The sequence below is a fragment of the Polynucleobacter sp. HIN7 genome (genome assembly GCF_030297595.1).
Taxonomy (GTDB): Bacteria; Pseudomonadota; Gammaproteobacteria; order Burkholderiales; family Burkholderiaceae; genus Polynucleobacter.
Genome location: NZ_AP028138.1, coordinates 1,140,775 through 1,197,812 on the forward strand (window position 1 = coordinate 1,140,775; position 57,038 = coordinate 1,197,812).

At 49.8% G+C, this 57,038-nt stretch carries 56 protein-coding genes and 3 tRNA genes (2 of these 59 only partly in view); 14 read left to right on the forward strand and 45 right to left on the reverse strand.

Going from position 1 to position 57,038, the window contains the following annotated elements:
* The 3 genes in view from QUE64_RS06005 to dnaQ are tightly spaced (at most 17 nt apart) and all read left to right on the forward strand, a layout consistent with a single transcriptional unit that may run on beyond the window.
* Positions 1-89, forward strand: the final stretch of a protein-coding gene (locus QUE64_RS06005) for an efflux RND transporter periplasmic adaptor subunit (protein WP_286224971.1). The gene continues 1,177 nt to the left of window position 1, outside the view; 89 of the gene's 1,266 nt are visible here — the last part of the coding sequence; the start codon falls outside the window, past its left edge; its stop codon occupies positions 87-89.
* Positions 86-3,184, forward strand: a complete 3,099-nt coding sequence (locus QUE64_RS06010) for an efflux RND transporter permease subunit (RefSeq protein ID WP_286224972.1) — start codon at positions 86-88, stop codon at positions 3,182-3,184. Before QUE64_RS06005 ends, QUE64_RS06010 begins: the two co-directional genes overlap by 4 nt.
* 17 nt (positions 3,185-3,201) lie before the next feature.
* Entirely contained in the window at positions 3,202-3,897 is a 696-nt protein-coding gene (dnaQ, locus tag QUE64_RS06015) for a DNA polymerase III subunit epsilon (protein ID WP_286223185.1), read from the forward strand.
* Between the two features lie 7 nt (positions 3,898-3,904).
* Here dnaQ and QUE64_RS06020 read toward each other — a convergent pair whose 3' ends face one another.
* Complete coding sequence (locus QUE64_RS06020) at positions 3,905-4,978, reverse strand: tartrate dehydrogenase (protein WP_286224746.1); 1,074 nt, start codon at positions 4,976-4,978, stop codon at positions 3,905-3,907.
* A 52-nt stretch (positions 4,979-5,030) separates the two neighbouring features.
* Positions 5,031-5,696: a SprT-like domain-containing protein gene (locus QUE64_RS06025; RefSeq protein ID WP_286224973.1), complete on the reverse strand. Its 666-nt coding sequence runs from the start codon at positions 5,694-5,696 to the stop codon at positions 5,031-5,033.
* Positions 5,697-5,786: 90 nt separating this feature from the next.
* Between QUE64_RS06025 and QUE64_RS06030 the strand changes: the two genes are divergently transcribed.
* Positions 5,787-7,106 (forward strand): amidase, encoded by a 1,320-nt coding sequence (locus tag QUE64_RS06030; RefSeq protein ID WP_286224974.1) that lies wholly within the window; start codon positions 5,787-5,789, stop codon positions 7,104-7,106.
* Here QUE64_RS06030 and QUE64_RS06035 read toward each other — a convergent pair.
* Positions 7,103-8,224 carry an NADH:flavin oxidoreductase/NADH oxidase gene (locus QUE64_RS06035; RefSeq protein ID WP_286224975.1) on the reverse strand — a complete coding sequence of 374 codons (1,122 nt, stop codon included), beginning with the start codon at positions 8,222-8,224 and terminating at the stop codon, positions 7,103-7,105. The genes QUE64_RS06030 and QUE64_RS06035 overlap by 4 nt on opposite strands.
* Before the next feature lie 145 nt (positions 8,225-8,369).
* Between QUE64_RS06035 and QUE64_RS06040 the strand changes: the two genes are divergently transcribed.
* Positions 8,370-9,890 carry a CoA-acylating methylmalonate-semialdehyde dehydrogenase gene (locus QUE64_RS06040; RefSeq protein WP_286224976.1) on the forward strand — a complete coding sequence of 507 codons (1,521 nt, stop codon included), beginning with the start codon at positions 8,370-8,372 and terminating at the stop codon, positions 9,888-9,890.
* A gap of 10 nt (positions 9,891-9,900) precedes the next feature.
* Here the strand turns inward: QUE64_RS06040 and QUE64_RS06045 are convergent, their stop codons facing one another.
* The 29 genes from QUE64_RS06045 to QUE64_RS06185 form a co-directional block, all read right to left on the reverse strand.
* Positions 9,901-10,530: a trimeric intracellular cation channel family protein gene (locus QUE64_RS06045; RefSeq protein WP_286224977.1), complete on the reverse strand. Its 630-nt coding sequence runs from the start codon at positions 10,528-10,530 to the stop codon at positions 9,901-9,903.
* A 34-nt stretch (positions 10,531-10,564) separates the two neighbouring features.
* Positions 10,565-11,035, reverse strand: coding sequence for a DUF1178 family protein (locus QUE64_RS06050; RefSeq protein WP_286224978.1), 471 nt, complete (start codon positions 11,033-11,035; stop codon positions 10,565-10,567).
* Positions 11,036-11,110: 75 nt separating this feature from the next.
* A complete protein-coding gene (locus QUE64_RS06055) occupies positions 11,111-11,689 on the reverse strand; it encodes an NUDIX domain-containing protein (protein WP_286223193.1) in 579 nt (192 codons plus the stop codon).
* A 10-nt stretch (positions 11,690-11,699) separates the two neighbouring features.
* A complete protein-coding gene (nuoN, locus tag QUE64_RS06060; protein WP_286223194.1) occupies positions 11,700-13,190 on the reverse strand; it encodes an NADH-quinone oxidoreductase subunit NuoN in 1,491 nt (496 codons plus the stop codon).
* A 13-nt stretch (positions 13,191-13,203) separates the two neighbouring features.
* Entirely contained in the window at positions 13,204-14,670 is a 1,467-nt protein-coding gene (locus QUE64_RS06065) for an NADH-quinone oxidoreductase subunit M (RefSeq protein WP_286224979.1), read from the reverse strand.
* A 12-nt stretch (positions 14,671-14,682) separates the two neighbouring features.
* Positions 14,683-16,722 (reverse strand): NADH-quinone oxidoreductase subunit L, encoded by a 2,040-nt coding sequence (nuoL, locus tag QUE64_RS06070; RefSeq protein ID WP_286224980.1) that lies wholly within the window; start codon positions 16,720-16,722, stop codon positions 14,683-14,685.
* A 5-nt stretch (positions 16,723-16,727) separates the two neighbouring features.
* The gene (nuoK, locus tag QUE64_RS06075; RefSeq protein ID WP_108508726.1) at positions 16,728-17,036 is read right to left on the reverse strand and encodes an NADH-quinone oxidoreductase subunit NuoK; all 309 of its coding nucleotides are present in this window, start codon (positions 17,034-17,036) and stop codon (positions 16,728-16,730) included.
* On the reverse strand, positions 17,033-17,695 hold the full coding sequence (locus QUE64_RS06080) for an NADH-quinone oxidoreductase subunit J (protein WP_286223197.1): 663 nt from the start codon (positions 17,693-17,695) through the stop codon (positions 17,033-17,035). The genes nuoK and QUE64_RS06080 overlap by 4 nt, the downstream gene beginning before the upstream one ends.
* A 7-nt stretch (positions 17,696-17,702) precedes the next feature.
* Positions 17,703-18,194 carry an NADH-quinone oxidoreductase subunit NuoI gene (nuoI, locus tag QUE64_RS06085; RefSeq protein ID WP_286223198.1) on the reverse strand — a complete coding sequence of 164 codons (492 nt, stop codon included), beginning with the start codon at positions 18,192-18,194 and terminating at the stop codon, positions 17,703-17,705.
* A 5-nt stretch (positions 18,195-18,199) separates the two neighbouring features.
* Positions 18,200-19,273: an NADH-quinone oxidoreductase subunit NuoH gene (gene nuoH / locus QUE64_RS06090; RefSeq protein ID WP_286223199.1), complete on the reverse strand. Its 1,074-nt coding sequence runs from the start codon at positions 19,271-19,273 to the stop codon at positions 18,200-18,202.
* Positions 19,274-19,280: 7 nt separating this feature from the next.
* The gene (gene nuoG, locus QUE64_RS06095) at positions 19,281-21,638 is read right to left on the reverse strand and encodes an NADH-quinone oxidoreductase subunit NuoG (RefSeq protein WP_286226186.1); all 2,358 of its coding nucleotides are present in this window, start codon (positions 21,636-21,638) and stop codon (positions 19,281-19,283) included.
* 17 nt (positions 21,639-21,655) lie between these two features.
* Positions 21,656-22,960, reverse strand: a complete 1,305-nt coding sequence (gene nuoF, locus QUE64_RS06100) for an NADH-quinone oxidoreductase subunit NuoF (protein ID WP_286224981.1) — start codon at positions 22,958-22,960, stop codon at positions 21,656-21,658.
* A complete protein-coding gene (gene nuoE, locus QUE64_RS06105; protein WP_286226188.1) occupies positions 22,957-23,469 on the reverse strand; it encodes an NADH-quinone oxidoreductase subunit NuoE in 513 nt (170 codons plus the stop codon). Before nuoE ends, nuoF begins: the two co-directional genes overlap by 4 nt.
* 6 nt (positions 23,470-23,475) lie before the next feature.
* Entirely contained in the window at positions 23,476-24,729 is a 1,254-nt protein-coding gene (locus QUE64_RS06110) for an NADH-quinone oxidoreductase subunit D (protein ID WP_286223201.1), read from the reverse strand.
* Positions 24,722-25,327: an NADH-quinone oxidoreductase subunit C gene (locus tag QUE64_RS06115; protein WP_108508732.1), complete on the reverse strand. Its 606-nt coding sequence runs from the start codon at positions 25,325-25,327 to the stop codon at positions 24,722-24,724. Before QUE64_RS06115 ends, QUE64_RS06110 begins: the two co-directional genes overlap by 8 nt.
* A 1-nt stretch (position 25,328) precedes the next feature.
* Positions 25,329-25,811: a NuoB/complex I 20 kDa subunit family protein gene (locus tag QUE64_RS06120; protein ID WP_108508733.1), complete on the reverse strand. Its 483-nt coding sequence runs from the start codon at positions 25,809-25,811 to the stop codon at positions 25,329-25,331.
* A gap of 6 nt (positions 25,812-25,817) precedes the next feature.
* A complete protein-coding gene (locus QUE64_RS06125) occupies positions 25,818-26,177 on the reverse strand; it encodes an NADH-quinone oxidoreductase subunit A (protein ID WP_286223203.1) in 360 nt (119 codons plus the stop codon).
* Between the two features lie 112 nt (positions 26,178-26,289).
* A tRNA-Leu gene (locus tag QUE64_RS06130) sits at positions 26,290-26,374 on the reverse strand.
* Positions 26,375-26,438: 64 nt separating this feature from the next.
* Positions 26,439-26,801, reverse strand: coding sequence for a preprotein translocase subunit SecG (gene secG, locus QUE64_RS06135; protein ID WP_108508735.1), 363 nt, complete (start codon positions 26,799-26,801; stop codon positions 26,439-26,441).
* A gap of 36 nt (positions 26,802-26,837) precedes the next feature.
* Positions 26,838-27,587 (reverse strand): triose-phosphate isomerase, encoded by a 750-nt coding sequence (tpiA, locus tag QUE64_RS06140; RefSeq protein WP_286223204.1) that lies wholly within the window; start codon positions 27,585-27,587, stop codon positions 26,838-26,840.
* Between the two features lie 10 nt (positions 27,588-27,597).
* Entirely contained in the window at positions 27,598-28,596 is a 999-nt protein-coding gene (locus tag QUE64_RS06145) for an NAD(P)H-quinone oxidoreductase (protein ID WP_286224982.1), read from the reverse strand.
* A gap of 14 nt (positions 28,597-28,610) precedes the next feature.
* Complete coding sequence (gene pnp / locus QUE64_RS06150) at positions 28,611-30,752, reverse strand: polyribonucleotide nucleotidyltransferase (protein ID WP_286224983.1); 2,142 nt, start codon at positions 30,750-30,752, stop codon at positions 28,611-28,613.
* A gap of 225 nt (positions 30,753-30,977) precedes the next feature.
* Positions 30,978-31,247, reverse strand: coding sequence for a 30S ribosomal protein S15 (gene rpsO / locus QUE64_RS06155; RefSeq protein ID WP_108508739.1), 270 nt, complete (start codon positions 31,245-31,247; stop codon positions 30,978-30,980).
* 163 nt (positions 31,248-31,410) lie between these two features.
* A complete protein-coding gene (locus QUE64_RS06160) occupies positions 31,411-32,958 on the reverse strand; it encodes a 2-isopropylmalate synthase (RefSeq protein ID WP_286226189.1) in 1,548 nt (515 codons plus the stop codon).
* Between the two features lie 192 nt (positions 32,959-33,150).
* Positions 33,151-34,026, reverse strand: coding sequence for a CDP-diacylglycerol--serine O-phosphatidyltransferase (gene pssA, locus QUE64_RS06165; protein ID WP_286223208.1), 876 nt, complete (start codon positions 34,024-34,026; stop codon positions 33,151-33,153).
* A gap of 3 nt (positions 34,027-34,029) precedes the next feature.
* Positions 34,030-34,677 carry a phosphatidylserine decarboxylase gene (locus QUE64_RS06170; protein ID WP_286224984.1) on the reverse strand — a complete coding sequence of 216 codons (648 nt, stop codon included), beginning with the start codon at positions 34,675-34,677 and terminating at the stop codon, positions 34,030-34,032.
* Between the two features lie 20 nt (positions 34,678-34,697).
* Positions 34,698-35,714, reverse strand: coding sequence for a ketol-acid reductoisomerase (ilvC, locus tag QUE64_RS06175; RefSeq protein WP_286224985.1), 1,017 nt, complete (start codon positions 35,712-35,714; stop codon positions 34,698-34,700).
* 35 nt (positions 35,715-35,749) lie between these two features.
* Positions 35,750-36,241 (reverse strand): acetolactate synthase small subunit, encoded by a 492-nt coding sequence (ilvN, locus tag QUE64_RS06180; protein WP_286223211.1) that lies wholly within the window; start codon positions 36,239-36,241, stop codon positions 35,750-35,752.
* Positions 36,241-37,944 (reverse strand): acetolactate synthase 3 catalytic subunit, encoded by a 1,704-nt coding sequence (locus QUE64_RS06185; RefSeq protein ID WP_458574701.1) that lies wholly within the window; start codon positions 37,942-37,944, stop codon positions 36,241-36,243. The genes ilvN and QUE64_RS06185 overlap by 1 nt, the downstream gene beginning before the upstream one ends.
* Positions 37,945-38,290: 346 nt before the next feature.
* On the opposite strand from QUE64_RS06185, the gene QUE64_RS06190 reads away from it, so the two are divergent.
* The 4 genes from QUE64_RS06190 to QUE64_RS06205 are packed head-to-tail and all read left to right on the forward strand — an operon-like array spanning position 38,291 to position 40,430.
* Entirely contained in the window at positions 38,291-38,860 is a 570-nt protein-coding gene (locus QUE64_RS06190) for an RNA polymerase sigma factor (protein ID WP_286224987.1), read from the forward strand.
* Positions 38,860-39,324 carry a DUF3619 family protein gene (locus QUE64_RS06195; RefSeq protein WP_286224988.1) on the forward strand — a complete coding sequence of 155 codons (465 nt, stop codon included), beginning with the start codon at positions 38,860-38,862 and terminating at the stop codon, positions 39,322-39,324. The genes QUE64_RS06190 and QUE64_RS06195 overlap by 1 nt, the downstream gene beginning before the upstream one ends.
* 2 nt (positions 39,325-39,326) lie before the next feature.
* On the forward strand, positions 39,327-39,872 hold the full coding sequence (locus QUE64_RS06200; RefSeq protein ID WP_286224989.1) for a DUF3106 domain-containing protein: 546 nt from the start codon (positions 39,327-39,329) through the stop codon (positions 39,870-39,872).
* A 9-nt stretch (positions 39,873-39,881) separates the two neighbouring features.
* The gene (locus QUE64_RS06205) at positions 39,882-40,430 is read left to right on the forward strand and encodes an RDD family protein (RefSeq protein ID WP_286223216.1); all 549 of its coding nucleotides are present in this window, start codon (positions 39,882-39,884) and stop codon (positions 40,428-40,430) included.
* Here the strand turns inward: QUE64_RS06205 and QUE64_RS06210 are convergent.
* The 7 genes from QUE64_RS06210 to QUE64_RS06240 all read right to left on the reverse strand — a co-directional run bounded on the left by QUE64_RS06210 (position 40,427) and on the right by QUE64_RS06240 (position 47,375).
* A complete protein-coding gene (locus tag QUE64_RS06210; RefSeq protein ID WP_286224990.1) occupies positions 40,427-42,934 on the reverse strand; it encodes an ABC transporter permease in 2,508 nt (835 codons plus the stop codon). The genes QUE64_RS06205 and QUE64_RS06210 overlap by 4 nt on opposite strands.
* Before the next feature lie 5 nt (positions 42,935-42,939).
* Positions 42,940-43,725 (reverse strand): SDR family oxidoreductase, encoded by a 786-nt coding sequence (locus QUE64_RS06215; RefSeq protein WP_286224991.1) that lies wholly within the window; start codon positions 43,723-43,725, stop codon positions 42,940-42,942.
* A 23-nt stretch (positions 43,726-43,748) separates the two neighbouring features.
* Entirely contained in the window at positions 43,749-44,411 is a 663-nt protein-coding gene (locus tag QUE64_RS06220; protein ID WP_286224992.1) for an ABC-type transport auxiliary lipoprotein family protein, read from the reverse strand.
* Entirely contained in the window at positions 44,408-45,319 is a 912-nt protein-coding gene (locus tag QUE64_RS06225; protein WP_286224993.1) for an MlaD family protein, read from the reverse strand. The genes QUE64_RS06220 and QUE64_RS06225 overlap by 4 nt, the downstream gene beginning before the upstream one ends.
* Positions 45,316-46,071, reverse strand: coding sequence for an ABC transporter ATP-binding protein (locus QUE64_RS06230; RefSeq protein ID WP_286223221.1), 756 nt, complete (start codon positions 46,069-46,071; stop codon positions 45,316-45,318). Before QUE64_RS06230 ends, QUE64_RS06225 begins: the two co-directional genes overlap by 4 nt.
* Complete coding sequence (locus tag QUE64_RS06235) at positions 46,071-47,231, reverse strand: ABC transporter permease (RefSeq protein WP_286224994.1); 1,161 nt, start codon at positions 47,229-47,231, stop codon at positions 46,071-46,073. Before QUE64_RS06235 ends, QUE64_RS06230 begins: the two co-directional genes overlap by 1 nt.
* A 67-nt stretch (positions 47,232-47,298) precedes the next feature.
* A tRNA-Arg gene (locus QUE64_RS06240) sits at positions 47,299-47,375 on the reverse strand.
* Positions 47,376-47,393: 18 nt separating this feature from the next.
* Between QUE64_RS06240 and greB the strand changes: the two genes are divergently transcribed.
* Positions 47,394-47,888, forward strand: coding sequence for a transcription elongation factor GreB (gene greB / locus QUE64_RS06245; protein WP_286224995.1), 495 nt, complete (start codon positions 47,394-47,396; stop codon positions 47,886-47,888).
* Here greB and QUE64_RS06250 read toward each other — a convergent pair.
* The 4 genes from QUE64_RS06250 to QUE64_RS06265 all read right to left on the reverse strand — a co-directional run bounded on the left by QUE64_RS06250 (position 47,885) and on the right by QUE64_RS06265 (position 52,093).
* Complete coding sequence (locus tag QUE64_RS06250) at positions 47,885-50,173, reverse strand: RelA/SpoT family protein (protein ID WP_286226190.1); 2,289 nt, start codon at positions 50,171-50,173, stop codon at positions 47,885-47,887. The two genes, greB and QUE64_RS06250, sit on opposite strands and share 4 nt — an antisense overlap.
* Positions 50,174-50,242: 69 nt before the next feature.
* Positions 50,243-50,446 carry a DNA-directed RNA polymerase subunit omega gene (rpoZ, locus tag QUE64_RS06255; protein WP_108508758.1) on the reverse strand — a complete coding sequence of 68 codons (204 nt, stop codon included), beginning with the start codon at positions 50,444-50,446 and terminating at the stop codon, positions 50,243-50,245.
* Positions 50,447-50,498: 52 nt separating this feature from the next.
* A complete protein-coding gene (gene gmk / locus QUE64_RS06260; protein ID WP_286224996.1) occupies positions 50,499-51,134 on the reverse strand; it encodes a guanylate kinase in 636 nt (211 codons plus the stop codon).
* Positions 51,134-52,093 (reverse strand): YicC/YloC family endoribonuclease, encoded by a 960-nt coding sequence (locus QUE64_RS06265; RefSeq protein WP_286224997.1) that lies wholly within the window; start codon positions 52,091-52,093, stop codon positions 51,134-51,136. The genes gmk and QUE64_RS06265 overlap by 1 nt, the downstream gene beginning before the upstream one ends.
* Here QUE64_RS06265 and rph point away from each other — a divergent pair.
* From rph to hemW, 3 genes are read left to right on the forward strand one after another with little or no spacing between them, the layout of a single operon-like run.
* Positions 52,092-52,811, forward strand: coding sequence for a ribonuclease PH (gene rph, locus QUE64_RS06270; RefSeq protein ID WP_286224998.1), 720 nt, complete (start codon positions 52,092-52,094; stop codon positions 52,809-52,811). The genes QUE64_RS06265 and rph overlap by 2 nt on opposite strands.
* A complete protein-coding gene (rdgB, locus tag QUE64_RS06275; RefSeq protein ID WP_286224999.1) occupies positions 52,808-53,422 on the forward strand; it encodes an RdgB/HAM1 family non-canonical purine NTP pyrophosphatase in 615 nt (204 codons plus the stop codon). The genes rph and rdgB overlap by 4 nt, the downstream gene beginning before the upstream one ends.
* Positions 53,415-54,581 (forward strand): radical SAM family heme chaperone HemW, encoded by a 1,167-nt coding sequence (gene hemW, locus QUE64_RS06280; protein WP_286225000.1) that lies wholly within the window; start codon positions 53,415-53,417, stop codon positions 54,579-54,581. The genes rdgB and hemW overlap by 8 nt, the downstream gene beginning before the upstream one ends.
* A gap of 4 nt (positions 54,582-54,585) precedes the next feature.
* On the opposite strand, the gene QUE64_RS06285 is transcribed toward hemW, so the two are convergent.
* Positions 54,586-54,675: transfer RNA gene (locus QUE64_RS06285), tRNA-Ser, on the reverse strand.
* Between the two features lie 50 nt (positions 54,676-54,725).
* A complete protein-coding gene (locus QUE64_RS06290; RefSeq protein WP_286225001.1) occupies positions 54,726-55,844 on the reverse strand; it encodes an NAD(P)/FAD-dependent oxidoreductase in 1,119 nt (372 codons plus the stop codon).
* A gap of 90 nt (positions 55,845-55,934) precedes the next feature.
* Between QUE64_RS06290 and pgi the strand changes: the two genes are divergently transcribed.
* Positions 55,935-57,038: the 5' portion of a glucose-6-phosphate isomerase gene (gene pgi, locus QUE64_RS06295; RefSeq protein ID WP_286225002.1), read on the forward strand. 402 nt of this gene lie beyond the right edge of the window; only the first 1,104 of its 1,506 coding nucleotides appear in the window; the start codon lies at positions 55,935-55,937; its stop codon lies off the right edge, out of view.

The following is a 57,038-nucleotide window of genomic DNA, read 5'->3' on the forward strand; positions in this document are numbered from 1 at the left end:
CTGGCACCAAGATCCGAGAAAACAAAGCCGTGCCTGCAAAGCCCGCTGACGCCCCCAAACCTGAATCCAAACCCGCTGATAAAAAATGACGCTCTCTGAGCTTTGTATCCGACGGCCCGTCATGACCGTCCTGCTGTCAGTAGTGACGGTGATTGCGGGTGCAGTGGCGTACACCCGCATTCCGGTTGCGGCCTTGCCTAGTTTTAATACACCAGTAATTTCTGTATCAGCCTCCTTGCCTGGCGCTTCCCCAGAAAATATGGCGGCGTCGGTTGCCCTGCCGCTTGAGAAAGAGTTCTCGACCATCGACGGTATTTCAGTGATTAGCTCGACGAATTTCTTGGGTACGACCAACATCACCCTCGAATTTAATAACGATCGCGACATCGATAAAGCCGCGGTTGATGTGCAAGCGGCACTGTTGCGCGCCCAGCGCCGTTTACCAATCGAGATGACCGTGCCGCCCTCCTATCGCAAGGTCAATCCCGCCGATGCACCGGTCCTCATCATCGGCATGACCTCGCCGTCGATGGATTTATCCGAGCTCAATGATTATGCGGAGAACCTGATTTCTCCAACGCTATCCACGATTAATGGGGTTGCGCAAATTATTGTGTATGGCATTAAGCGCTATGCCATTCGTGTGCAAGCGCGGCCTGACTCCTTGGCAATCCATAACCTCACGATGGAGGATCTGTCGATCGCCATCAATAAAGCGAACTCCAATACCCCCGTCGGTGTTTTAGAGGGTCCGCGGCAGTTATTAACCATTTATGCCAATAAGCAATTAGTTACAGCCTCTGATTTTGCTAACCTCATCATTGCTCAGAAAAATGGTTTACCGATTTATCTGCGGGATGTCGCTGATGTGGTTGAGAGTTATGAGAACGTTCGTACCCTCTCCACCACCAATGGTGAGCGCTCGATTGCGCTAGCGATTCAGCGCCAGCCCAATGCCAATACGGTTAAGGTGGTAGATTCGGTCAAGGCGATGATCCCACAGTTTGAGAAACAACTACCAGCCTCGATTAAGCTCACTCTCATCAATGATCGCTCTAAATCAATCCGCGAGGCGATTGCTGACGTCAACTTCACCTTGGCGCTCACCGTAGCCCTGGTAGTACTGGTGATATTCCTGTTCCTCAAGCACCTCTCAGCCACGATCATTCCATCCTTGAGTCTGCCCATTTCACTGATTGGCGCCTTTTTCCTGCTGTACTTCATGGGCTATAGCTTAGATAACGTCTCGCTATTGGGCATTACACTCGCCGTAGGTTTGGTGGTGGATGACTCCATTGTGGTGCTTGAGAACATCGTGCGTTACGTGGATCAGGGTATGAGCCCCCTCAAGGCTGCCCTGAAAGGAAGTCGTGAGGTTGGCTTTACGATCGTCTCAATCTCCCTATCCTTGGTGGCGGTCTTTATTCCCCTCTTCTTTATGGAAGGTCCGATTGGACTCCTCTTTCGTGAGTTTGCGGTCGTTGTTTCACTCGCCATCCTAGTTTCTGCTGTGGTATCCCTCTCTTTAGTACCGATGCTATGCAGCCGTTACCTCCCGAAACCTGGCCAGCATGCCCGCGAATACCCGATTAACCGTCACTTTGATCGCTGGTTCAATTGGACCCAAAAGACTTATGTGCACTACTTGGATCTGGCTCTCGCAAATCGCAAGCGAGTGCTATGGTTAGCCATCGCAACGTTTGCCATTACGATTGCGATGTTCATCTATACCCCGAAGGGATTTTTCCCAGAAGAGGATATTGGCCAGATCACAGCAACGACCGAAGCTGATCAAGATATCTCCTACAAGGCGATGCTGGAGTTGCAAGATCGTGCTGCTGAGATTGTGGCTAATGATCCCAATGTAGCAAGCTTTGTCTCGATTCTAGGAGGTGGTCTGAGTGCAGGTAGCAATACTGGGCGCTTCTTTATTGTGCTCAAGCCCCGCAGCGAACGGGAGTCTATGACTGAAGTGCTTGAGGGTCTTCGCAAAAAGTTTAGAGAGGTCCCCGGCCTACAAGTGTTCATGCGGCCGATTCAGAATCTGCAACTTGGGGGACGATCTAGCAAGAGCCGCTATCAATTTACCTTGCAAAGTGTTGGTTTTGAGGGGGTAAATGAATGGTCTGAAAAGATGCTGGAGAAATTGCGTAGCGATCCCCTCTTTCGGGATGTGACCTCGGATTCGCAACTACGGGGCCTGAACGTTCAGATTGATATCAATCGTGAGAAGGCGGCGCAAGCAGGAGTGACGATTGCGGATATTCGTCAGGCCCTGTACAACGCCTTTGGTCAGCGTCAAGTCTCTACCATTTACACAAGCGTCAACACTTATTACGTCATTTTGGAGACCGCCGAAGATCAGCGCCAGTTTGAAACCGATCTCGGTAAAGTTTTTGTACGAGGGCGCTCAACCAATCAATTGATTCCGCTCTCAAGTCTTGCTAGCTTCAAGCGCACCATTGGTCCGACTGCGGTCAACCATCAAGGGCAGATTCCGGCGGTAACTCTCTCGTTTAATCTGGCGCCCGATGTCGCTCTCGGGCAAGCCACCGATGCGATTGAGAAATACGTCAAAGAGATCAAGCTTCCATCCTCCATCATCACAAGCTATGGGGGCGATGCCAAGGTCTTCAAAGGTAATCAGAGCGGGCAATTTATTCTAATTATTGCTGCCCTTGCAGTGATCTATATCTTGCTCGGCGTTCTGTATGAAAGCTACATTCACCCAATCACCATTTTGGCTGGCCTGCCCTCCGCGGCAATTGGTGCCCTGCTCTCTTTATGGATGTTTGGGATGGAGCTCACCATTATTGCGACGATTGGTATTCTGATGCTCATCGGCATCGTCAAGAAAAACGCCATCCTGATGATTGACTTCGCCCTTGAGGCGCAACGCAAACAGGGAATGAGTCCTACTGAAGCAATCCGTTCAGCCTGCATCTTGCGCTTTCGGCCCATCATGATGACCACCCTCACTGCAATCGTGGGCGCCCTCCCAATAGCACTTGGTATTGGTGCCGGCGCTGAGTTACGTCAACCCCTAGGTGTCAGCGTAGTGGGTGGTTTAGTGCTTTCTCAGTTTGTGACCTTGTTCATTACGCCGGTCATTTATTTGTATCTTGATCGCTTTGCTGGTCGCGGCCCTCTTGAGATACCCCCAGAAGATCTCGAGGATACCTAAGCGTTTTACAATTAGGTATGCGTCAAATCATTCTCGATACAGAAACCACAGGCTTAAATCCAGCTACCGGTGATCGCATTATTGAGGTCGGGTGCATTGAGTTAATCAATCGCCGCCAGACTGGCAAGACCCTCCATCATTACATTAATCCCGAGCGTGACATTGCCGAGGGTGCATTTGCGGTACACGGCCTATCTCGCGAGTTTTTATCGGACAAACCTGTGTTTGCGCAAATTGTGGATGAGCTCACTGAGTTCATTGCTGGGGCTGAGGTGATTATTCATAATGCGCCCTTTGATTTGTCATTTCTTAATAATGAATATGCTCTACTCAAGCGCCCGAGCTTCTCAGAGCTTGCTGCCAAGATTACCGATACACTAGTAGATGCGCGCCGCATGTTCCCAGGCAAACGCAATTCTCTCGATGCTTTATGCGAACGTTTTGCAGTCAGTAACGAACACCGCACCCTACATGGCGCCTTGCTCGACGCTCAGCTCCTAGCTGAAGTTTATCTAGCCATGACCCGAGGTCAGGATGACCTCACCATTGATTTAATCGATTACAGCGTCACTGGCAAAGATGGCTTGTCAAAGGCTCCGCTACCGAGCGACTTAATCTACTTCAAAGCGAGCGAACTCGATTGCGCCGAACATGAAAAAGTTTTACAGGCAATCGAGAAGGCTAGTAAAAAGACCCCGATTTGGGGTCTCTAAGCTCACTCTAGATCGCTGCAGCAATCGCTTTACCCAAATCTTGGGTACTCGCCTTGCCCCCAATGTCTGGTGTGAGTGGTGCGTGAGCAGGTCCGGCTGACAGCACGGACTCAATCGCTGCAAATACTTGCGCCCCTGCTTCTGGATAGCCTAAGTGATCGAGCATGAGTGCTCCACTCCAAATTTGACCAATTGGATTGGCAATGTTCTTGCCATAAATATCAGGGGCTGAACCATGCACGGGCTCAAAAAGCGACGGGAACTTCCCTTCTGGGTTAATACTGGCCGACGGTGCGACCGCAATCGTGCCGGTGCAGGCCGGACCCAAATCAGAGAGGATGTCACCAAATAAATTTGAGGCAACCACGACATCGAAGCGATCCGGGTTCATCACGAACTGAGCGGTCAAGATATCGATGTGATACTTGTCCGTTCGCACATCAGCATAGTTCTTCGCCATTGCCTCGACCCGCTCATCCCAATATGGCATCGTGATCGCAATGCCATTGGATTTGGTTGCCGAGGTCAAATGTTTCTTGGGGCGACTTTGAGCGAGATCAAAGGCAAACTTCAGAATTCGATCGACGCCATGGCGTGAGAATACCGACTCTTGAACCACAATCTCACGCTCGGTATCAGCAAACATCTTGCCACCAACCGCTGAGTACTCTCCTTCGGTGTTCTCGCGCACCACAAAGAAATCAATATCACCTGGTTTGCGGTTTGCTAGTGGACAAGGCACACCTGGCAATAAACGCACTGGGCGCAGATTGACGTATTGATCAAAGCCACGACGGAACTGGATCAAGCTGCCCCATAAAGATAGATGGTCCGGCAAGATATTGGGCATACCAACCGCGCCAAAGAAGATCGCATCGTACTTCATGAGGGTGTCAAACCAGTTGTCCGGCATCATCTTGCCGTGCTGTTGGTAGTAATCGCAACTGGCGAAATCAAAGTGGTCAAACTGAAATTGAATACCAAACTTTTTAGCAGCCGCTTCTAGAGCGCGTACGCCCTCCGGCATCACCTCTTTACCAATCCCGTCACCAGGAATCACAGCAATCTTAGGGTTCGTTATTTTCTTTTTGGTGTTCATAAATCATGTCTCATGGATTAAAAGATCGATTTTACTAGCTGATGGCGCGGCGGATTTCACGTTCGGCCTGACGCTCTTTTTCCTTGGCTTCCTCGTCGGTCTCGGCTGCGGGGATCGATAATGCGAGCTCTTCCATACGCAAGTTATCTTTTGGACAAATGGGTGCGCCATAACTTGCCCAACGCTTTAAGAGTGTTACCTCGTAACCACATTGGGGACACTTCGCTTTATTGCGACTGAGATTACTTGCTCGTGGCGGGGGAAACACAATTGCTTGATGAGGGTAAGGGCCTAACTTTTGACTGATGGTCATTAGGCGTACCTGCAGTTCTTCGGATGCATGCGCCATGCGCGCGGGCCCCTCTAAACCAACGGCTTGGCAAATCCCCTTGAAATCCTCACCATGACCGCTATGACAATCATCGACTGCATGGCAGAGCTCATGCAAGAGCGTATCGAGAAGCGTAACTGGATCATCCAATTTTGGTGAGATAAAGATCTCATTCACACCCCCGCCTGAGCGCTCGCGCGGCCAGCACTGCCCTAGGGTGGTTCGTGGGCTACTCGACGCCGGAAAGCCACAGGAGACCCGCACCGGCGGAATCACATAGCCAGCCTTCGCAAAAATTGCTTCCAAATGACGCACGCCATCTTGTAGCCAGGCTTCGCGAGTGCTGTGAGAGGAATTACTTTGAGTCATACAAATAGTGGGAAATCTTGGGGTAAATTGGGGTATTCTAAAAGGGTCAAGCAACGAAACCACGAGCATAAACGCATTTAAGCCAAAACGATGACATCCTTTAAAAATCTAGCTAACCTTAGCGCCACCCAAGCCGCGAAAGCGCTCGCTCAACGCGAGATCAAGGCCGAGGATCTGCTCAATGATTGCTTAAATCAAATTGGCATGCGCGAGCCTGAGGTGCATGCTTGGGTCAGCTTTGCCAAGGTGCACGCTCAAACCCAAGCTCGCGCCCTCGATCGCGGTCCAATCCAAGGAATCTTGCATGGCCTACCCATTGGCGTGAAGGATCTATTTGATACACACGATTTGCCAACCAATTACGGCTCACCGATCTATGGCAATAATCATCCGGTTTGCGATGCAGTTTCGGTATCACTGATGCGTGAGGCTGGCGCGATTGTGCTGGGTAAAACAGTCACCACCGAGTTTGCCAGCTTCAAACCGGGACCAACCCGCAATCCACGTAATCTTAATCACACTCCCGGTGGATCTTCCAGCGGCTCTGCTGCGGCGGTTGCGGATTGCATGGTCCCTCTTGCAACGGGCAGCCAAACCGCTGCCTCGATTATTCGGCCGGCGAGTTACTGTGGGGTGGTTGGCTATAAACCCAGTTACGGCAAGATTAGTATTGGTGGGGTCAAGAGCCTATCGGTATCTCTCGATACACTGGGTGTGTTTGGTCGCACCGTATCGGATGTAGCCTTGGGCGTTGCTGCGATGTCGGCAGATCATGATCTTATGAATATTGCTCCCTTAGAGTCCAAAATCCGCGTTGGGATTTGCAAGACCGATGATTTTGCTCTTGCCCAACCTGAAACCGCAGCTGCCCTCTCGCTAGCCGGCTTTGCAGCGAAGGTGTTTGCTAAAGGGGGCGTTGAGGAGATCACCTTACCTGCAGATTGCGCCAAGCTCAGTGAGACCCAAACCAAGATTATGCTGTTTGAGATGGCCAAAAGTTTTACCTTTGAAAAGCTCAACCACTTTGATCAAATCAGCCCAACCCTTAAAGCGATTATTGAACGTGGCGATGCCATTCATTACCATCATTACAGCGATGCCCTTCTCAAAGCCCGTCGCGCTCGCACTACGATCACCCAATTCTTTTCAAATGACATTGATCTAATCATTGCGCCCAGTGCAACCGGTGAGGCGCCTAAGACATTAGAAGAAACGGGCGATCCAGTCTTTAGTCGCGGCTGGACACTGCTGGGCTTACCGTGCATTAATTTAACCGTGACCGCGGGGCCCAATGGTTTGCCCGTTGGGGTGACATTAGTTGCGGGGCCTGGACAAGATCGCCTGCTACTCAGTGCAGCAAGCACCCTCGCTCAACAACTCTCCGATCCAATTGCGCTAAATCAAGTCTAGCGCTGACCCATTTTTGATTCGACAAAGACGCTCTGCGCCTCACGAGGTAAGCAGCGCCAGTACTGTGGACTCGCACTCACTTGCCCTCCTAAGATCGCCGCTGCTTCCCATGCCCAACGGGGCTTGTACAAAAATGCGCGTGCCAATGCAATCAAATCAGCTTCTTGGTTTTCAAGGATTGCCTCAGCTTGCTTTGGATCGGTAATGAGCCCAACGGCTATCGTAGCCATTCCGGTTGCTGCTTTAATTGCTTTCGCAAAGGGCACTTGATAGTTTGGGCCTAACTTAATTTGCTGCTTCGGAGAAATTCCTCCGGATGAGACGTGAATGTAATCGCAGCCCAATGCCTTCAGTTGGTTTGTAAGCTCGATGGACTCATCAAGCGACCAGCCGCCCTCGATCCAATCGCTCGCGGACAGACGCACTCCCAATACGCCCTGCCACTGAGCGCGCACTGCTGAAAATAATTCCAAGGCAAAACGCATTCGGTTCTCAAGCGAACCGCCGTATTGGTCATTTCGTTGATTGGCAATCGGCGATAGAAATTGATGGAGTAAATATCCGTGAGCAGCATGCAGCTCAATACCATCGATACCGATTTCTTCTGCACGTTTGGCAGCAATCACAAACTCATGAATGATTTGATGAATCTCCTCCACACTCAAAGCATGCGGCGGTCGCTCGCCCTCCAATTGCGGAATATCTGAGGGCCCTTGGGTTTCCCAACCACCTTGAGTGATCGGTAATAGTTGACCGCCCTGCCATGGTGGCGCACTCGATGCCTTGCGCCCAGCATGTGCCAATTGAATAAAAACCGGGGTCTTCGGCGCTAATTGTTTGGCGCGCTCTAAGGTGCTGTGTAGTGCGCTTTGGGTTGCCTGATCCCACAATCCCAGACAATATGGGGTGATTCTGCCTTCGGGACTCACTGCCGTGGCCTCGATAATAAAAAGTCCGGCACCACTATTGAGTAAATTGCCCCAGTGCATCAGATGCCAATCGGTTGCCTGACCCTCATGCGCGGAGTATTGGCACATTGGTGCCACCACCACCCGATTGGATAGCGTAAGAGATCCTTTGGGGGCTGGAAGGGAGTACGAAGAAAACAAGAGGCTCATGGATTGGTGATTGTGAGATTGAGATGAAAGAATGGTCCGCAAACGGACTTACCTGAAACGATTAAAATGATACCAATAGCTTTGATAACCAATGCATTGGCGAGATTTTGATTGCCAAGCACCCAACCTACGAGACACCAATACCATGAACGCTCCTCAAGCCTTTGAAATTAAAGAAGATATTGCTCATTACATTGGTGGCCAAATGGTCTTGCCCCAAGGCAGTCGCTTTGCCGATGTTTATAACCCCGCCACAGGGAGCATCTCGCGTCGCGTGGCATTGGCCAGCAAAGCCGATGTCAATCAAGCGGTGGCTTCTGCACAAGCCGCCTTCCCAGCCTGGGCCAATACCTCCCCACTGCGGCGCGCGCGCATCTTGTTTAAATACTTAGAGCTCTTAAATCGTCATCGCGATGAACTGGCTGCCATCATTACTTCTGAGCATGGCAAAGTGTTCACTGATGCCCAAGGTGAAGTGACCCGTGGAATTGAGATTCTGGAATTTGCTACCGCCATTCCCGAACTCCTCAAAGGCGATTACACCGAGCAGGTCTCAACCGACATTGATAACTGGGTGATGCGCCAACCCTTAGGTGTGGTTGCAGGTATCACCCCCTTTAATTTTCCGGTGATGGTACCAATGTGGATGTTCCCCGTCGCAATTGCCTGCGGTAACACCTTTATTCTCAAACCGAGTCCAACCGACCCATCGGCATCCTTACTCTTAGCGCGTCTCCTAAAAGAGGCGGGCCTCCCCGATGGCGTATTTAATGTCGTGCAAGGTGATAAAGAGGCGGTTGATGCTCTCTTAGAAAATCCCGATGTCCGTGCTGTGAGTTTTGTGGGCTCCACACCGATTGCTAATTACATTTACGAGCGCGGTGCGCACTTTGGTAAACGCGTTCAGGCCCTCGGTGGTGCCAAGAACCATATGGTGGTGATGCCCGATGCGGATATTGATAAAGCCGTTGATGCCTTAGTTGGCGCTGCATACGGATCCGCGGGTGAGCGCTGCATGGCGATCTCGGTTGCCGTGCTCGTTGGAGACGCGGCTGAGAAAGTCATGCCCAAACTGATTGAGCGCACCAAGACCCTCAAGGTAAAAAATGGGCTTGAGCTCGATGCTGAAATGGGTCCCATTGTGACCAAAGCTGCGCTCGAGCGCATTACTGGCTATATCGATCAGGGCGTCAGTGGTGGCGCAAAACTATTAGTCGATGGCCGTGGGCTCAAAGTTCCCGGTTTTGAGAATGGGTTCTGGTTAGGCGGCACCCTCTTTGATCAGGTCACCCCAGACATGACCATTTACAAAGAAGAAATCTTTGGTCCCGTCCTATCATGCGTCCGAGTCGCCAACTTTAGTGAGGCTCTTGAGCTGGTCAATGCCCATGAATATGGCAATGGCGTAGCCTGCTTTACTAGCGACGGCAACATCGCCCGAGAATTTGCACGGCGCGTTCAGGTTGGTATGGTGGGGATTAATGTGCCTATTCCAGTACCAATGGCTTGGCATGGTTTTGGCGGTTGGAAGCGCTCCTTATTTGGTGATACCCATGCGTATGGCAAAGAAGGTGTACGTTTTTACACCAAGCAAAAGAGTGTCATGCAACGCTGGCCAGAGAGCATCTCCAAGGGGGCAGAGTTTGTCATGCCCACCTCCAAATAAAACGAGCCGTTTACTTCTTGCGTGAGATGAACATTACTGGAACCTTCAGGTTCCAGTAGATCGCAGCCGAGCGAAAGGCAAAGATCAGTACGATGCAGGCAATCGATCCGACGATCGCATGCTCCGGAAAGTAGTTCAAGAGCAAGACATAAAGCATGCAACCGAGTGATACGGGGATCGCATAGAGCTCATAGGACATCAATAAGGTTTTGCGTCCTGCTAATACATCGCGAATGAGTCCCCCACCAATCGCGGTGACCACGCCTAGAATGATCGCTGCTGCCGATCCACCAAAGTCATAATGCCAAGCCTTATCGGCGCCTTGGATACCAAACAGAGCCGCTCCTAAGCCGTCGATGTAAAGAATGGCCTTGTACAGTTGAGGCTGAGATAAAGTGGATTCTGCGTAGAAGGTAATGATGCTGGCAATCGCTGCCACCAGAATATAGATGGGGGCATCTGCCCAAAACACGGGCACTCCCAAAATCACATCCCGAATCGTGCCGCCACCAATCGCAGTGATGATGCCAAGCACCAAAACGCCAAAGAGATCCACGCCTCGATCAGAAATTGCTAAAACGCCGGTAACCGCAAAGGCTGCGGAAGCAATAATGCCTACCCAAAAACCTAGCTCTTCCATGGAGCCCTTTTAATCGATTGTGAAGAAGGGGTAATTATTGCAAAGTATTTTTGAGGACCGGCATTTCAGGGAGTGCAAGGACATCAATTCCCTCTTCGCGTAATGCCATCACTTCATCGGCACTGGTCTGCCCCCGGATGCTGCGCTCGGGCGACTCTTTGTAATGAATCTTCCTGGCCTCCTCGGCAAAAGCTGCACCCACATCCTCCGACTTACCAACCAACTCCCGCATGGCTTTCATGAACGTCGCCTGAATCTGACGCTCGAGCTGTCCGTGATCGGCATTCGATAAGGCAATACTTTGACTTGGTTCAGCGGCCACTGGCTCTTCTGTACTGACCTTACCGCCAATACGAGGGGCTGATGGTAAGCGGCTGACATGCGCACTGTCGCAGACCGGGCAGCACAATGTACCATTGGCTTGTTGCGACAAAAAGTCATCCTCTGAGGCAAACCACCCCTCAAAATGATGATCGAGATCGCACGCTAAGTTATAGACTTTCATGAAGAACAGATGGGGATGGTGGTTGGATAATCAATAGCAATCTGACATATTTGTCGATATTGCCATTTTAAGCCCTTAACGCAGTCGCCGTTGGCGATCAAGCCAATACAGCGAAATGATGGTCTTCACATCCGTAATCGTGCCGTTCTCAACCCACTCAATCAACTCCTCAAGGGGCGCAGCAAAGACATCCAAAAACTCTTCGGCATCCAGACGCGCTGGGCCGGCGGTTAAACCCTCTGCCAGGTAAATATCGATGAATTCGGTGGAATAGGAAATCACTGGATGAATCCGCCGAATCTTGCTCCACCGCTTAGCAAGGTAGCCGGTCTCTTCTTGTAACTCCCGCTGCGCACAGAGTAAGGGGTCCTCCCCTACATTAAGCTTACCCGCCGGAATCTCAATCACGGCTTGCTCGATGGGGTAACGGTATTGACGCTCTACAATCACACGCCCGTCGTCTAAGATCGGCAAAATGGCAACCGCGCCCGGATGTTCCAGATACTCACGCAAGGCTCGCTGCCCGTCAGGCAGCAGCACCGTATCGCGTTTCATCTTTAAAAAGATGCCAGTGTAGACATCCTCACCCGATACGCGCTTCTCGACTAAATGATCATCGGTATGCGCGAGATCTTGAAACGATTTCTCGCTCATACCCAAACAATTAAGAACCGATGAGAGTGTTGCGCATGATATTGAGGCATAGGGCCATCAGACCTGCTGGGAATACACCCAACAGGAGAACCATCAAGCCATTGAGACCCAACACCCCTTTTGCAATTCCTGAACCAGTCACCGAATGCTCATGGCTGGGTTCATCAAAATACATCACCTTCACTACGCGCAAGTAGTAGAAAGCACCAATCAGCGATGCGATCACCGCAATCACAGCCAAAGCGATGTAATCAGCGTCAACCAATGCTTCCAAAACAGAAAGCTTGGCGGCAAAACCCAAGGTGGGGGGCACTCCAGCTAGGGAGAACATCATGATGAGACCAATGAAGGCATACCATGGGTGCTTGCGATTGAGACCCTTTAAGCCATCCAAGGTGTCGCAATCGTAGCCCTTGCGTGATAAGACCATCAGCAAACCGAAGGTGCCCAAAGTAGTGATCACATACGCAATCACGTAGAACATCGAGGCACTAAAGGCGTGATCATCAAAGATCGAAAGCATGCCAAGCAGCACAAATCCCATTTGCGCAATTGCTGAGTAAGCCAACATCCGCTTGATATTAGTTTGGGCGATCGCCGTGATATTACCAATCACTAAGGACAGAACCGCAAGAATCATCAGCATCGGCTGCCAATCGGAGATCAGGGGTAATAAGGTATTGATCAGCAGACGGAACAGGAGAGCAAAGGCAGCAAGCTTAGGAGCTGCTGCAATCAATAAGGTGACCGCGGTCGGAGCACCCTGATAAACATCCGGTACCCACATATGAAATGGCACCACGCCAAACTTAAAGGCAACGCCAGCCACAATAAAGACCAGACCAAACGCCATGATGAGGTGATTAATACGGGGATCGAGGAGGGAGCGCAAGATCTCTAGAAGATCTAAGGATCCGGTCACACCGTAGATCATCGACATACCGTAGAGCAAAAATCCCGATGCTAAGGCGCCCAGTACAAAGTACTTGATCGCCGCTTCAGAGGAAAGGCCGCTGGAATGGCGCATTGCCACCAAGCCGTAGGTTGACAGAGCCATCAACTCAAGACCAAGGTACAAGGTGATGAGGTTGGATGCCGAGATTAAGACCAATTGTCCCAATAAAGCAAATAAGGTGAGGACCAAGAAATCAGGCCGGAAGAGGCCCCGATCAATCAAATACTGCTTGGAGTAAATCAGGCTAACCAGTAGCGCAAAGCAGCACCCTGCTTTCAGTAAATTGGCAATCGGATCGGACTGGAACAGACCGGCCATGGCAAGGTATGGCAAATCAACCATTCTGCTCAAAAACACCACACCCAAACCAATTAAAAGTAAGCAGGAACAGAAATAGACAAAAGATGCTGCCCGTGGAGTGTGAAAAACATCACTCGCGACATGATCCTTCTTCTCTTTAATAAAGGCACTAGTCAACAGCAAATCACTGGCCACAAAAGCCAGAACAATTTCTGGAGCGATGGCAATTAGATCAAAAGTATCCATGCAATAACCTTAATTAGAGTTTGCTAATCGCGACATGTTCAAGCAACTGCATCACTGCCGGATGAATAATGTCGGTAAAGGGTTTGGGATACACGCCCATGCCAATCACGCAGAGCGACAGAACGATGAACATAAAGAACTCGCGACCATTGAGATCCTCAAGCTTCTCGACCTCTGGATTGGTGATCGCACCAAAGATCACGCGCTTGACCATCCATAAGGAATAGGCAGCGCCAAGGATTAATGCGGTCGCTGACAAGAGGCCAATCATAAAGTCATAATCAACGGCAGCCAGGATCACCATAAACTCCCCCACAAAACCCGAGGTGGCTGGTAAGCCGCAGTTAGCCATTGCCATGAGCACCATAAATGCCGAGAACTTTGGCATGCGATGCACCACACCACCGTAATCAGCAATCTTGCGGGTGTGCATACGGTCGTATAAAACACCAATGGCCAAGAACATCGCGCCCGATACAAATCCATGCGAGATCATCTGAACAATGCCGCCCTCAATACCAAGAGGACTGAAGACGAAAAATCCTAGGGTCACAAAACCCATGTGCGCAATCGACGAGTACGCCACCAACTTTTTCATATCCTGCTGAACCAGCGCCACTAAACCAACGTAGATCACTGCAACAAGCGATAAGAAAATAATGATCGGTCCTAAAAGGATGCTGGCATCTGGCGCAATCGGCAACGAGAAACGCAAGAATCCATAAGCACCAAGCTTCAACATAATGGCTGCCAGTACCACTGAGCCACCGGTTGGGGCCTCCACGTGAACATCGGGCAACCAAGTATGCAAAGGCCACATTGGCACCTTCACGGCAAAGGCCATGAAGAAGGCAATAAAGATGAGTACCTGCTCCACAATATCCAACTTCGCCCGGTGCCAGGTCAGCAAGTCAAAGGTATTGGTTAGGTTGTAGAGATACAAAATAGCAACGAGAGCCAGCAACGATCCCAACAGGGTGTAGAGGAAGAACTTAAATGCCGCATAGATACGGTTTTGTCCACCCCATACCCCGATGATGATGTACATTGGGATGAGCGTTGCCTCAAAGAAGATATAAAACAGTAGGCCGTCAAGCGCTGAGAACACCCCAATCATGAGTCCCGACAAAATCATGAATGCGGCATAGTATTGCGAGGCCTTCTCGGTAATCACCTCCCAAGCAGCGATCACGACAAAAATATTGATAAAGGCGGTCAACACCACAAACCATACCGAAATACCATCCACACCAAGGTGATAGTTAATGTCGTAGCGTGGAATCCAGCTATGCTTTTCCACAAACTGCATGCCAGCATTGGCGATATCAAAGTTGGCGATTAGGGGTAAGGTGGCAATAAAGCCCAAAATAGCCCCAAACAAGGCCAAATACTTCACGCCAGCGGATGGACGCTCAGAGCCATAGACCAAAATCATCAGGCCAAAAACAATCGGAATCCAAATCGCGTAAGAAAGAATCATGACCAGGTGTACTTAGTAAGCAATATAAATATGGGTATACAAAATCCAGGCCATTAAGCCAATCAAGCCGACGATCATGGCAAAGGCATAGTGATACAGATAACCCGACTGCAAATGACGGATCACCCCAGAGAACTTACCAACTAAATGAGCACTGCCGTTGACCACAAAACCGTCAATCACACGTTGATCGCCCTGCTTCCATAAGCCGCCGCCAATGAGTAGTGCGCCCTTTGCAAAAATCCACTGGTTCAAATCATCGAGGTAATACTTGTTATCCAATAAGGTCTTGATTGGAGCAAAGGTCTTCGCGATTTTCTCGGGCAAGGATGTGGCCCACAGGTAGCAAATGGCAGCCACCAATACACCCAGGATCAACAGAATAAACACGGGGGTGGTAAAGCCATGCAAGGCCATCGCCACTGGGCCATGGAAATGGGATGCAAAGGTTGCGAGTGCAGGATGCTTAGCCTCATCAATATAGATCGCATCACCAAAGAAACTACCAAACAACATCGGGTCAATCGTGTAGTAACCAATAATCACCGAAGGAATTGCCAATGCAATCAACGGCAAGGTGATCACCCAAGGTGACTCATGCGGCTTCTCCCCTGGCGCGAGCCCATGATGCTCATCGTGCGCATCATGCGAATGGTGATGGTCATGATCATGACCAAAACGCTCCTTGCCGTGGAATACATAGAAGTAGAGGCGGAATGAATACAAGGCGGTCACAAAGACGCTCGCCATCACCGCAAAGTATGCAAAGCCCGATCCAGGTATGGTGCTCGCCGCCACCGCCTCAATAATCGAGTCTTTGGAGTAAAAGCCCGAGAAGAATGGTGTGCCAATCAATGCTAATGAACCAATTAACATCATCAAACAGGTAATTGGCATGTATTTCCAGAGGCCGCCCATCTTGCGCATGTCCTGCTCGTGATGCATTCCAATGATCACACTACCCGCTCCTAAGAACAGCAAAGCCTTAAAGAAGGCATGGGTCATTAAATGGAAGATAGCAATTGGATAGGCAGAGACGCCGAGCGCAACGGTCATATAGCCCAATTGCGAGAGCGTTGAATACGCCACCACGCGCTTGATATCGGTTTGCACGATTCCTAAGAATCCCATAAAGAGCGCGGTAATTGAGCCCATGACCAGAATGAAGCTCAGGGCAACATCGGAGAGCTCAAATAATGGCGACATACGGGTCACCATAAAAATACCTGCGGTCACCATCGTCGCCGCATGAATCAAGGCAGAAATGGGGGTTGGACCTTCCATTGAGTCCGGTAACCAGACATGCAATGGGAACTGAGCGGACTTACCCATCGCACCAATGAAGAGGCAAATGCAGGCAACCGTGATTAAATTCCAATCCGTTCCTGGCACAGTTTGCGCAGCCATGACGGTATTTTGGGCAAAGATGTCCGCATAGTTCATCGAGCCAGTAGCCGCGAGCAATAGACCAATCCCCAAGATGAAGCCAAAGTCGCCCACCCGGTTGACCAAGAAGGCCTTCATGTTGGCAAAAATTGCGGTGGGCCGATCGTAATAGAAACCGATCAACAGATACGAAACAACGCCAACCGCCTCCCAGCCAAAGAACAGCTGCAGCATGTTATTGCTCATAACAAGCATCAGCATCGCAAAGGTGAATAAGGAGATATAAGCGAAGAAACGGTTATAGCCCTCCTCACCTGCCATATAGCCGATGGTGTAGATGTGAACCATCAGAGAGACAAAGGTCACCACCACCATCATCACGGCGGTCAATGGATCAATCAGAAAACCAATATCAAAACTCAACTCCCCAATCTTCATCCAGGTGTAGACGCTACCATCGAAGTAATAGCCGTTCATCACCTCATATAAAACCCAGCACGACAGCAAAAAGGAAATGGCGACTCCCAAGATGGTGATCGATTGGGATGCCACTTGACCAATCCGATTGCCAAAGAACTTGGTGCCTAATAGTCCTGCAAACGCTGCTCCCACCAGCGGTGCTAGCGGAATCGCGCAGAGATGGGCTGTTGTTAAAGCAGTGGTCATGTCAACTAGCCTTTGAGATGATCAAGGTCTTCGGTATTAATCGTGTCGACCTTACGGAATAGCACCACCAAGATCGCCAAACCAATTGCAGCCTCCGCAGCGGCTACGGTCAGTATGAAAAATACAAATACCTGACCGGCCATATCACCTAAGTAATGAGAGAACGCCACAAAGTTCATATTGACGGCAAGCAACATGAGCTCAATCGCCATCAAGAGGATGATCACGTTACGCCGATTTAGGAAGATACCGACGACGCTAATTGCAAACAGAATAGCGCCAAGGACTAAATAATGTGCAAGGGTGATGGTCATGCTGGGTCACCTGAGTTGGTTCGAGACTTTAGGTCTTGCTTAGCATCACGCTCAGCATCCATCGAGACAATCCGCATCCGATCCTTAGCGGAGACCGCAACCTGCTCAGCAATATTTTGACCCTTCACATCCTTGCGTTTGCGCAAGGTAAGAGCAACAGCTGCGATGATGGCAACCAATAAAACAATACCGGCAACCTCAAAAGCATAGATGTACTCGGTAAACATTAAATAACCAAGGGCTTGGGTATTATTTGCTGCCACTACATCGGGCAAGACATTCACTGGCGCGGTAGTACCAATAAAGCCGCGGATTAACACGATCGAGAGTTGCAAGATAATGACCACACCAATTAGCATGGCGAGTGGTAGATACTTCTTGAAATCGCGTCGGAGATGCGCAAGATCCAAATCGAGCATCATCACCACGAATAAGAACAGCACCATCACCGCGCCCACATAGACTAGGATCAGGATCAAGCTTAAGAACTCGGCCTTGAGCAACATCCAAATACCTGAGGCACTAAAGAACGCCAAAACCAAGAACAAGGCGGCATGCACAGGATTGGGAACCGTAATGACCCGTAATGCGGAAATCACCAAGAGCGCCGCAAAGGCGTAGAAAAAGACTGAGAAGATTAAATTCGGGTCGAGGGTCATAAATCAATCAACGGTAAGGTGCGTCTGCCTCTCGGTTAGCGGCAATTTGCTTTTCGTATTCATCACCGACTGCTAGCAACATCTCTTTGGTGAAATACAGATCACCGCGCTTATCCCCGAAATACTCAAAAATATTGGTTTCCACAATGGCATCCACAGGGCAAGCCTCTTCACAATAGCCACAGAAAATGCATTTGGTGAGGTCAATGTCATAGCGTGTTGTTCTGCGGGTACCATCCTCACGCTGATCAGACTCAATCGAGATTGCCAGAGCTGGGCAAACGGCCTCACACAGTTTGCACGCAATGCAGCGCTCTTCCCCATTCGGATAGCGACGCAGCGCATGTAAGCCCCGAAAACGTGGTGAGAGTGGCGTCTTTTCTTCCGGATACTGAACCGTAATTTTAGGTTTAAATAAATAACGCCCAGTAATCGACATTCCTTTAAGAACATCTTTGAGCATTAAGCTATTGAGAAACTGAGAGGCGCGCTTGAACATAGTGATTAGCTCCAAATGTTCCAGGGGGACAAAATCCAAGCCCCAACCAACAATACCCAAACCACGGTTAACGGAATAAATACCTTCCAACCCAAACGCATAATTTGGTCATAGCGATACCGTGGCAATGAAGCCCGTAACCAAATAAAGCACGAGAGCACAAAAAAGATCTTGGCAAATAACCAGAAAAATCCTGGAATATCGCGCAAGATAGGTAAATCAAGGATTGGTAACCAACCACCCAAGAACATAATCGACGTTAAGGCGGCAATCAAGATCATATTGGCGTATTCGGCCAAGAAAAATAATGCAAAGGCCATGCCAGAGTACTCCACCATATGACCCGCAACAATCTCTGACTCACCTTCCACCACATCAAAGGGGTGACGATTGGTCTCCGCAACTCCAGAGATGAAATAGATCACAAACATGGGTAGTAAGGGCAACCAGTTCCACGAGAGGAAGTTCAGGCCCATGTCGGCAAAGATGCCAACTTCTTGAGAGCGCACGATATTACTGAGATTTAAGGAGCCGGCCACCATCAATACGGTCACCAGGGCTAAGCCCATGGCAATCTCATAGGAGATCATTTGAGCAGAGGCACGCATCGCTCCCAAGAATGGGTACTTCGAGTTTGAGGCCCACCCTGCCAAGATCACGCCATACACACCCACCGAGGTTATGGCCATCACATATAAGAGACCGGCATTTACATCCGCTAGAACTAAGTCCGCCTGGAATGGCACCACTGCCCATGCAGCAAGTGCCGGGGTAAGCACCATGAGAGGGGCAATGATGTAGAGCGTATGACTGGCACGTGTTGGAGAGACGATCTCCTTCATCAAAAGCTTTAGTGCATCCGCAATCGGCTGGAATAAACCGAGGGGACCAACCCGATTTGGACCCAAACGAATGTGCATCCAGCCAATCAGCTTACGCTCCCACAGAGTAAGGTAAGCGACCGCACCAAAGATGGGTAATACGATGATCAGGATCTTCGCTAAGTTCCAAACCAAAGGCCAGAACGAACCAAACAGTTGTTCGCCGTGGCTGGTAATGAGATCGATCCAGTTGCCCATAACGACCTTAAGCGCTCACCGTTAATTTAGAAAGAGCCACTTCACCAAACATAGAGGCTAGATGACCACTCAGCTCCGTTGCCGTTGCAATGCGCACTACACCGTCGGCCAAGTCGGGTTGTAATTGAACGCCCACTTCAACCGTCTGGCCAGCTTGGGTAAGCGCCACGCGATCACCGGCCTGCAAACCTAGTTGCCCCCAAAGGGTCTCCCCCACTCCAACCATATTGGCATCCTTTGCATCACGGGTGCGTTGCAATGCAGGCGCTCGGCGCACAATCGCATCACTTGAATAAATCGCTTGATCGGCAAGGCGCTCGAGCGATGCGGTAATCTGAACGCGTTGTTGGACCTCAGGGTTAGCTGTAAAACAATTATTGAGTTGGCTCTCTACAGACTTTGCAAACGCATCGGCATATACCTCTTCTGGGAGGTTATACAAAAAACCATTGAGGTTTAGGAGACTTCCTAATGCACGGAGCACCTTCCATGCCGGTCTAGCATCTGCCAAAGGTCGAACAGAAGGCTGAATGGTTTGCACCTGCCCCGCCATGTTCACAAAACTTCCAACGGTTTCAGTATAGGGAGTGATTGGCAGAATCACATCGGCTAACTCAAGCAAATCGGGGCTCGTGTAGGCGCTCATCGCAATTACGGTATCGGCGCCTTGTAACGCAGCTCGGGTTTGTTGTGGGTTGGGTAAATCCTGAAGTGGCTCGACGTGTAACATCACATAGGCGCGCGCCTTACTTTGCAATACGGTATCAACACTGCCTTGATTACCCTGGGTAACACCCACCAGTTGCGCCCCCACTGAATTACCACCTTCGCACAAGAACCCAAAGGTGCATCCCGTATGCTTGGCAATAAACTCCGCAAGAACATGTAAATCAGAGGCGTTGGGATGAGCAATCGCCAGTGATCCCAAGAATATTGCCTGTGGCTCAGGGCTCTCAAGTTTGGCATTGCTGAGCAATTGATCTGCAATCGCTTGCGCTTCACGAGAAACGCTCTTCACTGAGAGACCAGTTGGAGGCTGTAAAGATTTTGCTTGCGCAATCGCTTGGGCAATTTGCCCCAAATGATCCACCCATTGACTGGGCTTCGATTTGAGATGCGCAGCAATCGGCATGAGCCAATCGTTACCGCCTGCATCGAGTCGATAGACCTTAAGGCCCTGTTTGCTTGCCGTGCGCATCCGAGCAGCAATCAGCGGCAGATCTTTACGCAAATGACTACCAATCACCAAGACACGCTTGAGTTCACTCAACTTCGCAATTGGCATACCCAACCAGGGTAGCGTTGCTGCTCCACGGGTATCAGTTTGGCGCAAGCGCGTCTCAATTTGATGACTTCCCAAACCACGCATCACTTTTTGCAAGAGGTAAAGTTCTTCAGCGCTTGCGATGGGGTGAGCCAATGCTGCTAACGCCTGACTACCATGCTGCTTCTGAATATCACTTAATGAGTGCACGACGTAATCAAGGGCAGACTGCCAATCGGTCTCTAACCACTGCCCATTTTGTTTCACCATCGGAGTGGTTAAACGATCAGGGCTATTTAGGCCTTCATATGCAAAGCGATCACGGTCACTAATCCAGCACTCATTGATGGCCTCGTTCTCGAGTGCGACAACCCGCATCACATGATTAGCCTTCGTTTGTACGGTAGTGTTGGCACCCACGGCATCATGCGGACTGATCGAGCGCTTACGGACCAACTCCCAGGTGCGCGCGGCATACCGAAATGGCTTACTGGTTAAGGCGCCCACCGGGCAGATATCAATCATATTACCCGAGAGCTCCGAATCCACAGTTTGACCAACAAAGGTTGTGATCTCCGAATGCTCACCACGATTGATCATGCCAAGTTCCATGACACCAGCAACCTCTTGGCCAAAGCGCACACAGCGGGTGCAGTGAATGCAACGCGACATCTCTTCCATGGAAATGAGTGGTCCAACATTTTTATGGAAGACCACACGCTTCTCTTCTTTATAGCGCGAACTGGATTTACCGTAGCCAACCGCCAAATCTTGTAATTGGCATTCGCCACCCTGATCGCAAATCGGGCAATCCAAGGGATGGTTAATGAGCAAGAACTCCATCACCGACTTTTGAGCCTCAACAGCCTTCGCCGAATGAGTAAACACTTTCATGCCCGCCATCACGGGGGTGGCACATGCTGGTAATGGCTTAGGCGCCTTCTCCACTTCAACCAAACACATCCGGCAGTTTGCGGCGATGCTCAGCTTCTTGTGATAGCAAAAATGAGGAACGTAAGTGCCTAGCTTGTTGGTGGCATGCATCACCATGGAGCCCTGCGGTACCTCGACGGGCTTACCGTCAACATGGATCTCAATCATGTTCACCGTACTCATGATTAGGCGGCCTTTGCAAATGAAGAAACCATGCAATGCTTATGCTCGACATGGTAAGCAAACTCATCCATATAGTGCTTGAGCATGCCTTGCACCGGCATCGCCGCTGCATCACCTAAAGCACAGATGGTCCGCCCTTGAATATTCCCGGCAACGTCTTTGAGAAGATCTAAATCCTCAGGACGACCTTGACCGTGTTCAATGCGATTAACAATCCGCCACAACCAACCAGTCCCCTCGCGGCATGGAGTGCATTGGCCACACGACTCTTCGTGATAGAAATACGAGAGGCGTAAGAGTGAACGTACCATGCAACGGGACTCATCCATCACGATCACTGCTCCAGAGCCGAGCATCGATCCAGCTTTGGAGATCGCGTCGTAATCCATCGTGATATCCATCATGATCTTGCCAGGCAAGACTGGTGCCGATGATCCACCAGGGATCACTGCTTTGAGCTGTTTGCCATTGCGCATCCCACCTGCCAACTTCAATAACTCAGCAAACGGTGTACCGAGCGGAACTTCATAGTTACCTGGGTAAGCGACATCTCCCGATACGGAGAAGATCTTCGTGCCGCCATTATTGGGCTTACCCAATTTGAGATAAGCCTCTGCACCAATGGCCAGAATAAATGGTACAGCTGCAAAGGTCTCGGTATTGTTAATGGTGGTTGGCTTGCCGTACAAACCAAAGTTCGCTGGGAATGGTGGCTTAAAGCGGGGCTGCCCTTTTTTACCCTCGAGCGACTCCAAGAGTGCGGTCTCTTCACCGCAAATGTAAGCACCAAATCCTGGGGCAGCGTGCAACTGGAAACTAAATTCTGTTCCTAAAATATTCTGTCCAAGATAGCCCGCAGCACGCGCTTCCTCAAGTGCCTCTTCAAAGCGCTCATAGACCTCCCAGATCTCGCCGTGAATGTAGTTGTATCCCGTTGAGATCCCCATGGCATAAGCGCCAATAATCATGCCTTCGATTAACGCATGGGGGTTGTAGCGCATGATGTCACGGTCTTTGAATGTACCGGGCTCACCCTCGTCGCTATTGCAAACGAGGTATTTGTTACCGTTGTAGTTCTTGGGCATGAAGCTCCACTTCAAGCCCGTTGGGAATCCCGCACCACCACGGCCACGCAAGGACGATGCCTTGACTTCCGCAATCACGGCATCCGGGGTAATCTTTTCGTTAAGAATCCGGCGTAGCTGCTGATAACCACCGCGAGCCTCATAGTCTTTAAGATGCCAGTTCTTACCATCTAGGCCAGCCAAAATTAAGGGCTTAATGTGACGACTATGCAAACTGGTCATACGCTCCCCCGTTTTGCTTCTGCACTCAACTCATCTAATAAAGCATCGATCTTTTCTTGGGTCATAAAACTACACATACGGTGGTTATTCACCAACATTACAGGGGAGTCGCCACAAGCGCCCATGCACTCACCCTCTTTTAGGGTAAAGGTTCCACAGGGCGTAGTCTCATTAAAGTTAATCCCGAGTTTTTTCTTGAGGTAGTCAGCCGCTTCTTCGCCATGCGTTAATTGGCAAGGCAAATTCGTGCACACCACGAGCTTGAACTTACCAATCGGCTTGGTCTCATACATGTTGTAGAAGGTTGCTACCTCCTCAACTGCAATCTTGGGCATCTCCAGAATTTGCGCCACCTCAGCGATGATCTCGGGGGAGACCCAACCATGCTCTTCTTGTGCAGCAATTAAACATGCCATCACCGCCGATTGTTTTTGCTCAGGCGGATACTTCGCAATATTGCGATCCATTTGGGCGCGGGTCTCAGCAGAAAAAAGGGATTGGGCTGTCATCATGGTTTATCGATCAATCTCACCAAATACAATGTCTTGGGTCCCAATGATGGTGACCGCATCCGCAATCATGTGACCGCGTGACATCTCATCCATGGCTGCTAAATGAGCAAAGCCAGGAGCCCGAATCTTTAAGCGGTAAGGTTTATTAGCACCATCCGAAATGGCGTAGATACCAAACTCACCCTTCGGGTGCTCTACTGCTGCATACGCTTCACCCGTTGGCACATGAATCCCTTCGGTAAAGAGCTTGAAGTGATGGATCAACTCTTCCATATTGGTTTTCATATCAACGCGCTTAGGTGGGGCTACTTTGTGGTTATCACTCATCACTGGGCCTGGATTAGCACGCAACCACTTCACACACTGCTGAATAATGCGATTGGATTGACGCATTTCTTCCATGCGCACTAAATATCGGTCGTAGCTATCGCCATTCACGCCCACTGGAATATCAAAATCCAACTGGTCATAGACTTCATAAGGCTGCTTCTTGCGCAAGTCCCAAGCAAAACCAGAGCCACGCAACATCGGGCCAGTAAAACCCATCTGCAGAGCTCGCTCAGGGGAGACCACGCCGATACCCACCAAGCGCTGCTTCCATATTCGGTTATCGGTTAACAAATTGTTGTACTCATCCACATTGGCTGGGAAGCGATTACTAAAGTCCTCAATGAAATCCAATAATGACCCGCTGCGGCTCTCATTTAGACGCTTCACCGCTTGCTCACTCCGAATCGCAGACTTGGCGTATTGAGGCATCTTCTCAGGCAAATCGCGATAGACGCCACCGGGACGATAGTAGGCTGCATGCATACGAGCACCGGATACCGCTTCATACATATCAAAGATATCTTCGCGATCACGGAAGGCATATAAGAAGATTGCCATGGCGCCAACGTCGAGGCCATGACAGCCAACCCAGAGTAAGTGATTGAGTAGACGGGTAAGCTCATCAAACATCACGCGGATGTATTGAGCGCGCACTGGAACATCCACATCCAAAAGTTTCTCAATGGCCATGACGTAGGCATGCTCATTGACCATCATCGATACATAATCAAGACGATCCATATACGGCACACTCTGAATCCAAGTCCGGGTCTCGGCGAGTTTCTCGGTCGCACGATGCAATAAGCCAATATGCGGATCAGCGCGTTGGATCACCTCGCCATCGAGCTCAAGCACTAAACGCAATACACCGTGAGCCGCAGGATGCTGGGGGCCAAAGTTGAGGGTGTAGTTCTTAATCTCAGCCATTTGCCAAGCCACCGTATTGTTCTTCACGAATCACGCGGGGGGTCACCTCACGTGGATCAATCGTGACTGGCTGATACACCACTCGCTTTAACTCCGGGTCATAGCGCATCTCGACATGGCCCGAGATTGGGAAATCTTTACGGAATGGATGACCAATAAAGCCGTAATCGGTCAAGATACGACGCAAATCCTCATGACCATCAAATAGGATGCCAAAGAGATCGAAGGCCTCGCGCTCAAACCAATTGGCTGAGTTCCAAATAGGAACCATCGATGCCACCAATGGATAGTCGTCGTCTGGAGCAAATACCCGAATACGCAGACGTTGGTTATGCTTGATAGACAGTAAGTGGCTTACCACCGCAAAGCGAGGGCCGCTCCAAGTGCCATCGGCATAGTCTTTGTAATCAACCCCACATAAATCAATGAGCTGCTCAAACGCTAAGCTGGGATCGTCTCGCAATAACTTAGCTGACTCAGCATACGTTGCGTGATGCAAGACGATGGTCAACTCACGATGATCGATCGTGGCACTCTGAATACGGTTGCCTAAAACACGATCCAATTGCAAACGAAGTTGTTCGAGACGATCACTCATTTCAACCCTTCCGCGCAATGGTGCTGGTGCGACCAATTTTGGCCTGCAATTGAATGATGCCGTAGATCAAGGCTTCGGCCGTTGGTGGACAACCAGGAACATACACATCCACTGGAACGATGCGATCGCATCCGCGTACCACCGAATAAGAGTAGTGATAATAGCCACCGCCGTTAGCACATGAACCCATCGATATCACCCAACGCGGTTCTGGCATCTGGTCATAGACCTTGCGTAAAGCGGGGGCCATTTTGTTACATAAGGTGCCCGCCACGATCATCAAATCCGATTGACGAGGCGATGGACGGAACACCACCCCAAAACGATCGAGGTCGTAACGCGATGCGCCCGCATGCATCATCTCAACTGCGCAACAGGCCAAACCAAAGGTCATCGGCCAAAGCGATCCGGTTCTGGTCCAATTAATTAACTGGTCAGCCGAAGTCGTTACAAAACCTTGTTTTAGAACACCTTCAAGTGCCATCGACGTCTACTCCCAATCCAGGGCGCCCTTTTTCCAGATGTAAGCAAAACCAACGATAAATTCGAGGAGGAAAATTGCCATCGCAATGTAACCTTCCCAGCCAATATCCCTCAAGGCAATACCCCAAGGAAATAAAAAAGCGGTTTCGAGATCAAATAGGATAAAGAGAATGGCGACTAGGTAGTAGCGCACATCGAATTTCATACGAGCATCTTCAAAGGCTTCAAAGCCGCACTCGTATGGAGAATCTTTTTCTGAATAAGGTTTGGAGGGGGCTAACACTTTTCCCAAAACAATGGGAGCAAGACCGACGCCGATACCAACAAGAATAAACAACAGTACTGGGAAGTAATTTGAAAGGTTCAACTTCTTCTATCCTGTGTCAGATTTCCAAACGTTCGAATTATCAACGACTTTCATTTTGGGATTCTTGATTTACAGCAATAAGACAAGAATTCCCGACCAAACTATTCCACTTTGGTGCCGACGGCGAGACTCGAACTCGCACAGCCTAAGCCACTACCCCCTCAAGATAGCGTGTCTACCAATTTCACCACGTCGGCATCTCGGAAAAGCCCTACAACAACCCTCAATTCTACCGCATTGCACCTTCCAAAAAGGTGCAAATTAGCGAGGCACGACCGGCTTACCGGGTTCTGAACTTGCTCCATTTGCTGGAGTGGCGCCACCTTGCTGGGCAGGGGCTACGGTCGGCAAGGTTGAGTTGGATAAAACCCCTGACTCAACAGGCTTTTTAGTACCCAACCACGTAATTCCTAAGGTACTTACAAAAAAGATCACTGCAAAAATAGCAGTGGTGCGCGAGAGGAAGTTTGAGGAACCAGTCGCCCCAAATAAACTGCCTGAGGAACCTGAACCAAATGCGGCACCCATATCAGCACCCTTACCTTGCTGAATTAAGACCAAGCCAATGATGGCCAATGCAGAAACTACTTGCAGGACCACGAATAAAGTTTTAAGCCATTCCATTTCTGTTCTCCATATTGTCATTCATCATGCAATCCATCACGCTCGACAGATTGCTAAAAACTCCTTGGCATCTAACGACGCACCACCAACCAACGCCCCATCAATATCGGGCATGGCAAAAAGCTCCGTGGCGTTATCGGCACGGACACTGCCCCCATAAATAATCCCAATATGAGAGGCCACATCATCATCAAACTCAGCCAGTTGCAAACGAATCGCCCGGTGCATATCTTGGGCCATTTGCGCACTGGCAACTTTACCTGTACCAATTGCCCAAATCGGTTCGTACGCAATCAAGCAATCTACCAATCGATCCTGCAGGGTGCTCACCTGACTGGCAACCTGTCGCCTCACCACCTCGACCGCACGCCCAGAATTTCGTTCATCGGCTGTTTCACCAACACAAATGATTGGTGTCAGCTCATGATCTAAAGCCTGCTCTGCCTTAAGGGCAATGCTCTCATTAGCCTCGCCATACTGCATGCGACGCTCCGAGTGACCGACGATCACAAAGCGAACGCCCATCTCTTGCAACATGCTCGCACTCACCTCACCTGTATACGGACCGGATGCATAGGCCGATACATCTTGCGCACCCAACTGAAGTTGCGAACTTCCCAAATAGCTGCCACATTCTTGCAAATAGGGAAAGGGTATGCAGACACCGAAGCGGCGCCCTGCGGGCATGCCCTGCTGCATCTCTGCAATGACCGTTTGCAACCAATCCCGATTACTACGAACACTGCCATTCATCTTCCAATTGCCGATGACCGTCAATGCGCGCATCACAACTCTCTTACACCGTTAAAACAATTTTTCCGACATGCTCGCTCGATTCCATCAATCGATGCGCATCAGCGGCTTGCTCTAAGGAAAATGTTTTATAAATGACTGGCTTTAGTTGACCCGCATTCAGTAAGGGCCACACCGTCTGATACAACTCTTTGGTAATTTGATGCTTGAAGGCGACAGGTCTAGGACGCAAGGTCGATCCCGTGATAGTTAAGCGGCGACGCAATATTTGGCCCGTATTGACTTCTGCCTTTGAGCCCCCCATGATCGCAATGATCACAATACGACCGTCATCGGCCAAGCAATCAATCTCGCGCTGTAAATAGGTGCCGGTGACCATGTCTAAGATCACATCCACACCTTTGCCATTGGTAGCCTTCTTGATTTCTTCTACAAAGTCTTGAGTTTTGTAATTGATTGCAAGATCTGCGCCCAATTGCGTGCAGGCCGCACACTTCTCATCGCTTCCTGCAGTAACAAAAACTCGATGACCGAGTGCTTTGGCAATCAGAATAGCGGTCACACCAATACCACTGGAACCACCTTGCACCAGCAGAGTCTCACCTTTACTGAGATGCCCGCGTTGAAAGACATTGCTCCATACGGTAAAGAATGTTTCTGGCAAAGACGCTGCCTCAATATCTGAAAAACCTTTTGGATAGGGCAAACATTGCGCGATTGGAGCAGTGCATAAATCCGCGTATCCGCCACCCTGAACTAAGGCACAGACTTTATCGCCCACCTTCAAACCAAAGGTGTTATCAGCGTGTGCGAGATCACCGCCAATAATCTCCCCAGCCACTTCAAGACCGGGGATATCGGATGCACCTGGAGGAACGGGGTAGTGCCCTTTTCGTTGCAAGACATCCGGACGATTAATACCGGCCGCCTTCACCCGAATTAAGACCTCACCTGAACCTGCGCTTGGCACAGCAGGATCAGGGCGCTCAGCTTTGACCAACATCTCTGGCGCGCCATACTCCCGAATCTCCATTACACGCATACCAATACTCCTACTTAAACGGTCTCGTTGGGACTATCGCTTGCCTGAGTATCTGCTGAACCAGACTCCGGGGTTAACAGAGCTTTCATGGATAAACGCAAACGACCGCGCTCATCGGCTGCGAGTAATTTCACACGCACGACCTGACCCTCTTGCAAGAAGTCTTTGACATCCTTCACGCGCTCCGTTGAGATCTCAGAGATATGTAACAGCCCATCTTTACCCGGAAGGATATTCACGAGGGCGCCAAACTCAAGTAACTTCACCACTGGTCCCTCATAGACCTTACCAACTTCAGCTTCAGCCGTGATACCTTCGATCTTGGCTTTCGCTTGCGCCATACCTTCTGCACTGGTTGAGGCAATCGTGACCGTACCATCATCTTTAATATCAATGCTGCACCCGGTCTCTTTAGTGAGCGCCTGGATCGTTGCGCCGCCCTTACCAATCACTTCACGGATCTTGTCCGGATGGATCTTAAAGGTTACCATGCGTGGTGCGTGCTCTGATAGCTCTGTGCGGACAGAACCCATCGCTTCTTGCATTTTGCTCAGAATATGCAAACGGCCTTCTTGGGCTTGCGCCAACGCAACCTGCATGATTTCTTTGGTAATACCCTGGACCTTAATATCCATCTGCAAGGCAGTAATACCGTTAGCGGTACCAGCTACCTTAAAGTCCATGTCGCCTAAGTGATCCTCATCACCCAAGATATCGGTTAAGACGGCAAAACGATTACCATCTAAGATTAGGCCCATGGCAACACCGGCCACATGCGCCTTCACTGGCACACCAGCATCCATCAGCGCTAAGCAGCCACCGCATACCGAGGCCATTGAGGACGAACCATTGGACTCGGTAATCTCAGAGACCAAACGAATGCTGTATGCAAACTCTTCCATGCTTGGCAATACTGGTACTAAAGCGCGCTTTGCTAAACGGCCGTGACCAATCTCACGACGCTTGGGTGTACCAACGCGACCGGTCTCGCCGGTTGCAAATGGAGGCATGTTGTAGTGGAACATAAAGCGATCGCGATACTCGCCTTCGAGCGCATCAATAATTTGCTCATCGCGTGCTGTTCCAAGAGTTGCAACTACTAAGGCTTGCGTCTCGCCTCGAGTAAAGAGTGCGGAGCCGTGGGTGCGAGGCAATACACCGTTGCGAATTTCAATGGGGCGCACGGTTCGAGTATCACGGCCGTCAATGCGTGGCTCACCATTGAGAATTTGGCTACGTACGATCTTTGCTTCGATCTCGAACAAGAGATTACCAACCTCCACTTCATCCACTTCACCGTCAGCGGCCAACTGGGTCATGACATTTGCAACCACTTCTTTAATCTTGGTGGAGCGAGCTTGCTTTTGACGAATTTGATACGCATCCCGCAATGGGCCCTCTGCCAAACTTTGTAACTTGGCGATCAAAGCTTCGTTCTTGGGTGCTGGTTTCCAATCCCACTCGGGCTTACCGGCATCACGCACCAGCTCCTGAATCGCATTGATCGCGATTTGTGACTGCTCGTGTCCATACACAACAGCACCTAGCATGACGGCTTCAGATAACTGTTGGGCCTCAGACTCCACCATCAATACTGCTGCTTGGGTACCCGCCACAATCAAATCGAGTTCGCTCGTCGCTTGCTCGCTACGATTGGGGTTGAGTAAGTACTGGCCATCACGATAACCAACGCGCGCCGCACCCATGGGGCCATTAAATGGAATACCCGAAATTGCCAGGGCTGCAGATGATGCAATTAAAGCTGGAATATCAGCTGGCACATCAGGATTAATCGACATCACATGTACGACCACCTGGACTTCGTTATAAAAGCCTTCTGGGAATAATGGGCGAATTGGACGATCAATCAGACGAGAAATTAAGGTCTCGCCTTCGGAAGGGCGTCCCTCGCGACGAAAGAATCCCCCAGGAATCTTGCCAGCAGAATAGGTCTTCTCAATGTAGTCAACGGTTAAGGGGAAAAAGTCTTGGCCCTCTTTCGCTGTTTTAGCACCGACTACCGTGGCGAGCACCACAGTGTCATCCATATTGAGGAGTACAGCACCACTGGATTGGCGAGCAATCTCACCGGTTTCCATGGTGACGGTGTGTTGGCCCCATTGAAACGTTTTTACAACTTTATGAAACATTGACATCTTTTTTTCTCCAAACATACGCACCGCGGATCCACAGCGCCGCGGTATCACTGGAGTGATTGTTTGATGAACCCAAGTGGGATGCCATTCCAGTGCGCCTCTTTTAAGAAGAAACGCATTGGAATGACACGATCCCTAGAAGCCGGTCATCTTGAACCACTCAAAGTAGAGCCTTGCCGGTTTGGCAACACCCTACTTCATTGCAATGCTGACAAAAACAAGAAATTACTTACGTAAACCTAGTTTGTCGATCAGCGCGCGATAACGGTCCAGATCCTTGCTCTTGAGGTAATCCAAGAGACGGCGACGGCGCGAGACCATCTTCAACAAGCCACGACGGCTGTGATGATCTTTTGCGTTTGCCTTGAAATGGGGGGTAAGTTCATTGATACGAGCGGTTAATAACGCCACCTGAACTTCGGGGCTACCCGTATCGTTTGCGCCACGCGCGTTTTGTTTGACGATTTCCGCCTTATTAATGTCTGCAACTGCCATCTTCATACTCCATACGTGCGGACACTCAAGCTTGCACCTGATATGCCGTGTTAATAAAAAGCTTTATAAATCAAAGCTTCAGCATTCTAACAGACCGCACCCTCCGATTGTGAGCAAAGCGGTCTGATAGTTCATAAAGTTATATAAATCAATAACTTATGATTTAAGGTGCCATCTGGGCATTGAGCTTAATCGCGCTGGGGTCGTGCAATTTGTTCAATGCCGCTAAATAGGCCTTGGCCGAGGCAGCAATAATGTCGGGGTCCATACCCACTCCATTCACAATTCGACCCCCTTTAGAGAGCCGAACAGTAACCTCCCCCTGCGACTCGGTTCCTGAGGTAATGGCATTGACTGAGTAGAGCAAGAGTTCAGCGCCGCTTTGTACTTTGTTCTCAATCGCATGCAAGGTGGCATCAACCGGGCCATTACCCTCCGCCTCCGAATGCACATCATGACCACCCATCTTGAACACCACCTTCGCCGATGGCTTTTCACCGGTCTCAGAATGTTGGTTCAAGGAAATGAAACTGAAGTGCTCATTCTGATCAGCCACTGAAGAGTCTGACATTAAAGAAATAATGTCTTCATCAAAAATCTCGGCCTTTTGATCGGCCAAAGCCTTAAAGCGGGCGAAGGCATCATTGAGCTCACTCTCAGACTCCAACACAATCCCCAACTCGGCAATGCGTTGCTTAAAGGCATTGCGACCAGACAACTTACCCAGCACGATGCGGTTGGTCGCCCAGCCCACATCTTCGGCACGCATAATTTCATAGGTATCGCGCGCTTTCAATACGCCGTCCTGATGAATACCTGATGCATGGGCAAAGGCATTGGCGCCAACCACTGCTTTATTCGGTTGCACCACAAAGCCCGTGATTTGCGAGACCAATTTAGAGGCTGGCACGATCTGCTTCGTATCAATGCCCACATCCAACTGAAAGAAATCCTTCCGAGTTCGTACCGCCATGACAATTTCTTCTAAGGATGTATTTCCCGCGCGCTCGCCAAGACCATTAATCGTGCACTCCACCTGGCGGGCGCCGCCAATATGCACACCAGCTAAGGAGTTGGCCACGCCCATCCCTAAATCGTTATGGCAATGCACGGACCAGATGGCTTTGTCTGAGTTCGGAATCCGAGTGCGCAAGGTTTTAATGAACTCGCCATAGAGTTCAGGAACGGCATAACCAACCGTATCAGGAACATTAATGGTGCTCGCACCCTCAGCAATCACTGCCTCCAAGACCTGGCACAAGAAGTCCATATCCGAGCGGTAGCCATCCTCGGGAGAGAACTCAATATCACCTGCCAAGTTTCTGGCAAAGCGGATAGACTTTTTAGCCTGCTCATACACCTGCTCCGGGGTCATGCGCAATTTCTTTTCCATGTGCAAGGCGCTGGTTGCCAAGAACACATGAATACGTTTTGCATTGGCTGCCTTGAGGGCATCTGAAGCGCGAGTGATATCAGTCTCATTGGCACGCGCGAGTGAGCACACCACCGAGTCTTTCACGGCTGCAGCAACCGCAGAGATAGCTGCAAAGTCGCCTTCGGAGCTAGCTGCAAAACCGGCCTCAATCACATCGACCCGTAAGCGCTCGAGTTGACGGGCAATTCGTACCTTTTCATCTCGGGTCATGGATGCACCAGGTGACTGTTCACCATCGCGCAAGGTGGTATCAAAAATAATTAATCGGTCACTCATCATCTATTCCTTGTCTAAACATCCAATACTGGTTTTCTAAAACAAAAACCCCAGCGGTTTAGCTGGGGCTGGTTTGCGAACTTAGTGCCTTACTTCATGTGTCTAAGCGCGACCCGCCCCGAGCCGAAGGCCCAGTGCTAGAAGAAGTAGAAGCGCATTGAATTGATTCATCATGGAAATACTATACCCCATTTACTCGGACTTGGCTGCAACTGTGGTTTCTCCACCAATCCTGCGCCCCATCGCTCGTTCCCATAACCACAAAACGTAGCCAGAAAGGGAATAAACCACAAATAGGCCAAATAGAGTTAAGGGTGGGTTCGATGAAATCAAGACAAAACCGAGGATTAAAAGCACCATCACCCAAAACGGTACTCGATACCGAATATCCAAGGCTTTGCCACTGTAAAAACGGGCATTCGAGACCATGGTGAGTCCTGCATAAATCGTAATGAAGAAGGTTACTAACGGAATCGCAGAGTCCTTGACTGGTATCTTGTTATCGTCCGCCAACCAAATAAAACCCGCCAAGAGCGCTGCAGCTGCTGGACTTGGCAAGCCCTGGAAAAACTTTTTATCCACCACACCAATATTGGCATTAAAGCGGGCTAAGCGCAGTGCTGCGCCGGCACAATAGGTAAATGCTGCTAACCAGCCCCACTTACCAAGATCTTTTAAGACCCACTCGTACGCCACTAAGGCTGGGGCCACACCGAATGAGACCATATCAGCTAAAGAATCATACTGCTCACCAAACGCGCTTTGGGTGTTGGTCATTCGCGCGATTCGGCCATCCATGCCATCGAGCACCAGCGAAGCAAAGACAGCAATCGCTGCAACCTCAAAGCGATGGTTCATAGCGTTCACAATCGCAAAGAACCCGCAGAACAATGCCGCCGTCGTAAATAAATTGGGTAATAAATAAATGCCTTTGCTACGTGGACGCGGTGGCTCGACGACGAGATCATCCTCCGTCAAATCCTCCACAGAATCCCATTCCTCGCGTCGCGTATTTTTACTCCGCAGAAAACGAGAACGGTCCGGACGGAACTTGCGGCGTGGGGTCATGACTTAATCTAAACCCGGCAAACGTGCCAGCGCGGTATTGGTTGCAAAGACTTTCTCGCCAACACTCACTAAGGGCTCGGCCTCCAAAGGTAAATACACATCCACCCGCGATCCGAAGCGGATAAATCCATAGCGCTCACCGCGCTTGACGCGATCATTAGCACGGATGTAGCACAAAATGCGTCGCGCAACCAAACCTGCGATTTGCACCAAGGTGACCGTTTTGCCATTGGCATCAATCACGACCGCATTTCGCTCATTCTCCGTCGAGGCCTTATCAATGCTGGCATTAAAGAACTTACCTGGAAAATAGGTGACCTGCTTAACAAGGCCACTCACGGCACAGCGATTGGAGTGCACATTAAACACATTCATGAACACGCTAATCTTTAAGGCTTCCCGATTGGCATACGGATCATGGGCTTTCTCAACCACCACAATGCGGCCATCGGCTGGCGATAAAACAAGATCCTTACCTAAGGGGGCAATTCGTTGTGGATCACGAAAGAACTGCAAGGTGAAGACAAAGAAAAGCCACAATGGCCATGACCAGAAAAAACCAGCATAGCGATGGACCACAAAAGCCAGAACCCCAATCACAACCAGGTAGAGCCAGCCCTCTTTGGCAATGATGGGGTGTGGATACATCATCGGATGATTACCTTCTGAACTTAGTTCTTCGACTGGTCAACGAGTTTGTTCTTCGCAATCCAAGGCATCATGGCACGCAACTTCGCACCCACAACTTCGATCTCATGATCAGCAGTCAAACGACGACGCGAAATCAAGGTTGGTGCGCCAGCCCGATTTTCAAGGATGAAGCTCTTGGCATACTCACCCGTCTGAATGTCGTGCAAGGCCTTGCGCATTGCATTCTTGGTTTCCTCGGTCACAATCCGTGGACCAGTGACATACTCACCGTACTCTGCATTATTTGAGATGGAGTAGTTCATGTTAGCGATACCGCCTTCATAAATGAGATCCACGATGAGCTTTAACTCGTGCAAGCACTCAAAATAGGCCATCTCAGGAGCATAACCGGCCTCCACCAAGGTCTCGTATCCAGCTTTGATTAACTCGACGGTGCCGCCACAGAGTACCGCTTGCTCACCAAATAAATCGGTTTCGGTCTCTTCACGGAAATTGGTCTCGATCACACCCGCACGGCCACCGCCATTGGCAGTTGCGTACGATAGAGCTAAATCACGTGCAGAGCCCGACTTGTCTTGATAAACCGCAATCAAATGGGGCACGCCACCACCTTGGGTGTACGTGCTGCGCACAGTGTGACCAGGAGCCTTAGGCGCAATCATGATCACGTCCAAATCCGCGCGAGGAATCACTTGACCGTAATGCACATTAAAGCCATGAGCAAACGCTAGAGCAGCGCCTTGCTTGATGTTGGGATGTACTTCGTTTTTATACACCTCGGCAATTTGCTCGTCAGGCAATAGCATCATGACCACGTCTGCGTCCTTCACTGCTTCAGCAACTTCTTTCACTTGCAAGCCCGCATTCGCTGCTTTTTTCCAGGATGCGCCGTCTTTACGTAAACCGACGGTGACTTTCACGCCGGAGTCGTTGAGGTTTTGTGCATGGGCATGGCCTTGCGAGCCATAACCAATGATGGTTACCTTTTTACCCTTGATCAGGGACAGATCGGCGTCCTTGTCATAAAAAACTTTCATACGATTTCCTTAAATTAAATACAGAGTGATTAAAACTAAACTTTCAGAATACGTTCGCCGCGCCCAATTCCCGAGCCGCCTGTGCGGACCGTCTCAAGAATCGATGCACGATCAATTGCACTAATAAAGGCGTCCAACTTACTACTTACGCCTGTGAGCTCAATCGTGTAACTTTTATCAGTCACATCAATAATGCGGCCTCGGAATATATCCGCAGTACGCTTTAACTCCTCGCGCTCTTTACCAACGGCCCTCACCTTAATCATCATGAGCTCGCGTTCGATATGAGGACCCTCGGTTAAATCAAAGACCTTCACCACCTCGACCAAACGGTTGAGATGCTTGGTGATTTGCTCAATCACATCATCCGAACCAATCGTGACCAAGGTCATGCGCGATAAAGACGGGTCTTCAGTCGGCGCAACGCTCAATGTCTCAATGTTATAACCGCGCGCTGAGAACAAACCAACGACGCGCGAGAGCGCTCCTGGCTCGTTCTCGAGCAAAACAGAAATAATGTGACGCATTAGAGATCCTCACTTCCAAGCAGCATCTCACTAATGCCTTTACCCGCTTGCACCATGGGCCAAACGTTTTCCTGTGGATCAATCTGGAAATCCATAAATACGGTGCGATCCTTTAATTTCAGGGCCTCTTTCAGAGCTGGCTCTACATCAGCCTTGGTCTCAATCCGCATCCCCACATGGCCATAGGCTTGGGCCAACTTCACAAAATCGGGTAGTGAGTCCATGTATGAACTGGAATAGCGCTTGCTGTAGGTCAACTCTTGCCATTGACGCACCATTCCTAAATACCGATTGTTTAAGGAAACGATCTTAATCGGCGTGTTGTACTGAGTGAGCGTTGAAAGCTCCTGAATACACATCTGGATCGAGCCCTCTCCGGTAATGGTGACGACCTCCTGATCAGGGAACGCCTTTTTAATTCCCATGGCATAGGGCAAACCAACGCCCATGGTGCCTAAACCACCCGAGTTAATCCAGCGACGCGGTTCATTAAACTTATAAAACTGGGCCGCCCACATCTGATGTTGGCCAACATCTGAACACACAAAGGCATCGCCCTTAGTCAACTCCCAAAGCTTCTCAACCACGTATTGAGGCTTCACGATTTGCGAGTCACGATCGTATTTCAAGCAATCGCGCTTCTTCCATTCATTAATCTGATCCCACCACGCCTTCACCTTCGCCTGATTCTTGCGTGCTGGTGCCGCTCTTAATTGCGCGCTCATGTCGACCAAAATCTCTTTGAGATCACCGACAATTGGAACGTCCACCTTGACACGCTTTGAAATCACCGACGGGTCAATATCAATATGAACAATCTTGCGTGGATGGCTAGCGAAGTGTGCTGGGTTTCCAATCACACGATCATCAAAACGAGCGCCGATTGCAATCAACACATCGCAATGCTGCATGGCCATATTGGCTTCATAGGTGCCATGCATTCCAAGCATACCCACAAACTGCTCATGCGTGCCCGGGAATCCACCCAAGCCCATGAGAGTATTGGTTACGGGATAGCCCAAGAGTTCGGCAAACTCTTTAAGCTCTTTGGCAGCTTCGGCCATGATGATCCCGCCACCCGTATAAATATAAGGCCGCTCAGCCTCTTGTAATAAAGAGACGGCTTTGCGGATTTGGCCGCTATGACCCTTGATCACCGGATTGTACGAACGCATGCTCAAACTATCGGGGTAAACAAAAGGTGCTTTAGTGGCCGAGATATCTTTTGGAATATCGACTAACACGGGGCCAGGACGACCAGTGCGTGCAATATGAAAAGCCTTTTTAAGTGTGATGGCAAGATCATTAATGTCCTTGACCAAGAAATTGTGTTTGACGATGGGTCGTGTAATGCCCACGGTATCGGCTTCTTGAAAGGCATCCTCACCAATCGCGTAGGTTGGCACGTTACCAGTAATGATGACCATCGGAATCGAATCGGTGTAAGCGGTCGCAATCCCAGTGACCGCATTCGTGACTCCTGGACCGGAGGTAACCAATGCCACACCGACCTTACCGGTGGCACGCGCATAGCCATCAGCTGCATGAACCGCCGCTTGTTCGTGACGAACCAAAATATGTTCAAACTTATCTTGTTTGAAGATCTCGTCGTAAATAAAGAGAACCGCACCACCAGGATATCCCCATACGTACTCCACCCCCTCGGCATGCAAGGCATGCACCAACATCTCAGCACCAATCATTTCAGGGGCAGATTGTTTTGTGGGACTTGGATTGGAGTCGGATTGAGGAACGGTTGCGGCCTGACCACCTTTGGTGGCTAAAAATTCAGCATTACTCGTATTCATTGTCATTTTCCTTTGCAATTTTCGGCAAAAAATTGTTTAGGCTGTTCTGTCCCTTACTTATGGTCCGGGTTCGAACGGCACTGCCGCAAAGAAAAAAGACTGCCACTTCTTGGATGGTCTCTTTGCGGTAAGCCCTCCATTGTAAAGCAATAGCCTAGAATGAGCGAGTTTAGGCACTATTTTGGGTCGAAAACGAATAACGAAACCACAAAAACACACTCATTAATCCGCAGTAATTCACATGGCTTCTGCCCAAGAACTCGACCAATTTCTGGCTGGCATTGAGAAAAAAGCCTTCAAACAGGCCGTCTATGCGGTTCGGGATGAGGCCGCTGCCCTTGATGTGGTGCAAGATGCCATGATTAGCTTGACTCAAAAATACGGCGATCGGCCGGCCGCAGAGCTGCCACTGATTTTTACCCGAATTCTGCAAAATCGGATCCATGACTGGTTTCGTCGCCAAAAAGTGCGCTCCGCCCACGAGACCCCCTTCTCAGCATTGGGATCGGGTAATGATGGCGAGGAAGACTTTGATCCTTTGGAGCTTATTGAGATCCGGGATGGAGGTCCAATACCCCTAGATGCCAGTGCGGCATTAGCCAATCAAGAGTTATTGGCTATCCTTGAGGCAGAAATATCAAAATTGCCAAGTCGTCAACGAGAGGCCTTCCTCATGCGTTATTGGGATGAACTGAGTACTTCTGAAACCGCCCTTGCCATGGGATGCAGCGAGGGCAGTGTAAAAACCCATTGCTCCCGAGCCGCCCACACCTTGGCAGCTGCATTGAAGGCCAGAGGAATTGTGTTGTGATGATGAACAAGAATAAACAAAATTTAGATCCAGTTGAGCAAGAGTTTGGAAAGCGGGTAACCCGTCTATTAAGCGCTCAATCAGAAAATCTCAGCAGCGATATCCAATCGCGCTTGCAAGATGCTCGTGCGACTGCGCTCAGTCGCGCCAAGCCTGAACCTGTATTTGTTGCACAACTCCAAACGACGCATCGTAGCTTTCGGACCTCATCTTGGAATAAACCCATATGGTCATTCACTGGTTGGCTCGTACCCGTTACCGTCGTAGTTCTTGGCTTAATTGCCATCACCGAATGGCAAGAAGACTTGCGCATCAATGACATTGCCAATGTCGATATTGCCCTCCTAACCGATGACGTTCCACCCGATGCATTTGTTGATAACGGCTTTATGGCGTTCCTAAAACTAAAGACCCTCGCCAAACCAGAGACGGATGTTAAAAAGTCCGACGACGAAAAAATTTAGCGATGCAATTTCGACTTCTGGCACCAGCCCTTCTCACTCTCTTCATCGCACTGTCGAACTCTAGGGCTCATGCGCAGAATACTGGAGCAACCCAGCCCTCCCCGACAACTGTTGGCAAGAAAGTCGATAAGCTCGCCTGGAATCAATTAAACCCACTGCAGCAAACCGTACTTGCGCCATTGGAGAGTGATTGGGAAACCTTGAGCAATGACCGCAAAACAAAATGGATACGGGTCGCGAATCGCTACCCCTATATGACCTCCCCCGAGCAAGAACGGCTCCAGGGACGAATGGCCGATTGGGCAAAGCTGCCCCAAAAAGATCGGCGTATCGCACGCGATAACTATCTGACGAGCCTACAAATCCCAGCGGAACAAAAAGCGGCTGCTTGGGAAGCTTATCAACAACTCTCCGAAGAAGAAAAGCAAAAGCTTGCTCAGCAAGAACTCAATAAAAGAAAATCAAGCGCAGCTACCGCACCTGCAATTCAGCCGCGCGCGGTCATCAATACCCCCTCAGGGCCCGCACCAAACTCCACAATCAAATAAACTCTGGGGATGAACCCCGCAGAGCTCAATGCCTTACCGCCACCTCGATTTTGGCGACGCGTATTTTGTAATCTTTATGAACAACTTCTACTGGTTGGGGTATTAGCGCTCACCTTTATGGTCCCCAATTTATTAATCGGGGTTCTATTTGGTATCGCGATCCCAAGTTGGCTCAGTTTTTTCTACTTATATGGTGTGCTGGGGTTTTACTTTGTCTGGTACTGGCGACGCAACGGACAAACCTTAGCCATGCAAACCTGGCGCATCCAAATCGTCGCTGAGGATGGTGGTCTGCTAGCCAAAAATCAGGCGCTGTGGCGCTACGTCTACGGCTCGCTGTGGATCGTACCCTGCCTCATCATCCACGCCATCTATCCGCTACGGGGTTGGCAAATCATTGGGCTCCTGTTTGCGGTTTCTCTTTTCCTTTGGCCGCTCAGTATGTATTTGGATCGCAAATATCGTCAAGGCATACCCGATCGCATGGCACAAACGAAGTTAATTCAGTTGCCACCCAAATCAAAGGTTAAGGAGGCCGCCGCTCCAAAAGCGGACTAAACCTCGCGTAGACATTCCATCGTGCTCGCGGTCTGGATCTTTTGCTGTAAACGAAAACCAGCCAGCAAACTGACGCACACGCCCAAAACAATACCAAGTCCAATTGCTGTACCAAAGGAATAGAACTCAATTTCCAATAGGTAGCGGCCCAAGGCCCACGTAGTTGCGCTTGCTGCCAAGCCGCCTAATAGTCCCGATAGAAATCCAATGGTGGTGAGCTCAATGACCACGAGCTGCGCCAAGGTTCGTTTTGATGCCCCCACTGCCTTAAGCAGAGCCGCATCCCGAAAACGATCGTCTTGCGTAGATCCAATTGCAGCAAAGAGCACCAAAATAGCAGCGCACAAGGTAAACACCAATAACAAACCCAATGCGCTCGCCAGACGATTTAAGACCTCCTGAATTTGACGAATCGAGTTCTCAATATCAACAATCGTCAAATTAGGATAGGTCTGAGCTAACTTGAGATCCAAGTTCTCACGCTCTCTGGGTTGGTGATAGGAGGTAATCCAAGATTTAGGGAAATCATCCAAGGCCGCAGGCGGAAAGATCACAAAGAAATTAACCTGCATGGATCCCCAATCGAGCTTGCGCATCGAGGTAATAGGTGCAGTAATTTTTTGGCCAGCGATATCAAAACTCATTTGATCGCCCATGCGCAGATTCAGGGTCTTCGCAATACCACTCTCAATCGAAATTTGTGGAGTTGCCGAATTGCCAAACCATTGACCAGAAACCAATTGATTGTCACTGGGTAATTGATTGGTATACGAGAGATTAAATTCTCGATCAACCAAGCGGCGTGCATTGTCGGTTTGGTAGTTATCGGGCATGACCTCACGCTCATTGATATGCGTGAGTCGACCCCGAACCATCGGATATAGTTGCGCCTGCGCAATGCCGCCGATATTTAACATGCGCTGCACGTCTGCCTTTTGATCATTTTGGATATTGATCAAAAATCGATTGGGGGCATTATCAGGGACATTAGCTTGCCAACTTTGCAATAGGTCTTGGCGTAACAAAAAGATCAGTAAGAGTGCCATGATGGCCAATGCCAAAGAGCTCACCTGAATCATGGCAAAAGCAGCGCGGCGCGATTGTGTACTAATCGCAAAGCGGGTCACAAAGCCAATCCTCGCTAGATAGCGTGATTGGCTAAAGCGCTCAAGGCCCCACAGACCAAGCCAAGCGAGCCCGGCAAAGAGTAAGGCGCCAATCCCAAATGAACCGGTTGCCCAAACGAGTAACTTCAGGTCGCGGGTTGCCCAAAAGACCAAAGCCAAGCAACTAATGAGTCCAAACAGTGCAATCGATTTGGCCGCTAACGGTACTTTGCCAAACTCTCGACGCACTAGACGCAATGGAGAGATCTGACTTAAGGTCAAGATTGGTGGCCCAGCAAAGCCAAAGAGGAGTAACAGAGCAAATGCAATGCTCCAGACCACCGGCCAAACCGATGGCAAAGGTAGACGAGTTTGAATAAGCCCCCCCAGGAGCTGCATTAAGGCTTCTTGAGCAAACCAACCGATCAATCCGCCAAGAATGGTGGCTACCACGCCAATGAGGGTAAGAACAAGCAGTTGCTTGCGCAAAATTTGTCCCTGACTTGCGCCAAAGCATTTCCATACCGCACAACTATCCGCTTGCTTGAGAACATAGCGTCTGGCTGCAAGTGCAATTGCCAAGGCGCAGATCAGTGCTGTCATTAAGGCTACTAGTGATAAAAAGCGCTCTGCTCGCTCCAAGGTCTTGCGCATCATCGGCTGAGCATTTTCCAAGGACTCAATCCGAATACCGCGCAGTTTTTCTTGCTCAATATGATTGAGAGCCCAATCTTGATAGTCCCGGATTTGACGATCCGTTCCAGAAACCAATAGGCGATAGGTAACGCGACTTCCAAAACCAATCAGCCCAGTGCTTGCCAAATCATCAATACTGATCATTGCTCGAGGTGCAAAGTTCATAAAAGCTGCACCACGATCCAGTTCTCGTACTATCACCGCATCAATCCGAAATTGACGATCGCCGATGTTTAGTGAGTCACCTAACTTGGCACGCAGAGAAATCAACACAGCCGGGTCAACCCAAACCGTATTTTTAGGAGGCATCCCAGTGACCTCTTCAATCGATCGCTCGTCGACCCTGCCATCAATGACTTGACGACTAATTTGCAACTGGCCCCGAAGAGGATAAAGAGCGCTCACCGCTTTTAATGAACTTAATTTACTTTCCCCGCCATGGCTCACCATGCTTGGGAATACAACTGTTTGGGCAATGTTGAGCTTTTTGGACCTTGCCTCCTCAATTAATGCAGGTGAGATCGGCTGATCCGCAGCAATTAATAGATCGGCAGCCAGCAGTGTACGGCCATCGATTTCAAAACTGCGTTGGAGCCGATCGGCCAAAAAGCTAACGCTAGAGAGCGCAGCTACTGAAAGCACGAGGGCCACAAAGAGCCAAAGGAGCTCTTTGGCGCGCAGCTCCTTAAAGAGCATCTGCATCTGTATTAAATGCTAGGCACCTGACCGCCATCCACCCGTATTACTGACCCCGTAATGTAGGAAGCGTTTTGACTCGCCAAGAATGCAGCGGTATCGCCATACTCTTTTGGATCACCATAACGGCCTGCGGGAATGGTCTTCAGACTGGCACTTACGACCGCATCGTAAGAGATGTTCTCACGCTTAGCGCGCGCTTCATCAAGTTGGCGCAAGCGATCAGTGGCCACGCGACCTGGCATGATGACATTGACAGTCACACCATCGGCTGCCACCTCGGCAGCCAAGGTTTTGGACCAACCTAGTAACGCGGCACGAAGCGTATTCGAAATTGCTAAATTACGAATTGGCACGATGGCTCCAGAAGTGGTACTGGTAATAATCCGGCCCCATCGACGCTCGCGCATGCCCGGCAGGACCCGATCGGTAATTTTCATGAGGGAGAGAACCATCTCCTGAAAACTTTTTTGCCATAGCTGTGGATCTTGACCGCTCGCCGTTGTGGGTGGTGGCCCCCCGGTGTTATTAATCAAGATATCAATTGGGCCAAGCTGGCTCTCAACCGTTTGAACATGACCATCAATCGCATTGAGATCGGCGAGATCCCAATTTAAGGCAAGCGCCTTGCCGCCAACCGATTCAATCATTTTGACCGTTTGCGCGAGACCCTCGGCATTGCGACCGGTTATAGCAACGTATACGCCTTCACGTGCCAAAGCGGTCGCCATGGCTTGTCCTAAACCACGACTCGATGCCAGCACTAACGCGGTCTTTCCTTTAATTCCCAAGTCCATCGTGCATCCCCTTATTCGTTGTTTTATTGATTGATTGACTTCATCTGAACCAATGGTTTTGGCAGGTTCTTGGTACCCGCATCCAAATCGGCTTCAAACCGCTGCAAGATAGTCGCAAACGCTTGTTGCAAACCATTAGCTAGCGTATTGGGACGATTATCCTTTAAAGGAACGCGCTGTGTGTGTCGGCTGTTCATCAAGATGGGATTTTGGGAGCCTGAGGACAGAACGACCAAATAGAACTGGATGCTAACAACCGCTTCTGCTTGATTGCGATAGTCCCCATAAAACTCAGTGACATTAACCTGGAGGGTGTAATACGGAAAGAAGGTGTTACTTTGATTAACAGTTGCTTTAAAAATATTGGCGTCACTGATCCACTGACGCGTGGCATTACCAACCATCTCCGCTGGACTGGAAATATAGCCGTTATAGAAATCCTTCTCATAGCGCTGATCGGCTAAGCGATAAACCATGGATTTACTATCAAATGGTCCATTGACCGATACTGGCCCAACCTTTAACCAAAAATCGGTATTGGGTTTACGGGGCTCCCCAGTTCGCTTTGGATCAATCAACCAAGTGCTAGTTTCAAGATTGGGTCGGGTGGGGGCACAGGCTACCAAGATAGAAATACTGGTCAATAGTACTAAGACTCGCGTGAGGCGACGTAATGCAAAGCTCATTTTTGAACTCCAGTTTGGGGCAAGGTAATGCGCGGTGGGGGCTCTCCCCAAACCATGCTGCTCGGATATCGGCTAGCCACTTTGGCAAAATCATTCAACTGATCGGTAATTTGCTTGAGATTATCGATTGAGGTAATGGTGTCGCCTTGCATACTCGATAAGGTTTGACGAAGAATGACCGTGGTCGCAATCACTTCGCGCATCAAGAGCTCAAGCTCTGCTTTATTAGCGACCTCATCAATTCTGCCAAGCAATACATTTAAGCGCTCAACCGATTTTGCGATCCCGGAATTGTCTTTACCATCGCCACCAATGATGGTGTTGAGATTGGTCAGCAGCACATCAAATTTTTTCTGAGTTTCTGCTAAATTCATCTCGCCCAAGTTATCCAATACCTTACGAATTCCTGAGAAAAATATGTCGGTCTGACTAGGTAGGGAATCAATCACTAAATACTCAGGTTTCCAGTTATATGGGAGAGACTTATAGTTATTCATATCACGCACGTAGTCGAGCTCGACATAATTCACGCCGGTAATCCCCTGACTTTTTACACGAGCGCGCAAGTCCTTTGGTAGTTGCTTCGTGGGTCCTAATAATTTTTCTTCATCACCATCAATCAGCATCCGCACTACGACATACTCCTTGCGCTCAGGGAACGGTTCATTGGACTCATACAAGGCACCTGACAAGCCAATAAAGGTTACTTGTCCCACTTTCACCCCCCGAAATCGTACTGGGGCACCTACATCTAATCCCGTAATTGATTGCTCAATATAAGTCTCCGCCATCGTTGTTTTCTTAAAGAGCTGGCCAGTTCCAAACACCAAAATCAAGGCAAGAATGGCAGCAAAGCCGGCAAACACAAACAATCCCAAGCGAAAGTAATTTGGATTCGATTGACTCATGCTGCTTCCTTCGACATAACGCGATTAAAAAATTGATGCACTTTGGGATCAGTACTGGTATCTCGTAAGACACGAGGATCGCCTTGCGCAATAATACTTTTAGTATCTTTATCTAACATAATTACTCGATCCGCAATCGCATAAATACTGGCCAACTCGTGGGACACGATCACAAACGTGATGCCCAAATTTTTGGCCAAATCCAAAATGGTCTGATCTAAATCAGCGGATGTAATCGGGTCAAGGCCAGCGGACGGTTCATCTAGAAACAAAATCTTCGGGTCTAAAGCCATGGCACGCGCAATTGCTGCCCGCTTTTGCATTCCTCCGCTAATCTCATTGGGCATGTAATTGGCATAGGGTAATAAACCCACTAGGTCTAATTTGCAACGCGCCAATAAGTCCATCTCGTCATCGCTGAGGTCGGTGTACTCCTCCATAAAGAGTCGGACGTTTTCAAGGAGGGTCATCGAACCAAATAATGCGCCTTGCTGATACATCACCCCAAAATGGGTCATGATGTCTTGGCGTTCCTGACCAATCGCTTGGGTAATGTTCATCCCTTCAATCCAGACATCGCCGGCAAGAGGTTGATAGAGTCCAAACAGATTTTTAAGTAAGCTCGATTTTCCACAACCGGACCCGCCAAGAATAATAAAGATCTCCCCATCGGCTACCGAGAAATTAAGGTTTTGTAACAGCACCTTGCTGCCATAGCCAACGGTTAGATTTTTGACCTCAATTGGATTCATTAGAAACCTGTTCGATACGAGACATAGGCAAAAATACCATCTACCACTGTAATCAGCACAATGCTACTTACTACCGCGCGCGTGGTCGAGATACCCACTGCGGCTGCTCCAGTGCCCGTTTGCATGCCCCGCAAGCAACCCACACTCGCGACCACGACACCAAATAGGGTGGCCTTGGTTAATCCAGAAAAAATATCCTCCAGTAGCACAGTATTGAGCACACCTTCATAGAAGTTCACCAAAGGTACGCCATAGATCAACATGGTGAGCGAGGATGAAAAGACGCTAACTAAGTCGGCATAAATGGTCAAGATGGGTGCCACAACCAAACCTGCTAAGACTCGGGGTAGAACCAAAAAACGAATGGGGTTTAATCCAGCGGTTACTAAGGCATCCACTTCACTGTTGACGGTCATAGTACCGATTTCAGCTGCAAAGGCGGCAGAGGATCGACCTGCCAATAGGATGGCAGTAATCAAGGGTCCCAACTCCCGAAAGATCCCCAAGGAAACGAGCGGACCGACAAAGGTAATGGCTCCAAACTTTTCCATACCAATGGCTGACTGAAAGGACAAAATCACACCAATCAGAAATGCCACCAATCCAACAATCGGCATTGCCGCAAGACCCGCTTGTACGGCAACGCTGGCAAAATCTTGCCAACGGACTTTTAGGGGATTGCGTGCAGCCCAAGCGAGTTCGCTGGCAACTTGGCCAGTAAAAAAGATAATGTCTCGAATATCGTTCCAGAATAAGAGAGTTGCTTTGCCAGTTTTCACTAGCACTCCCACATCTGGAACTGCGTCTTCCTTCGGAAATAATTTCTCAAACGGTGCAAAGCGTTTTAATTGATTTTGATGGGTGGCACTAAATCCCTGCAGTTCGATCGCCCCACCGTGCAAGGCTTGGGCATGTTGCAAATCAATGATGAATGCCAAACCTGCACCATCAATGTACTCAATGGCTGCACCATTAATTTGCAGCGTTTTACTTTCGGCCCCCTGCCCTAACCATTGCATTTGCCGATTGCGAACGTCTTGCCAGGTGTGCCCCAAGGTATCAGCACTGATTCGGCCCGACAGGGTTACACAAGCAATCGCTCCGGATACTTGCCAGCTTGCAACCGGGATTGGTGAAGTGATGGTGGTAGATGAAGCCATATTCTGACTATTAAAGCAAAGAATCGTGACTTACAAAAAATCTGCCACAAGGGCGGATCTAGGAATATGGCGCGGCTGGCAGGATTCGAACCCACGACCCCTTGGTTCGTAGCCAAGTACTCTATCCAACTGAGCTACAGCCGCATGAGGCAGAATTATGCCATGGATACGAAGAACTACATCACACCGGCTGGGCATGAGGCTCTAAAAACCGAGCTTTTGCAGCTTTTGGACCAAGAGCGCCCACAAATTGTGCAGGTGGTGCATTGGGCAGCATCCAACGGGGATCGCTCTGAAAACGGTGATTACATTTACGGCAAGAAGCGTTTACGTGAGATCGATCGGCGGATTCGCTTCCTCAATCAACGTCTTGAGAATGCTGTGGTGGTCAATAACCAAGAACGTATTGCAAATGGCGGCGATCCCGAGCAGATCTTCTTTGGAGCAACCGTTGTTTATAGTGATAACGACGGGGTTGATACCCAAGTTCGGATTGTTGGTATTGATGAGGTCGATCTTGAGAAGGGCTATGTGAGCTGGATCTCGCCAATTGCGAAAGCACTAATCAAGGCCAAAGTAGGCGATACGGTCCGTATTCAAACACCAGCGGGTGCCAAAGAAATTGATATTCTGGATGTGCGTTACGAGGACTGCTAAACGCTTTTATTACGGATTACCCGAAATACATCGGCATTCGCGCGCAGGCCCCGCAATACGCGCGAGAGATGCAAACGGTTTAATACCTGAATCGTGAAGCGCATCGTGACCGAGTCTTCTTTGTATTTATCGTCCATTGAGACATTGAGGATGTTCGAGTCAGCTGAAGTGATCGAACTCGCAACGCGGGCCAACACCCCTTTTCCTTGCTTAGTGTCCACTGTAATGGCCACATCAAACTCTCGGTTGGTATCTTTACTCCATTGCACACCAACCCACTTATCGCTATCTTTGGACAGCATGCGATGAGCTACCTTACAGTCCTGAGTGTGGATTTGCAGCCCCTCACCCTTACCAAGATAGGCCATGATGTCATCCCCAGGAATTGGATGGCAACAGCTTTGAAAGCTTACCGACATGCCCTCACGGCCATCCACGACGAGGGCTTGTGTTTGCGTCTCTTGATCAGAGCTGCCCCAATCATTTGAGCCCAAGCGCATTTGCTCCGCCCCGCCCTCTTCACCAATCAGAATTTTTAGACGGGTCGCCAACTCGGCAGCGGTACGTCGGCCCAGCACAATATTGACACAGACCTCCTCGCGCGATTTATCACCAGTCCAATGCAGTAACTTTTCCCAAATCTCAGGAGTAAGGAGCCCCGCATCAATTCCCTGTTGTCGCAATGCGCTTGCCAATAAACGTTCGCCTAACTGTAACGCCTCGGCATAGTACTTGGTTTTCAATGAATGGCGGATCGCTGCTCGGGCCTTACCGGTGCGCACAAACTCTAACCACCCTGGATTGGGTTGAGAGGTTGTGGAATTGATCACTTCCACAATATCGCCATTTTTGAGTTCAGTGCGTAACGGTAGTTGTAAATTATTCACCTTGACTGCCACGCAGGTATTACCAAGGTCACTATGAATCGAGTAGGCAAAGTCGAGGGCTGTTGCGCCCCGTGGTAACGCCCGTATTTGCCCTTTGGGGGTAAACACATAGACAGCATCGGGGAATAAATCAATCTTGACGTGCTCTAAGAATTCTTGGGAGTCACCGCTGTTGTCCTGAATATCCACGAGCGACTGCAGCCATTGGTGCGCACGGTTTTGCACTTCACTCAATTCGGGTGAACCGTCCTTATAGGCCCAATGGGCTGCCACTCCAGATTCAGCTACGGCGTGCATATCCGCAGTGCGTACCTGAAACTCCACTGGCACTCCGGATGGACCCACTAAGGTGGTGTGCAAAGACTGATAGCCATTGAGTTTAGGAATCGAGATGTAATCCTTGAACTTCCCAGGCATGGGCTTATAGATAGCATGCAAAATGCCGAGGGCACGATAGCACTCATCCACGGTTCGTACCGTGACTCGGAACGCATAAACATCCAAAACCTGCGAGAAGCTCAAATGCTTACTACGCATTTTGTTGTAGATACTAAATAGGGTTTTCTCACGACCCTGCAAATCAACTTCGATCCCGGCTTTCGCAAACTGCATCCGTACCGTATCCAGAATCTTATCCACCATCTCACGGCGATTGCCACGCGCCTTCTTTACTGCTTTCTCAATGGCCCTAAAGCGCATGGGCATTGAGTGTTTAAAGCTGATGTCTTGCAGATCACGGTAGATTAAGTTAAGCCCCAGACGATGTGCGATCGGGGCGTAGATTTCCATGGTTTCCAATGCAACCCGGCGTCGTTTTTCAATCGGCACCGCATCGAGGGTGTGCATATTGTGGGTTCGGTCAGCTAACTTGACCAAGATGACCCGCACATCACGGGCCATGGCCATAAACATTTTCCGAAAGCTCTCAGCCTGGGCCTCGGCATGACTTTGAAACTCTAATTTATCGAGTTTGGTTAAACCCTCAACTAGCTCAGCCACCTTCGCCCCAAACTGATTCACGAGGTCAGTCTGGGTGCAACCAGAATCCTCAATCACATCATGGAGCAAAGCGGCCATGATGCTTTGGGCATCTAAGCGCCAGGTTGCACAGAGCTCTGCAACCGAAACCGGATGGCTGATGTAAGGCTCTCCGCTATGGCGATATTGGCCTAAGTGCGCGGCATCCGCAAACTGAAAGGCCTTCTTAATTTGGTTAATTTCCTCGGGCTTCAGATAATGAAGCTTCTCGGTCAAGCTCGTAATCGATACAACTTGCTGCTTAGGCGGCAAAGTCGGTTGCGAGGTAGGGCCAAAGAGATGGCGGCTGGATTGCTCCAGCAAAGAGGCGATCACGCCTTGAGCGGGGTTAGCGCTTGGTAAAGGCTTACCTGTGCGAATCTGGCTAGACGAGACTTCGTCTAGCGAACCCGTTGTGGTGACTGTAGACGCCACAGCGGGACCCCCGGATTAGAGAGGTACTTTGGTCAGCATATCCCGATCGGTTACCCCAACAGCGATCTCGCGCAATGCAACCACGGTTGCCTTATCTTTTGCGTCGACTCGGGCTGCGTGACCCTGAACCAATTGGCGGGCCCGATAGGTGCCAGCGAGGACTAACTCAAAACGATTGGGAATGGTTTTTAAACAATCTTCTACAGTAATACGGGCCATTCTGAACTCACTTATTTAGATTAATACCGATAGGATACCCGATGACAGCCCATCATGCCCCAAGTCTCTTGACTAAGGCTGGATAACGGGCCATCATCGGCCCCGTCCGTAGCCGGCTGGCTGCCACAATCGCCTGCAGGTCTTTTAAGGCGTCGGCAAAGACCTCATTAATCACAATAAAGTCGGCTTCGTGAGCATGTTGCAGCTCAATATGAGCGGCTGCAACGCGCTTGGCAATCGTGATCTCATCGTCCTGGCCGCGCTTGTGCAAACGCTCCGCAAGAGCCTCAATAGAGGGCGGGAAGATAAATACCCAAATCGCTTGGGGAATTAGTTTACGTATTTGCTGTGCGCCCTGCCAATCAATTTCCAGGATCACATCCTGACCTTGTTGCATTTGACCTTCTATCCACGAACGCGAGGTGCCATAGAGATTGCCGTGCACCTCGGCGGACTCCAGAAAATCACCGGCCGCTTGTTTGGCCAAAAAGGTTTCTTTGGTAATAAAGGAGTAATCACGCCCATCCAACTCACCGGCACGCGGTGCACGCGTAGTGCACGACAGCGAAAGCTGTAATCGATGATCGGACTCCAATAACGCATTGACTAAAGAGGATTTGCCAGCCCCCGAAGGGGCCACGATCATCAGCATACTGCCCTGATAGGTGGTTGGAGCACTCATGGTCATCACTCTAAATTTTGCACTTGCTCGCGCATTTGCTCAATCAATAATTTGAGCTCCAAGGCAGTGTTCGTGCAATCCTCATGGACCGCCTTGGATCCGAGGGTGTTTGCCTCGCGATTAAGCTCCTGAATTAAGAAGTCTAAACGCTTACCGACAGCCCCGCCCTCTGCCAGGGCCGTCCTTGCAACCTGGATATGCGTTTTGAGACGAGCCAATTCTTCGGCAACATCAATCCGTACTGCATATAAGACAACCTCTTGCCGGATCCGCTCCATTAGCTCAGCATTAAAGGGGATATTGGCTTGGGTTGCATGCACGCCCAATGCTTCCTCGATCCGAGTGACTAATTTATTTTGGTAGAGGGTCACGATTTCTGGGATGCGGGGCTCAAGCCGGGTAACCATGTCTTGCATCGCATCGAGAGCATTCGTTAATACCTTAGCGAGTGCTTGGCCCTCGATTTGCCGTGATTGGATTAATTGCCGTAAAGCCTCTTCGCCAGCCTTTAGGGTGGCACTTTGCCATTGATCCTCGGCGGTCTCCGATTCGGTTACAACACCCGGATAGCGCAGGATATCGGCGACGCGCAACTCTTCGGCCGCAGGAAATTGCCCCTGAATCATGGCTTGTGCTTGTTTTAAGGCGATCAACTTTGCTGGATCGATCGAGATGGTTTGGGAGCGCGCATGCTCACCAGTGCTTTGCCGCCACGCAGCCCGAAACTCGACCTTACCGCGCTTTAAGTGCTTATTAAGGAGCTCACGCAAAGCGCCTTCAGCAGCACGACACTCATCGGGTATCCGAAAGCTCAAATCCAAAAAGCGACTGTTGACCGCCCGTATCTCAACTTGAAGATTGGCATAACTCCCCTCGCCCATCTCAATGGGATGGGAGGCGCTGCCATAGCCAGTCATGCTCGATATCATGTAGGCATTGTAAATTGCAAAAAAGGAACTCCCCATGAATCGTCCTAGCCAACGCCAAGCACGCGATCTACGGCCCGTTACCATTACTCGCTCATTTACCAAACACGCAGAGGGTTCGGTTCTTATTGAGTTTGGGGATACCAAAGTTCTTTGCACGGCAAGCGTTCTTGAAAAGGTGCCGCCCCATCAAAAAGGCTCTGGCGAGGGTTGGGTCACCGCGGAATACGGCATGCTGCCCCGCTCCACCCATACTCGCTCTGATCGTGAAGCCGCCCGGGGCAAGCAAAGTGGGCGAACTCAAGAGATTCAGCGATTGATTGGACGAGCCATGCGCAGTGTCTTTGATCTCAAATTACTCGGTGAGCGCACTATTCATCTCGATTGCGATGTATTGCAAGCCGATGGCGGAACGCGGACTGCGGCAATTACCGGCGCCTATGTGGCTGCCCGCGATGCGGTCAATCATTTGCTCAATCAGAAGATGATTGCCTCCGACCCGATGATTGATAGTGTTGCGGCGATCTCGGTAGGTATCTACCAGGGCGTTCCGGTTCTCGATCTCGATTACGCAGAGGACTCAGAGTGCGACACCGATATGAACGTGGTGATGACCGGTCGTGGCGGCATGATTGAAGTGCAAGGAACCGCTGAAGGCGCTCCATTCTCGCGTACCGAACTCGAGGCATTATTAAATCTTGCCCAAGCAGGTATTGAGGAATTAACACGCATCCAGAAAAGTGCCTTAGCGACATGAAGCGACGGTTGGTCTTGGCATCGAATAATGCTGGGAAGCTCAGAGAGTTTGCACAACTATTTAAACCCTTTGCGATTGAACTCATCCCACAGGGGCAGCTTGGGATTAGTGCGGCAGAAGAACCCTTTGACCGCTTTATCGATAATGCGCTAGCAAAGGCACGCCATGCCAGTAAGCTCAGCAGTCTACCCGCCATTGCCGATGACTCCGGCATTTGTGTGGATGCCTTAGGTGGTGCGCCCGGTGTTCGCTCAGCCCGCTTTGCCGGTGAGCACTGCTCAGACACCGATAACAACCAAAAGCTACTGTCTTTACTCGCGGGCGATCTAAATCGTAAAGCGCACTATGTGTGTGCCCTAGTGGTGGTTCGCGAGGCCGATGATCCCAACCCAATCGTCGTTGAAACCCATTGGGACGGTGAGATCATCGACGAAGCGCGTGGTCAACATGGTTTTGGCTACGATCCCTACTTTTATGTCCCTGAACATCAGATGACCGCAGCAGAACTCAGCCCAGAGCGCAAGAATGCCATTAGCCATCGCGGCCAGGCGCTGGTTCAGCTCATGGAGCAATTAGAGAAAGATCCGTTTTTTCAGAAAACCGATGATTAACTCTGGTATCGCACTAACCGCACTTCCCCCTCTCTCGCTCTATATCCACTTCCCATGGTGTGAGCGTAAGTGCCCGTATTGCGACTTTAATTCGCATCAGGTTAAGGATGGTGGATTTAACGAGAACCGGTATATCGAAGCGCTCATCTCAGATCTTCAAACCGAGCTACCGAATGTCTGGGGTCGTCGAGTTCACACGATTTTTATTGGGGGCGGCACTCCCAGTCTCTTATCCCCCAAGGGTCTTGATCATCTCTTATCGCACGTGCGGGCGCTCATCCCGATGGAGCCTCATGCAGAAATCACTCTCGAGGCCAATCCAGGTTCAGTGGAATCAGCGAAGTTTGCCGAGTTCGCTAGCATCGGCATTAACCGTGTGTCGCTTGGGATCCAGAGCTTTAACTCAGATCATCTCAAGGCATTGGGGCGGATTCACAATCAGCAGGATGCGCGCCGTGCCATTGAAATCGCACACGATCACTTTGAACGCATCAATCTTGATTTGATGTACGCTCTTCCACAGCAAACCCTTGCCCAGTCACAAACCGATCTCAGAGAAGCTCTGGCATTTAATACATCGCATCTATCGCTCTATCACCTAACACTCGAACCGAATACCTATTTTGCGAGTCACCCGCCAGCACTTCCGCACGAAGATGAGAGTGATGCCATGTTTGAATCCGCTCTAGAAATGTTGGCAGCGCATGGCTACGACCGATATGAGGTATCGGCCTATAGCAAGCCCAAACAACAATGCAAGCACAATCTCAATTATTGGGAGTTTGGAGACTATATTGGCATTGGTGCGGGTGCACATGGCAAGATTTCCTATCCAAATCGCATCACACGGCAGATTCGTGAGCGCCACCCTGAGACTTATATGAGCAAGATGACTGAACAAGGTCATGCTGTCATTGAAAATCGTTTACTCACGCAAGACGATTTACCGTTTGAGTTCATGTTGGGAGCACTTCGATTAATGGATGGGGTGCCAACAAGTATGTTCTCGGAGCGAACGAGCCTCGAGCTTAATACGATTAGCAAACCAATTACAGAGGCTCTCCGTAAGGGGCTATTGGACGAAGATCCAACGCGACTCAAAGCTAGCCCACTGGGCATGCGCTATCTCAATGACCTGCAGGAATTGTTCTTGAAATAGATGATGGCGGAAGCGGTGAGATTCGAACTCACGGAGGACTTTCATCCTCGCCAGTTTTCAAGACTGGTGCATTCAACCACTCTGCCACGCTTCCTCTGAAGGAGCAATTATAGGGGAGTTGAAGCTTGGATGAAGAATTGAGGCCTAAGGATTAAGTAAGCCCTTTAGATATTTCGCGATTGCCAAACTTGAGGTTAGTGCGGGTGACTCAAAGCCAAAGAAGTTGTAGAGGCCCTCAATACCATGCTCATTAGGGCCATCGATACGAAAGTCCCCTGCGGGTTGATCTTTCGAGACGATCTTGGCGCGCACCCCTGAATAATCAGCCTGCAACGCTCCGTCTTGAAGACCTGGCCAGTACTGTCGGATGGCTGCATAGAATCGCTCACCGCGAGTGGGATCGACTGCGTAATTAATTTGATCTTCCGCATCGATATCAAGCCATTCCACATCGGGGCCAAACTTAGCCTGCCCCGCCATATCGAGGGTCAAATGTACCCCTAATCCGCCCGGCTCTGGGACGGGATAAATTAAATGTCGAAAGGGTGACTTACCAGCTAAGGAGAAATAGTTGCCTTTTGCAAAATAGGCTTTGGGAATGTGCTCGGCCGATATTCCGTGAATGCGTTGCGCTACGGCCGGCGCACTCATACCCGCACAATTGATTAGATACTTAGTTTGCAGTTGTATCGCATCGGTACCGCCCACCTCTAGCTCAAACCCTCCAGGAATCACGCGTGCATGATTTAACGGAGACAAATAAGCAACCATTCCTCCTGCATCCTCAAAGCCGCCAAGCAATGAGAGCATATAGGCATGGCTATCGACAATGCCAGTCGTTTTGGACAAAATCGCTGCTGCAACTCGTAGATCGGGCTCTAGCTCATTGGCCTCTTTGGCTGTAATGAGGCTAATCTCACGTGCCCCATTTTGCTGGGCGCGATAGAAAATACCATGCAGATCATCAACCTGCTGTGGATCGCTTGCCACAATTAATTTACCGTAGCGCTGGGTTCCCACCTGATGGTCGCGACAATACTCATAGAGCATGCGATTACCCTCAACGCACAGTTTTGCTTTTAACGAATCTTTAGGGTAATAAATGCCTGCATGGATGACTTCGCTATTTCTGGAGCTGCTAATGGTTCCAAATGATGCTTCGCGCTCTAGCAATACGGTTTCATGACCTTGCAATGCCATTTCGCGGGCCACTGCTAAGCCCACAACTCCCGCACCAACGACGACACAATCCAGTTTATCCATATTAATTGCTTGTTTTTTGATGCCAAATCGTACCATTTCACTGAAATTAAATCTTGATGCTTTCGAAGCCCTTATTGATAAAATCTATATATGACCGCATTCTCCAACGCAGAATCATTCGATAACCCCTCAACCGCGGTTTTTGGCTCTTTGCAAGCAGCTGGCATCGTATTGGATCTTGCCTATCAGGGGATTGGATCTGAAGATTGGAAGAACTTATTTGCCAAAGCCGAGCAAGCGCAGCTCAGCAATCATCTCCATGCTGTCTTTGCTGGCGAACATGTTAATACTAGTGAGCACCGCCCTGCACTTCATACGGCACTACGTAATCTCGATAAATCCCCAATACTGGTTGATGGCAAGGATGTGATGCCAGAGATTGCCGAGGTTTGGCAACGAATCGAGGGTTTATGCAATAAATGGGTGGGGGTAACAGATTTAATTCATATTGGGATTGGGGGCTCTGACTTTGGCCCACGACTTGCAGTGCAAGCCTTAGCCCATTCAGCGCACAAATTCAATCGCGGGATGCGGGTTCATTTTGTGGCTAATGTGGATAGCGCAGAACTGAGCCATGTATTAGAACGTGCTCAGGCGAATAGCACTAAGGTACTGATTGTGTCCAAATCATTTGGCACGGCTGAGACTTTAATGAACGCACGCGCTGTTCTTAATTGGTTCAAAGCGAAGAACCTCACGAGCTCGCAGATCGAAAACTCCCTATTTGCGATTACTAGCAATGTCCAAGCGGCAGAAGACTTTGGCATTCAAGCAGAGCATGTCTTTCCATTTTGGGATTGGGTAGGCGGGCGATTCTCGGTATGGTCTGCGGTTGGTCTGCCCATTGCTTTGCAATATGGGTTTGAGACCTTCAAACAATTTTTGTTGGGAGCCAATCACATGGATCGCCATGCGATCAGTGCTCGTCCCAATCAAAATCTCCCAATCCTAATGGCATTGGCTTTGTACTATCAACAAAGCAAATATCATTCCAAATCGTATGCAGTGATTCCATATGCGCACGCCTTGGAACTCTTCCCGTATTGGTTGCAGCAATTGGATATGGAAAGTAATGGCAAGCAAGTCGATCGCCTAGGTAAGCCGGTATCGCTGAGCTCCCCTGTTGTGTTTGGTAGCGCCGGTACCAATGCCCAGCATTCGTATTTCCAGTTACTACATCAAGGACCGGAATGC

What these genes read in the sequence shown, in the direction of transcription:
- QUE64_RS06050 (WP_286224978.1), bottom strand. Translation starts at nt 11,035, where the DNA reads ATGAAAGTCTATAACTTAGCGTGCGATCTCGATCATCATTTTGAGGGG.
- QUE64_RS06190 (WP_286224987.1), top strand. Translation starts at nt 38,291, where the DNA reads ATGGCTTCTGCCCAAGAACTCGACCAATTTCTGGCTGGCATTGAGAAA.
- nuoN (WP_286223194.1), bottom strand. Translation starts at nt 13,190, where the DNA reads ATGGATACTTTTGATCTAATTGCCATCGCTCCAGAAATTGTTCTGGCT.
- QUE64_RS06230 (WP_286223221.1), bottom strand. Translation starts at nt 46,071, where the DNA reads ATGAATCCAATTGAGGTCAAAAATCTAACCGTTGGCTATGGCAGCAAG.
- dnaQ (WP_286223185.1), top strand. Translation starts at nt 3,202, where the DNA reads ATGCGTCAAATCATTCTCGATACAGAAACCACAGGCTTAAATCCAGCT.
- QUE64_RS06235 (WP_286224994.1), bottom strand. Translation starts at nt 47,231, where the DNA reads ATGGCTTCATCTACCACCATCACTTCACCAATCCCGGTTGCAAGCTGG.
- QUE64_RS06265 (WP_286224997.1), bottom strand. Translation starts at nt 52,093, where the DNA reads ATGGGGAGTTCCTTTTTTGCAATTTACAATGCCTACATGATATCGAGC.
- QUE64_RS06080 (WP_286223197.1), bottom strand. Translation starts at nt 17,695, where the DNA reads ATGACCCTCGACCCGAATTTAATCTTCTCAGTCTTTTTCTACGCCTTT.
- QUE64_RS06160 (WP_286226189.1), bottom strand. Translation starts at nt 32,958, where the DNA reads ATGAGTGACCGATTAATTATTTTTGATACCACCTTGCGCGATGGTGAA.
- rph (WP_286224998.1), top strand. Translation starts at nt 52,092, where the DNA reads ATGAATCGTCCTAGCCAACGCCAAGCACGCGATCTACGGCCCGTTACC.
- QUE64_RS06030 (WP_286224974.1), top strand. Translation starts at nt 5,787, where the DNA reads ATGACATCCTTTAAAAATCTAGCTAACCTTAGCGCCACCCAAGCCGCG.
- QUE64_RS06210 (WP_286224990.1), bottom strand. Translation starts at nt 42,934, where the DNA reads ATGCAGATGCTCTTTAAGGAGCTGCGCGCCAAAGAGCTCCTTTGGCTC.
- pnp (WP_286224983.1), bottom strand. Translation starts at nt 30,752, where the DNA reads ATGTCAATGTTTCATAAAGTTGTAAAAACGTTTCAATGGGGCCAACAC.
- nuoH (WP_286223199.1), bottom strand. Translation starts at nt 19,273, where the DNA reads ATGGGCAACTGGATCGATCTCATTACCAGCCACGGCGAACAACTGTTT.
- tpiA (WP_286223204.1), bottom strand. Translation starts at nt 27,587, where the DNA reads ATGCGCGCATTGACGGTCATCGGCAATTGGAAGATGAATGGCAGTGTT.
- QUE64_RS06120 (WP_108508733.1), bottom strand. Translation starts at nt 25,811, where the DNA reads ATGGCACTTGAAGGTGTTCTAAAACAAGGTTTTGTAACGACTTCGGCT.
- rdgB (WP_286224999.1), top strand. Translation starts at nt 52,808, where the DNA reads ATGAAGCGACGGTTGGTCTTGGCATCGAATAATGCTGGGAAGCTCAGA.
- QUE64_RS06065 (WP_286224979.1), bottom strand. Translation starts at nt 14,670, where the DNA reads ATGATTCTTTCTTACGCGATTTGGATTCCGATTGTTTTTGGCCTGATG.
- QUE64_RS06225 (WP_286224993.1), bottom strand. Translation starts at nt 45,319, where the DNA reads ATGAGTCAATCGAATCCAAATTACTTTCGCTTGGGATTGTTTGTGTTT.
- greB (WP_286224995.1), top strand. Translation starts at nt 47,394, where the DNA reads ATGGATACGAAGAACTACATCACACCGGCTGGGCATGAGGCTCTAAAA.
- QUE64_RS06035 (WP_286224975.1), bottom strand. Translation starts at nt 8,224, where the DNA reads ATGAGCCTCTTGTTTTCTTCGTACTCCCTTCCAGCCCCCAAAGGATCT.
- hemW (WP_286225000.1), top strand. Translation starts at nt 53,415, where the DNA reads ATGATTAACTCTGGTATCGCACTAACCGCACTTCCCCCTCTCTCGCTC.
- QUE64_RS06025 (WP_286224973.1), bottom strand. Translation starts at nt 5,696, where the DNA reads ATGACTCAAAGTAATTCCTCTCACAGCACTCGCGAAGCCTGGCTACAA.
- QUE64_RS06045 (WP_286224977.1), bottom strand. Translation starts at nt 10,530, where the DNA reads ATGGAAGAGCTAGGTTTTTGGGTAGGCATTATTGCTTCCGCAGCCTTT.
- QUE64_RS06200 (WP_286224989.1), top strand. Translation starts at nt 39,327, where the DNA reads ATGCAATTTCGACTTCTGGCACCAGCCCTTCTCACTCTCTTCATCGCA.
- QUE64_RS06195 (WP_286224988.1), top strand. Translation starts at nt 38,860, where the DNA reads ATGATGAACAAGAATAAACAAAATTTAGATCCAGTTGAGCAAGAGTTT.
- rpsO (WP_108508739.1), bottom strand. Translation starts at nt 31,247, where the DNA reads ATGGCAGTTGCAGACATTAATAAGGCGGAAATCGTCAAACAAAACGCG.
- nuoI (WP_286223198.1), bottom strand. Translation starts at nt 18,194, where the DNA reads ATGTTCAAGCGCGCCTCTCAGTTTCTCAATAGCTTAATGCTCAAAGAT.
- nuoE (WP_286226188.1), bottom strand. Translation starts at nt 23,469, where the DNA reads ATGACAGCCCAATCCCTTTTTTCTGCTGAGACCCGCGCCCAAATGGAT.
- QUE64_RS06040 (WP_286224976.1), top strand. Translation starts at nt 8,370, where the DNA reads ATGAACGCTCCTCAAGCCTTTGAAATTAAAGAAGATATTGCTCATTAC.
- QUE64_RS06110 (WP_286223201.1), bottom strand. Translation starts at nt 24,729, where the DNA reads ATGGCTGAGATTAAGAACTACACCCTCAACTTTGGCCCCCAGCATCCT.
- QUE64_RS06010 (WP_286224972.1), top strand. Translation starts at nt 86, where the DNA reads ATGACGCTCTCTGAGCTTTGTATCCGACGGCCCGTCATGACCGTCCTG.
- ilvN (WP_286223211.1), bottom strand. Translation starts at nt 36,241, where the DNA reads ATGCGTCACATTATTTCTGTTTTGCTCGAGAACGAGCCAGGAGCGCTC.
- pssA (WP_286223208.1), bottom strand. Translation starts at nt 34,026, where the DNA reads ATGACCCCACGCCGCAAGTTCCGTCCGGACCGTTCTCGTTTTCTGCGG.
- secG (WP_108508735.1), bottom strand. Translation starts at nt 26,801, where the DNA reads ATGGAATGGCTTAAAACTTTATTCGTGGTCCTGCAAGTAGTTTCTGCA.
- gmk (WP_286224996.1), bottom strand. Translation starts at nt 51,134, where the DNA reads ATGACCATGAGTGCTCCAACCACCTATCAGGGCAGTATGCTGATGATC.
- rpoZ (WP_108508758.1), bottom strand. Translation starts at nt 50,446, where the DNA reads ATGGCCCGTATTACTGTAGAAGATTGTTTAAAAACCATTCCCAATCGT.
- nuoL (WP_286224980.1), bottom strand. Translation starts at nt 16,722, where the DNA reads ATGACCACTGCTTTAACAACAGCCCATCTCTGCGCGATTCCGCTAGCA.
- nuoK (WP_108508726.1), bottom strand. Translation starts at nt 17,036, where the DNA reads ATGACCATCACCCTTGCACATTATTTAGTCCTTGGCGCTATTCTGTTT.
- QUE64_RS06220 (WP_286224992.1), bottom strand. Translation starts at nt 44,411, where the DNA reads ATGAGCTTTGCATTACGTCGCCTCACGCGAGTCTTAGTACTATTGACC.
- QUE64_RS06185 (WP_458574701.1), bottom strand. Translation starts at nt 37,944, where the DNA reads ATGATTGGTGCTGAGATGTTGGTGCATGCCTTGCATGCCGAGGGGGTG.
- QUE64_RS06290 (WP_286225001.1), bottom strand. Translation starts at nt 55,844, where the DNA reads ATGGATAAACTGGATTGTGTCGTCGTTGGTGCGGGAGTTGTGGGCTTA.
- nuoG (WP_286226186.1), bottom strand. Translation starts at nt 21,638, where the DNA reads ATGATTGAGATCCATGTTGACGGTAAGCCCGTCGAGGTACCGCAGGGC.
- QUE64_RS06055 (WP_286223193.1), bottom strand. Translation starts at nt 11,689, where the DNA reads ATGAGCGAGAAATCGTTTCAAGATCTCGCGCATACCGATGATCATTTA.
- QUE64_RS06215 (WP_286224991.1), bottom strand. Translation starts at nt 43,725, where the DNA reads ATGGACTTGGGAATTAAAGGAAAGACCGCGTTAGTGCTGGCATCGAGT.
- ilvC (WP_286224985.1), bottom strand. Translation starts at nt 35,714, where the DNA reads ATGAAAGTTTTTTATGACAAGGACGCCGATCTGTCCCTGATCAAGGGT.
- nuoF (WP_286224981.1), bottom strand. Translation starts at nt 22,960, where the DNA reads ATGACCAGTTTGCATAGTCGTCACATTAAGCCCTTAATTTTGGCTGGC.
- QUE64_RS06170 (WP_286224984.1), bottom strand. Translation starts at nt 34,677, where the DNA reads ATGATGTATCCACACCCCATCATTGCCAAAGAGGGCTGGCTCTACCTG.
- QUE64_RS06115 (WP_108508732.1), bottom strand. Translation starts at nt 25,327, where the DNA reads ATGAGTGATCGTCTCGAACAACTTCGTTTGCAATTGGATCGTGTTTTA.
- QUE64_RS06145 (WP_286224982.1), bottom strand. Translation starts at nt 28,596, where the DNA reads ATGCGTGTAATGGAGATTCGGGAGTATGGCGCGCCAGAGATGTTGGTC.
- QUE64_RS06205 (WP_286223216.1), top strand. Translation starts at nt 39,882, where the DNA reads ATGAACCCCGCAGAGCTCAATGCCTTACCGCCACCTCGATTTTGGCGA.